Here is a 56039-nt window from a genome sequence, read left to right on the forward strand (position 1 = left end):
CGAGGTGGCGATCACGCTGTCGTTGAGCCCGCCCTCACCGACACCGGCAAGGCGCATGATGTCCTCTTCGTGTTCTTCATCGAGCACGATCATCGCGTCGTCGATGGTGATGACGCCCACAAGCCGCCCCTCTTCATCCACGACCGGCGCGGAAATCAGGTGATACTGGTTGAAGGCATAGGCCACGTCGCCCTCGTACTGGGTGACGGAGATCACGTGAAACGTCTCTTCCACCATGTCCTTGAGCGCCACGTCGCGCCGCGCCGCCATGATCCGCCCCAGCGTCACGTTGCCCACCGGATGCAGGCGCGGATCGACCAGAATGATGTGATAGAACTGCTCCGGCAGGTCCTCTGCATTGCGCATGAAGTCGATCACGTCGCCCACGCTCCAATGCTCGGGCGCCATCACCACTTCGCGCTGCATCAAGCGGCCTGCGGAATATTCCGGATAGGTCAGTGATTGCTGCACCGCCAGACGGTCACTGTCCTCGAGATATTCGAGGATCGCGTCCTGCTGCTTATCCTCAAGGTCCTCGACCAGATCGACCACGTCATCGGAATCAAGCTCGCGCACCGCCTCGGCGAGAACCTCGGGATGCAAGAGGCCGATCACCTCTTCGCGAATCGACTCGTCGAGTTCCGACAGGATGTCGCCGTCGAATTCGCCGCCATAGAGCGTGATCAGCCGCCGCCGGTCATAGGCGTTGCTCTGCTCCAGAAGGTCGGCGATGTCGGCGGGGTGCAGCGGCTCCATCTCGGCCCAGAGCATCTCGCGGTCATCGGTATCAACGGCATACATGATGCGCGAGACGACCTGCTTGCTCAGCGGATAGCCGTCCTCGTCGCGTTCGTGCTCCGTCTCCTGATCCTGCTCTGCCATCTCGCCCTCCCGTCACGCCGCCTTGGCGCAGGAGTACTCAAGCGCTGCGCGAAAAACAATGACATTGGGATGATTTACCCCGGCTTCTGCCGCGCGTATCGTGGCGCTGCACAGCCCTTGGCCAGACAGGCACCATGACCGACCAGACCCTTCTCACCGGCCAGATCCTGGCCTTTGACCGCGCGCCCTTCGATGGCGACCCGGCGAACGCCGCCCGCCTGCACGAGGCGCTGGTGATCAAGGGGGGTCATATCGCCGCCATCGGCCCTGCGGCCGAGTTGCGCGCCGCCTATCCGCAGGCCCGGCATCGCGACATGGGCGCGCATGTGATCACCGCGGGCTTTGTCGATGCGCATGTCCATTACCCCCAGACCGCAATGATCGCCAGCTGGGGCAAGCGCCTGATCGACTGGCTGAATACCTATACCTTTCCCGAAGAGATGCGCTTTGCCGATCCCGCCTATGCCGCCGAGATCGCCGGGCGCTATCTCGACCTGACGCTGGCGCATGGCACCACCACCACCGTCAGCTATTGCACCATCCACCCCGCCAGCGTGACGGCGTTTTTCGAGGCGGCGCAGGCGCGCGGGCTGCGCGCGGTGGCGGGCAAGACCTGCATGGATCGCAACGCGCCCGACGGCCTGTGCGACACGGCGCAATCGGCCCATGACGAGTCGCGCGCTCTGCTGGAGCGCTGGCACGGGGTGGACCGCCTGTCCTACGCCATCACCCCGCGCTTTTCGCCCACATCCTCGCCTGAGCAACTCGAGGCCCTGGGCAGCCTTTGGGCAGAGCACCCCGACTGCCTGATGCAGACCCATCTGAGCGAGCAGACCGACGAGATCGAGTGGGTGCAATCCCTTTACCCGCAGGCGCGCGATTATCTCCACACCTATGAGATGCACGGGCTGTTGCGCGCGCGCGGGCTCTACGGCCATGCCATCCACCTCACCCCGCGCGAACGGGATCGGCTGCGCGAGGTGGGCGCGGCGCTGATCCATTGCCCCACCTCGAACACCTTCATCGGATCGGGGCTGTTCGACATGGCCGCCCGTGTGGCCGAGGGTCAGCGTGTGGGTCTTGCCACCGATACCGGCGGGGGATCGTCCTTTTCGATGCTGCGCACCATGGCGGCGGCCTATGAAATCGGCCAGCTGACCGGCACGGCCCTGCACCCGGCGCAGCTATTGTGGCTTGGCACCGCCGGGTCGGCGCAGGCGCTGCATATGGGCCAACTTATCGGAAATATCGCCCCGGGGATGGAGGCCGACCTGGTGGCGCTCGATCTCGGTTCGACCCCCGCCATCGCGCAGCGCGCGGGGCGTGCGGAGGATATATGGGAGGCGCTCTTTCCGACGATCATGATGGGCGACGACCGCGCGATTTCGCAGGTCTGGGTCGCCGGGTGCGCGCTCTGAGCGGTTCGCGGGCAGACAAACGGGAGCACCGCCCTATCTCTTGCTCCGGACAGTGACAGGAGCCTGCAATGACCGACAGCACCCCCGCCCGCCATCTTGCCGACGCGGTTCAGGCCATCGACGCCCAGTTCGGCGAGGGCTATGCGCGCGAGCATCCAGACCTCGTCGCCAGCCTCGTTCAGAGCGCCACCATCGAGGCCGCCGTCGCCACCGGCTATGGTGCGCATCAGGAGGCGCTGGCCGCCGCGCACCGGATCAGCGCCGAGATGGGCGAGACGATCCTGAAACTGAAACCGCGCATCTTCGGCTGAGGCTACACCCGCTCTGCCAGACGCCACGCCAGCCGATTCTGCTGCGCGATGACCTGTGGCATATCGAGCGTGGTCAGATGCCCGTCGCGTACCACCTGACGGCCCTCGACGAAGAGGTCGCGCACTTTCTGCGGCCCCGCCAGCACCAGCGCGGCGGGATCCCAACTGCCTGCACTCTCGATGCCGCTGACATCCCATATCGCGATATCTGCGCGTTTTCCCGGGGAAATCTGGCCGCAATCCTCGCGCCCCAGAACCTGCGCACCGCCGCGCGTCGCGATCTCCAGCGCCTCGCGTGCGCTCATCGCGTCCGCCCCGCGTGACACCCGCTGCAACAGCATCGCCTGCCGCGCCTCGCCCATCAGGTTGCCCGAATCATTGCTGGCCGAGCCATCGACGCCCAGCCCGACCCGAACACCACGGTCCCGCATCTCGCGCACCGGCGCGATCCCCGAACCCAGGCGGCAGTTGGAACACGGGCAATGCGCAACGCCGGTCATTGTTCTTGAAAACAAATCAATCTCTTGCCCGTCCAGTTTAACGCAATGCGCATGCCAGACATCCGGGCCGGTCCAGCCCAGATCCTCGGCATATTGCCCGGGTCGACAGCCGAACCTTTCCAGCGAATAGGCGACGTCTTCGGCATTCTCGGCCAGGTGGGTATGCATCATAACCCCTTGATTGCGGGCAAGATTGGCAGATTCGCGCATCAAATCACGGCTGACCGAGAACGGCGAGCAAGGAGCGACACCCACCCGACACATCGACCCCTCCCTTGGGTCGTGAAAGCGATCTATGACGCGAATACAATCACTTATGATGTATTTCTCATCTTCTACCAGCGCATCCGGTGGCAAGCCCCCGGCGCTCTCACCGATGCTCATCGCGCCGCGCGTGGGATGAAACCGCAGCCCCACTTCGACCGCCGCCGCGATGGTATCGTCAAGCCGCGCGCCATTCGGAAAAAGGTAGAGATGATCGGAACTTAGGGAGCACCCTGAAAGTGCAAGCTCGGCCAACCCGACCATCGTCGAGACGTGCATTTCCTCGGGTCCGAACCGCGCCCAGATCGGGTAGAGCGTCTGGAGCCAGCCGAACAAGAGCGCATCCTGTCCGCCCGGCACGGCCCGGGTAAGTGTCTGAAATAAATGATGGTGTGTGTTCACAAGCCCGGGCGTGACCACGCATCCGGTGGCCCGGATCACCTCGCCCGACGTTTCCAGCCCATGCCCGACCTGCACGATCACGCCATCGCGCATCAGGATATCCGCGCCCTGCATCTCCTGGCGTGCGTCATCCATGGTCAACAGATGATCAGCGTCCTGAATCAGGTATTCTTTCATGAGACCGTCCCTTTACGCGTGCTTCCTTACCCCCTCTGGAAGCAAATGCACGGCGGAAAGGGGCCAGAACCGCGCAGGCAGTCGTTAGACGATCCGTGACAGCACTTCAAGCGCCGCCGCATGTTGCTCTTGCCCACCGGCCGCCACGGCGCGCCCGCCCGCATGTACGGGGCCACCCTGCCAATCGGTCACAATCCCGCCCGCCGCCTCGATCACCGCGATCGGGGCCTGAATATCGTAGGCGGCCAGCCCCGCCTCGATCACCAGGTCGATCTGACCAGCGGCGACGAGGGAATAGGCATAACAATCAAGGCCATATCGGGTGAGCTTCACCTGACGTGCCACCTCGGCAAAGGCGGCACCCTCGGCCTCGGCTCCAACCTCGGGAAAGGTCGTGAACAGGATGGACTCGGACAAGGGCCGATCACCGATCACGCGCAAATCTCGGTACCCCTGCGGCCCGCTTAGCGCTGCATGTCCCAAGCCGCCCTCAAAGCGCTCACCGATATAGGGCTGATCAATGATACCATAAATGGGGCCGTTTTCATCCGCGATCGCAATCAGCACGCCCCATGTCGGCGCTCCGGACAGAAAGGCCCGCGTTCCGTCAATCGGGTCGAGCACCCATGTCAGCCCGCTCGTCCCCTCCTGCGCGCCATATTCCTCGCCCAGGATAGCATCCTCGGGCCGCATGTGTGCCAACACGTCACGCATCGCACGCTCCGTGGCACGGTCGCCTTCGGTCACGGGGTCGAACGCACCGTCAGACAGCTTGTTATCCGCCGTCAGCCCAGCGCTGCGGAAATACGGCAAAACCGCCGCGCGCGCCGCATCAGCGACCGCGTGGGCGGTTTGCCTGAGGTCTTTACTAGTCATGCCCACCCTCGATCAAACTTGCGGGAAGGCTTAGCGCGCGGGGCGCGGTGGCTCAAGCCACCTCGCTCAGCACGCGTGCCAGGTCGAACAGACGCCGGCGTTGATTTTCCGGAATCGCATAGTAGGAGCGCACCAGATCCAAGGCTTCCTTGTCACCGATGATATCCACCGGTAGGTTGCCCGGCTTTGCAATTTCCTCTTCTTTCCCAAGACCTTCAAAGAAGAAGCTGATGTCAACATCCAGCGCTTCGGCGATATCCCAAAGCCGCGACGCGCTGACGCGGTTTGCCCCGGTTTCATATTTCTGAATCTGCTGAAATTTGATTCCGACCGCTTCGGCCAATTGTTGTTGTGTCATCCCGACAAGCCATCGACGATGACGAATGCGTTTCCCTACATGCACATCTACCGGGTGCGCCATTCTATATTCCTCTCACTTAACTGTTAACTGTATTTAGGGCCTCAAAGGCGACCTTACCGTCCTCAACCACACGCCACGCATCCCAGCAGCGCATGCAGCAAACTAGCAACTTGGCCTTGAAACACAAGAAATATCGCTAGCCGATAACGTGCCATATACTTAAGACACTCAATCTAAGCGGGCGACTACTCCTTCGGATAGGCTATGCAGGGCCTACCGATCGGTGAACTCGCCGCATGGCAGTCGCCACGGGCCGAATCGAATTGAAGTCCGGTCCCTGACCACGCTAGCATCCGGTCAATCTTAGCTGCAGGGTTTCCATGCGCGCCTACCATATCCCCGCCCCGGGCACCGCCCCATCCATTCACGACATCGAAGCGCCCGCGCCGGGCGTGGGCGAACTGTCCCTGTCGATTGCCGCCTGCGGGCTCAACTTTGCCGATCTGCTGATGATCAAGGGCGAGTATCAGGACACGCCTGAGCCGCCTTTCACCCTTGGCATGGAGGTGGCGGGCGTGGTCGAGGCGCTTGGCCCGGACACGTCAGGGCCACCGGTCGGTGCCCGGGTCGCCGTCTTTGGGGGACGGGGCGGATTGGCCGAACAGGGCTGTTTTCCAGCCGAACGGGCCGTTGTCTTGCCCGAGTCCATGGGGTTCACCGACGCAGCGGCCTTCCAGATCGCCTATGGCACAAGCCATGTGGCGTTGGAGCACAGCGCCCGGCTGCAACCGGGCGAGACGCTTCTGGTTCTGGGGGCAGCGGGCGGCGTCGGCCTGACGGCGGTGGAGATCGGCAAGCTGATGGGGGCGCGTGTGATCGCCTGCGCGCGCGGGGCCGACAAGCTGGAGGTGGCGCGAAAGGCGGGGGCGGATCACCTCATCGACGCCAGCACCGAGGATATCCGTTCCGTGTGCAAGGCGTTGGGCGGTGTCGATGTGGTCTATGATCCGGTGGGCGGCGATCAGTTCAGGGCGGCGATGCGCGCCTGCAATCCCGAGGGCCGGATTCTAAGCATCGGATTTGCCAGCGGCGAGGTGCCACAGATCCCGGCCAATCACCTGCTGGTCAAGAACCTGAGCGTGATCGGGTTCTATTGGGGCGGCTATCTGAAGTTCCGCCCCGAGGTTGTGACCGAGAGCCTGCGCACCCTGTTCACATGGTATGAGCAGGGCCGCATCAAGCCGCATGTCAGCCACGTGCTGCCGCTCGACCGCGTCGGAGAGGCGCTGGAATTGCTGCGCAGCCGCCGCTCGACCGGGAAGGTCGTTGTCACGCCATCCGCAGGCTGACCGGCGCAGGCTGCGCGAAGAAGCCCTGCCGCAACATGTCCGACAGCGGGTCGATCAACGGATCGCCGCCCGCGCGGGCATAGAGGTTGATCTTCTGCACACCGAGATCGGGGAGCGCGGTGCCCGGCTCGATCGCCTCCTGATGCGGGGGGATGCTGTCCTCGAGCAGGGCGCCGACGGCGAGATCGGCACTGACGAGGGCCTCGACCGCGCGATCATCCTCGGAGAGCACGGCCATTTCCCAGTCGATGCCTGCCTGCTCCAGCTTGCGCAGGACGATGGGACGGAAAATGCAGTTGGTGCAGAAGGCGAGCCGCAACGGGCGGCGTTTCCACGATGTGCCGCCCGGTGCCCCGGTCCAGCGCAGGGCCATTTCGGTCAGCGTCTCGCCGCCGTCGTCGACACCCTCTTCGGTGGTCAGGATCAGATCCACCTCGCCGCGCGTGAATTCCTCGCGCAGCTTGACCGTGCTCGAGGAGCGCAGATGCACATTGACGCGCGGATAGGCGGCGTTGAACTGCTTGAGCACGCGCGGCACCACCGGATAGACGATGTCATGCGGCACGCCGAGACGCAGTTCGCCCTCGTAGAGATCTTCTGTCAGTCGGCCGACCGCCTCGTCATTCAGCGCAAGGATGCGGCGCGCATAGCGCACCAGCTGCTCGCCCGAGGCGGTGAGCGACACCCGCCGGTTGCCGCGATCAAAGAGCGCGAGACCCAACATCTCCTCCAGCCGCTTGATCTGCATCGATACGGCGGATTGCGTGAGGTTGAGCATCGCCGCCGCCCGCGTCACGCCGCCGTGGTCGGTCACCGCCACAAGGGCGCGAAGTGTGGTGATATCCAGATTTCTCATTCATCAATCTCCGTGATGTAATCACTGACAAACATTCATTTCCAAAATTGAAGCAAATGGGGCAAAAGATCAACATGAAAAATGAATAGCCATCAAATCATCACCAGAAGGAAAGGAAACGCCATGACGTTCCACATCGACGCCCCCGCCCTGCAGCGCGCCTCCCGGCCGCAGCGTATCACGCTTGGTCTGATGCTCGATGTCTATCGTCAGCGGAGTGCATTGTTGCGCCTGGACGAGACCGCGCTTGCCGATCTCGGAATCACCCGTCGCGAGGCCCTGCGCGAGGCGACGCGGCCATTCTGGGACCTTCCCTGACCCGAAAATGCCCGGCACTGCCCCGGTGCCGGGCGAAACATGTCAAAAACTGTCGGAAAAACTTGAAAACGGGGCACCGCTCTCCGATATTAATGGCAAAGCCCCAATAACGGGGCCGCCATTCACATATCGGAGGTATATATGGCTGAGTTCAACACGATCCGGACGGCGACGGGCACACGCACCGCCCAGATTGACGCGGGCCTGCGCGCGCACATGAACAAGGTCTACGGCACGATGTCCGTGGGCATGCTCATCACCGCGCTCGCAGCGTGGGCAATCGCGGGGCTCTCCGTAACGACCGATCCATCGGCCGCCGCCGCACAGATGGGCAACGGCAAGATGCTCACCGATCTTGGCGCCGCGCTCTATCTGTCGCCGCTTCGCTGGGTGGTCATGCTGGCACCGCTGGCCTTCATCTTTCTCGGCTGGGGCGCATTGCTGCGCCGGGCACCTGCAGCAGGCGTGCAGCTTGGCTTCTTTGCCTTCGCGGCGCTGATCGGCATCTCGCTCAGCTCGATCTTCCTGGTGTTCACCAGCTTCTCGATCGCGCAGACGTTTGTCGTGACGGCAATCTCCTTCGCCGGTCTGTCGCTCTGGGGCTACACCACCAAGAAGGACATCTCGGGCTGGGGCAGCTTCCTCATCATGGGCGTGATCGGCCTGCTGGTGGCGATGGTCATTAACATCTTCCTGCAGTCGCCCGCGATGATGTTCGCGATCTCGGTGATCGGTGTCCTGATCTTTGCGGGCCTCACCGCGTTCTACACGCAGGAGATCAAGAACACCTATGTGGCGCATGCCGCACAGGGCGATCAGGACTGGCTGGACAAGGCCGCCTATGACGGCGCGCTGAACCTCTACATCAGTTTCCTGAACATGTTCCAGTTCCTGCTGATGTTCATGGGGCAACAGGAATAGACAGCCGCATCACTCACGCGACGGGGCCGGTCAGAACGACCGGCCCTTTTCGTATCCGGCAACCTGTCTTTGCATGTGAACGGCGGGAAATGCCAGTTCCGGCGTCAGCCCCATGACCACCTCGCCCATGGTCTCGAACCCGGTCGCCTGACAGAATGCAACGGCGTTGAGCGGGCACAGGCTGTGCAGCCGCGTCACGCCCGATTGCCCGGCCGCCGACACCACCCGCCGCACAAGCGCCCGCCCCAGCCCCTGACGCAGCCTGTCAGGCGCACAGGCAAGGTGGCGCAGATGCGCGTGCCCCGCCGGGCAGGTGCGGCCAAAGGGGCTGATATCGCTCCAGCCTGCGACGGCAAGCGCGCGCTCCTGGTCTTCGACGACATAGTAGCGCCCGCCGAACAGGATTTGCGGCACGGTCAGGGTGAGAATGGGCAGCGCCTTGCGCAAGAGCCCCTCGGAATAGAATTGGCCGAGTTGCACGGCGTAGCTTTGCCGCAGCAACTCGGAAATGGCCGCGTGATCGGCGGGATAGACGGGGCGGATACTGAAATCTGACATCGGACCGGGCTTTGCTGTGAAATCTCGCCGCCCGCCCGAACGCCCCAAAAGAAAAAGGCCGCGTCCGGGAGGCGCGGCCTTGTCTGTCTTGTCTGGGAGGCGATCTTACTTGATCTTGCCTTCCTTGTACTCGACATGCTTGCGCACCACGGGATCGTACTTACGTACGGTCATCTTTTCGGTCATGGTGCGCGCATTCTTCTTGGTCACGTAGAAATGGCCCGTGCCCGCGGTCGAGTTCAGACGGATCTTGATGGTCGTCGGCTTCGCCATTGGTTATCTCCTGCGCCAGGCGCAATACGCGCCCGTGAATATCTCATGAAGCCTGCCTTTTACCGACGCGCGCGCCCGAGTCAACCGCGATTGTCGGCACAGGGCCAGGAATTCCGGCCTTTGCCCGCCTGCCCCGTCAGTTCCGGGACAATTGCGTGGGTTTGCGATAGAAATGATGCACACCGATCGTGGTGGTGCGAGGATAGACGCGGGCCCAGCGAGGGTTCACCGCGCGGGTGTGGTAATGCGTGGCCCCGTCGGTCAGACGGCGCGGCGCACCCTGCACCATGAGGCGGGCCACCTTGTTCACCTGATCGAAGGCCGCCGGATTGGCGATATGTTCTTCGTGTCCGTCGCAGGTATAGGTGAACTGGCACTGGAACTTGCGCCCCGTGCCCTGATGAATCACGCCGCAAACGGTGTCGGGATAGGCGGCACTGTCGACACGGTTCAGGATCACCTCGGCGACCGCGAACTGCCCGCGCACGCTTTCGCCGCGCGCCTCGAAATAGAGCGCCTCGGCCAGACAGGCGGATTGCACGTTGCCGCCATCGACATCTAGGCCCGCGAGCCAGTCGCGCGAGTATTCGATACCAATCTCGGGACGGGTGATATAGCTTGCCAGACGGTCACCGGAAATCGAGCGCAGCGCGCGCGTTTCCTGTTCCATCAGCCGGGTCACAGGTGTATCCGCTGCAACCGGCCCGGCCAGCACCGCGAGGGCGGCGATGAGTAGCCCGTGTTTCATGCGTGATCTCCTTGCCATCAGGGAAAGCCCTTTTGTCATCCGGCGGCGTTTAGACAAATTGGGCCCATCCGTCCACCCTCGGGGTCGGCGGGGAATCGCTCATGTCGTTTTATGGCTGAAAAAGGCCTTGCGCAGATGTGTATATTGCGCCGCAGGGCTGGCGGACTACCCGATCTTGTCGCGCACGGTCAGCTGTGCGGCAGCAAGTCGCGCCACCGGAACCCGGAACGGCGAGCAAGACACATAGGTAAATCCCGCGTCCCGGCAGAACGCAATCGATTCGGGATTGCCGCCATGTTCGCCGCAGATCGACAAAACCACGTCGGGATTGGCCGCGCGGCCGCGCTCTGCCCCGATGCGCAAAAGCTCTCCGACGCCATCGACATCGAGGCTGTGGAACGGGTCTTCGGGATAGACGCCCTGCTGCACGTAGTTGGACATGAACCGCCCGGCATCGTCGCGCGACAGGCCATAGGTCATCTGCGTCAGGTCATTGGTGCCGAAGCTGAGGAACGACACCAGCGGTGCGATTTCTCCGGCCCGCAGCGCGGCGCGCGGGGTCTCGACCATGACCCCGAGACGATAGGCGAAATCGCGGCCCGTCTCGTTGCGCACGGCGGCGGCGACCGCGTCGATCCGGGTCTTGACCAGTTCGACCTCGCGCCGGGCGCTGACCAGCGGGATCATGATCTCGGGAACCACCGGCGCACCGTCCTTGCTCGACTCGAGCGTCGCCTCGAAGATCGCCCGCGCCTGCATGTCATAGATCTCGGGCACGGTAATCCCGAGACGGACGCCGCGCATCCCCAGCATGGGGTTGTATTCGCCAAGCGCCTCGACCCGGCGGGTCACGTCCGACAGCGGCAGATCGAGCGCCTCGGCCAGTTGCAGATGGCCGTCCCTGTCGGTGGGCAGGAATTCGTGCAAGGGCGGATCGAAGAGACGGATGCAGACCGGTTGCCCCTGCATGATGCGGAAAAGATCGGTGAAATCGGCGCGCTGCATAGGCAAGAGCCGCTCCAGCACGGCCGCGCGATCCTCGCTGGCATCGGCAAAGATCATCTCGCGCATCACCGTCAGGCGGTCGGCCTCGAAGAACATGTGCTCGGTGCGGCACAGGCCGATGCCGCGGGCGTTGAAATTGCGCGCCACCTCGGCGTCGGCGGGCGTGTCGGCATTGGCGCGCACGGCGATGTCACGCACGTTGTCGGCCCAGCTCATCAGGGTCTGGAATGAGCCGTCGCGCGCGGCCTCGAGCAGCGGCGCCTCGCCCGCCAGCACAAGGCCGTTGGTGCCGTCGATGGTGATCCTCTCGCCCGCCTTGACGACGCGACCGCCGGGCATGGTCAACTGCTTGCGCCGGGGTTGGAAATGAATGTCCGAGGCGCCCACCACACAGGGCAGGCCGATGCCGCGCCCGATCACCGCGGCGTGGCTGGTCATGCCGCCGCGTTCGGTCAGCACGGCGGCGGCGGCATGCATGCCGCGAATATCCTCGGGGCTGGTTTCGCGGCGCACAAGGATGCAGGCCTCGCCGCGCGCCTGCGCCGCCTGCGCGTCGGCGGCGGAAAACACCACCCGGCCCGAGGCGGCACCGGGGCTTGCGGCAATGCCACGGGCCAGCACGTCCCGCTCGGCCTCCGGGTCGACCTGCCGGTGCAGGAGTTCGTTGAGCGCGCGCGGCTCGACCCGCATCAGCGCCTCTTCGTGGCTGATGATGCCGTCCTCGGCGAGCGCCACGGCAATGCTCACGGCCGCGCGGGCGTTGCGCGCGACGCGCAGCCCGTCGAGCAGCCAGACCTTGCCGTTCTCGATGGTGAATTCGGCCTGCATGTCCTCGCGCAGCTTTTCCCGCATCAGCGCGGCATAGGCCTTGACGTGGGCAAAGGCATCGGGGGCCAGCTCCTCGAGCGAGGGGCCGCGCGGATCACGTTCGAGATAGAGCGCATCCGCGCCGCGCTGCAGCGCATCGCGGCCCTGGCTCTGGCTGAGATAGCGCCCGGTGATCTGGCGCGCGCCGGTCTGGCTGTTGACCAGCTGCATCACGCCCGAGCCGCATTCGCCCTCGCCGAGGCCGAGCGCCAGTTCCTGCACCACAAGGCCGAGGCCGGCATCGGCGGGGGCACCCTTGGCCTGGCGCAGAAGGCGGGCGGTCGTCCCCTCCCAGGCGCGGGCCATGGAGCGCAGCACCTCGGTCAGTTGCACCGCCGGGTCCTGCGGAAACTCCTCTTCGGTCTCGGTCTCGTAGGCGCGCAGAGCCTGGCCCAGCCCGATGCAGGCGTCCTCGGAAACGTCGTCGAAGATATCCGGGTCGAGCCGCGCCACGTGGACCGCGTAGGATTGCACGAAGCGCAGGTAGATCTCGGCCGCCGCGCGCTTGCCGATCTTGTCCGACAGTTCGACGAATCGCGCATCGTTGATGCCGATATTGAGCACCGCGCCCGGCCCGCCCCAATCGGGATCTTCCGAGGACGGGCGCACGCAGAGCAGCGGCGCCTCGCCGAAGGGCGCGAGCAGGGCGGCCATGTCGGGCAACTCGCCCGCCGCGATGCCATGCACCGCCTCAAACGACAGCGCGATGGTGCGCGGCACCGGCAGATCGAGCCGCACCAGACGTTGCAGGCATTTCGCCCGCCCCCCGTGGGTGCGGGTATGCACCGGGGCCGTGGGGGTGATCAGGGTGATATCGGGGTCGTCTTGCTGCACTGCGGCACCTTTCCTTTGTCCGCACCATACGCCGCGCGGCGTGCAAGGCAAGGGAAAGGATAACGGATATGTGACAGGGCGGGGATGCGACAACGGGAGGCGGGGGTTTGGGCTGGAGCGGGCGTTGAGATGAGCCGCGCAGCGCCCGACCGCCGGGTGGGCGCTGCTACGGTCGCGGGGCGCGCTTTATGGTAGCCATATACTACAACGATTGCGCGGTATTGCGACGTTGCAGAAGCGCCCGCCCGAGGGGGCGGTCGGGCGCTGCGCGGCGGTGCCTGCGGCACCTTGATTCCGCGCGTTGGGGCTGCACCTGAACAGCCGCACAACGCCAACCCCGCCGATGGGTCGCCCTACCCCTCCACGCGGCTAAGGTCGGCGGCCTGCAGGCAGCTGGTGCGGATACGGCTGAGCAGGTTGAGGCGGTTGCGGCGCAGCACCTGATTGTCGACATTGACCTGCACCGCCTCGAAAAACGCATCGACGGCCGGGCGCAGGGCGGCCATGGCCTGCATCGCCCCGGCGAAATCCTCTGCCTTCAGCGCACGGCCGATCTGCGGCTCTGCCGTGTCGAGGGCTGCGAAGAGCGCCTTTTCCTCATCGGTCTCGGCGAATTTCACATCCGCGCCGAAGGAGTATTCGACGCCGTCCTTTTCCTCGGCCTGTGTCAGGATGTTGTTGGCCCGTTTGAACCCCTGCAACAGGTTCTCGCCATCGTCGGTCTTGAGGAAGTCCCCGAGCGCGCGGGCGCGGTGGACGAGCAGGGTGAGATCGTCATTGCCCTCCATCGTCAGGCAGGCGTCGATCACGTCATGGCGCAGGCCCTCGTCCTTGAGATGGACCTTGAGGCGGTCGTGGAGGAAGGCGAGGAGGTTTCTTGCAACCTTCATGTGATTATGATCTGCGCGTTCGCTTTCGTCGGAGGGCGTGTCCGGGGTGCGCTCATGGAAGCTCTGACCGGGTGACGACTGGATGCCGTTAAACAATAGTTTCACAAGCCCCAACCGAACCCCATTCCCCAACACCAATCGAATAACCCCCAACGCCGCGCGGCGCAGCGCGTAGGGGTCTTTGGAGCCGGTGGGCTTCTCGTCAATCGCCCAGAATCCGGTCAGCGTGTCGATCTTGTCGGCCAGCGCCACGGCGACCGACACGGGCGCGCTTGGCACGGCGTCGCCCGGCCCCAGCGGTTTGTAATGTTCTTCGCAGGCCTCGGGCACGCCGTCATCATGGCCTGCGGCCTGCGCGTAATAGCGGCCCATCAGCCCCTGCAATTCGGGGAATTCTCCGACCATTTCGGATTGCAGATCGGCCTTGGCCACGCGCGCGGCCTCGGCGGCGAGATCGGGCTTGGCGCCCACCAGCGGTGCGATCTCGCGCGCCAGCGCCGCGATGCGCTCGACGCGATCCGCCTGCGATCCCAGCTTGTTGTGGAAGGTGACGTCGCGCAGCCCTTCGGCCATGCCTTCGAGGCCCTTGTCCCGCACCGTGCGCAGGTCATTCTCCCAAAAGAATTTCGCGTCACTGAGGCGCGCCGCCAGCACCTTCTGATTGCCCGCCAGAATGGTCGCGCCGTGGTCCGCCGTCTCGACATTGGCGACGGTGACGAAGCGTTCGATGCGGCCTGTCTTGGGGTTGCGCACGCTGAAGAACTTCTGGTGTTCCTTCATCGAGGTCTGCAACACCTCGGGCGGCAGATCGAGAAAATCTTCGTCGATCCGGCCCATCAGCACCACGGGCCATTCCACCAGCCCCGCGACCTCTGACAAGAGCCCGCGATCCTCGACCACCTCGCAGCCGGCGGCAAAGGCCTGATTTGTCGCCTCCTGCCAGATCGCCTCGGCCCGCTCACTCGCGTCAAGCACCACATGCGCGCGCTTGAGGCGGGCGGCGTAATCGTCATAGGAGGTCACGGAAAACGCATCGGGGGCCATGAAACGGTGGCCGCGTGTGGTGTTGCCTGCGCGGATGCCGTCGACCTCCATCTCGACCACCTGCGCCTCACCGTCGTCACCGGTCAGGATGCAGAGGATGGAATGAAGGGGGCGCACCCAGCGCAGGGAGCCAGCACCCCAGCGCATCGACTTGGGCCATGGGAAATTGCGGATGAGCTTTTCCAGCTCCTCGGCGACGATTTCGGCGGCGGGGCGTCCGGGCCGGGTGATGGTGGCGAAATAGACCTGGCCCTTTTTCTCGTCGCGGATCTCCAGATCCTCGCGGGTCACGCCCGCGCCGCGCAGAAAGCCCTCGATGGCCTTTTCCGGCGCATCGACGCGGGGGCCCTTGCGCTCTTCGCGGGTGGTGGGGCTGGTGGCAAGCAGCCCCTGCACCGTCAGCGTCAGCCGCCGGGGCGTGGAGAAGGCCGCCGCGCCCGCATAGGTCAGCCCCGCCTCGACCAGTGCATCGGTCAGGCGCGCGCGCAGGTCGTCGGCCGCTTTGGCCTGCATGCGCGCGGGGATTTCCTCGGAGAAGAGTTCAATCAGCAGATCAGGCATGGTCGTCAATATCCTTGCGGCGGTTCGGGGCAATCCTCGGGGGCGGGCTGGCCGTCGAACACCACCTCGCCGCAGCGGTTGATCTGGTGCCAGACAAAGCCCTTGCCGTCCTCGGTGATGGCGACGATCCGGTCGATGCCGTATTGAATGTCTTTTTGGCCCAGAAAGGCCAGCGCGCGCCCGTCTTCGAGCGCAGCCCCGAGGGCCTGCGCATCGAAACAGTCGAACCAGCCAGGGGCATTGAGCGGCTCGGCGCGCTCGAAGAGTTCGTAGGTCTCGGTGAGCATCGGATGGCTCATCGTGGTGGTGAAACAGGCGCGGTAGCGGATCGGGCTGCTATCGGCGTCGATCGCCTGAAACGCGTCATAGAGCACCGGTTCGGGCGCGCCGGTGACGAGCGAGGTCAGTTGCACATCGTCGGTGCCGGTGGCCGCCACCTCTTCGTAGAAGTGATAGACCTGAAGGTAATACATGGCCGCCCCGGCCACCAATGCGGATATCAAGATCGCCCCCGCGAGAAATTTGCCCATTACGCTGCCTGCCCCCCGGCCTCTGTCTGCACGAAGGCATCGGCGCATTTTCTGGCCAGTGCCCGTACCCGACCGATATAGGCCTGCCGCTCGGTCACGGAAATCACGCCGCGCGCATCGAGCAGGTTGAAGAGATGCGACGCCTTGATGCACTGGTCATAGGCGGGATGCGCCATGACGATGCGTTTGCCGGTCTTGGGATCGGTTGCCTCTTGGGCGAGGATCGCCTCGCATTCGGCCTCGGCCTCCTCGAAGTGGCGCAGGAGGACCTCGGTGTTGGCGACATCGAAATTCCAGCGGCTGTATTCCTCTTCGGTCTGGCGGAAGACATCGCCATAGGTCAGCGGAATGGGTGCTGCGGGGTCGTTGAACGGCATGTCCATCACGTGGTCGATGCCCAGCACGTACATCGCCAGCCGCTCCAGACCATAGGTCAGCTCGCCCGAGACGGGGTGGCAATCATGACCGCCGACCTGCTGGAAATAGGTGAACTGGGAGACTTCCATGCCGTCGCACCAGACCTCCCACCCCAGGCCCCATGCGCCGAGCGTCGGGCTTTCCCAGTCATCCTCGACAAAGCGGATGTCATGCAGGGCCATGTCGATGCCGATGGCGCGGAGCGAGCCGAGATAGAGGTCTTGCAGGTCGGGCGGCGAGGGTTTGATTAGTACCTGATACTGGTAATAATGCTGGAGCCGGTTGGGGTTCTCGCCATAACGCCCGTCGGTGGGGCGGCGCGAGGGCTGCACATAGGCAGCAGCCCAGGGTTTGGAGCCAAGAGAGCGCAGCGTGGTCGCGGGGTGAAAGGTGCCTGCGCCGACCTCCATGTCATAGGGCTGCATCACAGCGCAGCCCTGCGCGGCCCAATAGCTTTGCAGCCGCAGGATGATCTCCTGGAAACTGCGCGGTTTGTCTGTGGCCTGCGTCATGCGGTCCCCCGGGATCGGCACCCTGAAATTGCCGCCTTTCTCTAGGCGTGTCGCGCGGCAGGGTCAATCGCGCGGGCCTGCATATTTCAGATGCATCGCCCGGCAGTTTTGGTAAAACCCCCTGAGACACCTAGATATTGAATAACCGGTCTTGACCAAGGGAATCTCATGGCGCGTATCGTTCTGGCACTTATTGCCGCAGTTCTGCTCAACCCCACCTTGGCGCAGGCGCAGGGTGCGCCGCTTACCGATACCACGGGCGAACCGCTGGTCTGGGTGCAGATCGAGGCGCAGCCCAGCCTTGCCGAGGCCCAGCAGAGCGCGCGCGGCTATGCGGGTGATCTATCGGATGTGAACGGGTTCTCGCTGGGGCGGGGCTGGTATGCGATCGCGCTCGGGCCGTACCGGCGCGAGGAGGCCGAGCGCGTGCTGCAGGTTTATCGCCGCGAGGGGGTGATCGCGCGCGACAGCTATATCGCCGAGACCTCGGATTATCAGCGCCAGTTCTGGCCGATCGGGGCGAACCTGCTGGAGCAGCCGACGCTTGTGTCGCCGCAGGCCCCCGACGAGTTGCCCGATGACGTCATCGCCGCACCTGAGCCCGCCCCCGCGCCGGTGGACGAGACCCCGCGCGAGGCGCGTGCCAGCGAAAGCCTGCTGAGCCGCGACGAGCGCGCGGAGTTGCAGGTCGCGCTCAAATGGGCCGGGGTCTATGGCGGGGCCATCGACGCGGCCTTCGGGCAAGGCACGCGCGGGGCGATGGCGCGCTGGCAGGATGAGAACGGCTTTGACGCCACCGGCATCCTGACGACGCGGCAACGGGCTGAGTTGCTCGTGCAGTACAACGCCGTCTTCGACGGGCTTGGCCTGGAACGCGTGGCCGACAACGGCGCGGGCATCGCAATGACGCTGCCGACCGAGGTTGTGGAGTTCGACCGCTACGAGCCGCCGTTTGCGCATTACACCCCGGCGGGTGATCTTGATGCGCGCGTCCTGCTGATCAGCCAGAGCGGCGACAGCAACACCATGGCCGGGCTTTATGACATCATGCAAACGCTGGAAATCGTGCCCGAAACCGGGCCGCGCGGCCTTGAGGCCGACAGTTTCACCCTGATTGGCGAGGGGGCGCTGCGGATATCCCACACGCAGGTCTGGCACCGTGACGGCGAGATCAAGGGCTTTACCCTGATCTGGCCCGCCGGAGACGAGGAGCGCCGCAATCGCCTGATCCAGAAGATGCAGGACAGTTTCGAATGGTTGCCCGGCACGCTCGACCCGACCGAGGGCGCGCAATCGGAGCAGCGCATCGACCTGATCGCCGGGCTGGAAGTGCGCAAGCCGCGCCTCACCCGCTCGGGATTCTATGTCGATAGTGGCGGCGCGGTTCTGACCACGGCGGACGCGGTACAGCAATGCGGGCGGATCACCATAGACGAAACCTACACGGCAACTGCGACGCTGATTGACGAGGCCCTAGGGGTGGCGGTGCTGCAACCGAAAGACCCGCTTGCCCCGATGCGGGTGGCGACCTTTCAGGAACTTGCACCGCGCCTGATGTCCGATGTGGCGGTCGCGGGCTATTCCTATGGCGGTGTGCTGGGGGCCCCCACCGTGACCTTCGGGCAGGTCTCTGACCTCAAGGGGCTGCATGGCGAGAGCCACCTCAAGCGGCTGGCGCTCGCCTCGCTCGATGGCGATGCGGGGGGGCCCGTGCTCGACACCGGGGGCGCAGTGCTCGGCATGCTGCTGCCGCATGAGTTGGACGGGCGCAGCCTGCCCGACGGGGTCAGCTTTGCCGCCACCAACGGGGCCTTGCAGGACGTGCTGTCGCGCGGGGGGATCTCTCCGAGCAAGACCTCTCAGATCGACGCGCTCACGCCCGAATCCCTGACGGACCACGCAAGTGCGATGACCGTACTTGTGAGCTGTTGGGAATAATTTTCTCTAAACGCCGTTTTCCTGACACGAACCCGACCTGCACGCGCCGCCCAAGGCAGGTGCAATCGGGGTCACGCTGCGCCGCCAAACTCGTCTGGCAGGTGCGGCCTCAGTCAGAAAACGGAGTATGAGATCATGAAGACAACCCTGTTGGCCACCGCAGTAGCCCTGACCAGCCTTGCCACGAGCGCGGTCGCGCAGACCGCGAATGGTTACGGCTACACCACCGCGATCAAGGGCGGCACCAGCACGGTCATGCCGCCCGCCAGCCATGCGGGCCAGTGGTGGACCCATCCCAGTGGCTGCGAATATTCGCGTACCGGTCGCCCCGGAGAGGTGGTGTGGTTCTTGATCATCAACACCTCGCGCCCCGAATGCCCGACCTATATTGCAACCAAGGGCGGCGCGGACGTGTATTAGGCCGGATGTGTGATGAAGGGGGTGGTTTGGCCTTGAGCTGCCGTTGACGCATCTCGCGCGAAACGCACCGAAGGTGCCGCGCGATCGCCGGGCCGTCCCGCGGCCTGGCGATTTGAGGGGTTGCGCTACGTGTTGGGGTTTTAGTGACTTGGCTGGCATAAAGTACCCGCCACACCCGTCGCATCGCCAGTCCCCGGCCCTGCGTTCACGCGGCACCTTCTACGGACCAATTAATGTCCGCTCCAGACCAAAACCTACCCTCAGTTGCGCCAGAAGGCCGGTACCAAGAGGACGATCACCGCCAGAACCTCCAACCGGCCCATCAGCATCGCGAGGATCATCAGCGCCTTGGCCGCGTCTGGAAACGCCGCAAGCGATCCCGTCGCGCCCACGGTTTCGCCGAAGGCCGGGCCGACGTTGAAAATCGCCGTCCAGGCGGCGGTGACCGATTCCATCAGCGGCAGGCCCGTCATCTCCAGCGCCACCGAGAAAAAGCCGAGCGACAGGATGTAGCAGGTAAAGAGCAGCATCACCGATTGCAGCACCTCGTCCTCGACGCGCCGCCCCTCATGGCGCAGGATCATGACGCTGGAGGGATGGAAAATCCGCCGTGCCTGCTGGCCAAGCGCGCGCAGCATGAGCTGGTAGCGGAAAATCTTGATCGAACAGCCAGTGGAGCCGGTGCAGCCGCCGATCGCGCCCACGGCGATCAGGATGACAAAGGGAAAATTGCCCCAGGCGGTGACATCGCCATCGCCGTAACCGGTGCCGGAAAAGATCGACACCACGTTGAACAGGCGCAGCCGCAGGCTGTCTTCGTCAAAGCGCCCGTTGACCGCGAAATCATAGGCCAGAACAAGCGCCACGGCGTAGAAGATCCAGCGCAGATAGGTCTGCACCTGGGTGTCATGCAGGATCGGGCGGATCTGGCCCTGCACGCCCTGCATCATCCGCACGAAGGGCAAGGTCGCCAGGATCATGAAGACCACGCAGGCATATTGCGGCGCACCGGGGAAGGCCGCAAAGGAGGCGTCCTTGCTGGAAAACCCGCCGGTGGAGACGGTGGTCAGCGCATGCACCGTCGCCTCGAACGCGCCCATCCCCAGCACCAGATAGGTCAGGGTGCAGATCAGCGTCAGGCCGAGATAGACGTTGAGCACGCCCTTGGAGATGTCGATGGTGCGCGGCAGCGCCTTGCCGAAGGTGTCGAACCCTTCGGAGCGAAAGAACTGCATGCCGCCCACGCGCATCTCGGGCAGGAACACCAGCGCCACGATCACGATCCCGAGGCCACCCAGCCATTGCAGGATGCCGCGCCACAGCAAAAGCCCCTTGGGCAGGTCATCCAGCCCCGCGATTACCGTCGATCCGGTGGTCGTGACCCCCGACATCGATTCGAAGAACGCGTCGATGAAATGCAGATCCGTCTCGCCCAGCATGAAGGGCAGCGCGCCGAAGAGCGGCAACATCACCCAGACCAGCGTGGTCAGCAGAAACGCCTGCTGAATGGTCAGCCCCTTGCCCACGGAATTCTTGCACGCAAGCGCCACGAGCGCGCCGATCATGCAGGTCACGATCATGCTTTCGGCGAAAACGGGCCAGTGTCCGCGCCCCTCGGCGATATCCACGAGAAGCGGCAGCGCCATGGTCGCGCCCATGGCGGTGACCATCAGGCCAACCAGATATCCGACGGGTCGCACATCAAACATGACGCGCAGAGTTGGCGGTGCTTCGCGACACTGTCAAGCACGATAGAGACGCGTGTGGTGCGACCTCAGTCCGGCAACAGGTCCTCAAAGACGAATGCCGGGATATCGGCACGGCACAATCCCATCGCGGCCAGTTCCGAATCGCTCAGGCTGTGCATATGGGCCACGCTCAGCAGGCGCTGTCGGGTCAGCATATAGGCATTCATGCCCGGTGCGCGCTCTGCCATGAAAAGATCCAGATCACGCCGCCATGTCGGCGGTAGAAATCGGGTCGTCAGGTCGGTCTCGGCCATTGGGTCCCCTTTCCTTGGATCGAACGGGTCCCCTCCCTGCCGTCAGCATAGCGCATCATGGTGCGAAATGCGCGCCGGCGTATCCGGTATGAGCGAAGTGTTGCTGCAATGCAGCATGACAAAGGCCCCGACAGCCAGCAGCCGACGGAGCCCGAACAGGCGTGTCTTTCAAAGGTCAGGCGTAGAACAGATCCTTGAAGACGTGATACGCGATCTGGTCGCGGCGAATGCCCATGCGGTCGAGTTCCGCATTGCTTTTCGCTTCGAGCGCCTCGATCTGGTCACGCCGGGACTGCACCCGTGCCTGCGCGTTGATACCGCGCTCAAGCGCCGCGATGAACCGCTTCCAGACGCCATCTTGCGACGCTGCGGTGATGTTGGTGGTGATATTCGCCATTTGGAAACCTCACATGCAAAGTGATCCGTTTCCTCCCTATGGCAAAGTTAGGTCAGCGCCGTTGACATGACTAGCGCCAAATTGGAATGGCCGGGTTGCGCCTGACGCATCCCGGCCTGCAACCTGTTATTCCGCATCAACTTTCTTGGACGCACCCGGCATCGCAGGCGGGTTGGAGGGCGCGCGCGGGCGCTTGTTCTGGGCCGGTGTCGCCGTCTTTTCAGGCGTTTTGGCCTCGGGCGCGGGCTTGGTCTCGGGCGCGGGTTTGGCCGCAGGCGCCGGTTTGGCCGCGGGCGCTGCGGCGGCGGGCTTTTGCGGTGCGGGCTTGGCTGCCGCCGGTTGTGCCGCTTTTTGCGGTGCGGGCTTGGCCGGGGCGGGTTGCGCTTCTTTTTTCGGTGCAGGCTTCTGCGCCGGTTGTGCGGCTTTCGCAGGGGCGGCGGGGGCAGCGGCCTTGGCAGGCTCTGCAGCCGTCTTCGGCGCGGCAGGTTTCGGCGCTGCGGTTACCGGCGCGGCCTCGGGCTTTTTCGCCGCTGGCTTGGGCGCGGGGGCCTTGGCCTTGGTGGCCGGCTTGACCGCTTTCGGCTTGGCTGCCGGTTTGGGTGCGGATTTCGCAACCACCGAACGCGATTTCGTCGGCATGGAAAACGAACTTGCCTGCAACGCGGCCTCGCCAAAGACCTGCGCAACACGCAGATTGCTTTCGATCATGTAGCCGGTCAGCCGAATCCCGGCGGCGGAGAGTTTGAGCGGCAGATCGGGTGCAAGCATGGTCGGTATCCTTTTCATCGAGATGCGTCCCCGCAGTATCGCAGGCAGGTGACATGAGTGTAACGCGCGCACGATGCTGCGTTGCAGCAATTCGCCCGAAGGTCAAATCACAAAAGCGCCTGTGCGCAGATATCTGCCGAAAATGCGGCCTGAACGCCCGAAAACCGGGCATTCAGCACAGCTTTCGTCGGTCAGCGACCGTGGACCAGCGTTTGGAAGAGACGCGGATCGAGGCTCTGAGAGTCAAAGGTGTCGCCTTCGGTCAGCACGCTGACCGCGTCATGGCTGTGCAGGCTTTCCTGATGGCTGGCCACCACGCGGAAATCACCGATGCGCGGGTCTGCCAGAAGCTGCTCGCAAAAGAGACGCGCGGCATCCTCGACGAAAATCGCGTTGGCCGCGTTCAACTCGGCAAAGGCCTGTTCGTCCTCGCGCTTGACCATGACCTGCGTTTCCGTGGGCACGGCGCGGCGGGCCAGTTCGATCAGATCCTCGAACCACAGGCAATCGCCCTCGATCAGTTCCACCGAAATGCGTGCGACCGAGCGCTGCGAATGCGGTGTCGCCAGTTGCCCGCGCGTGGCGCGGGCATGCTCGCTCAGTTCCAGCGAGCAGGGGCAGGTCGAGGAATAGACGAAATCAAGATGCATGAACTTGCGCTTGACGCCGTCCTGTTCGACCAGTTCGAGTGCTATGTCGTAATACTGATAGCCCTCCAGGCCCGAGCGCAGCGATTGCACCTTCATCGGGTAGGAAATCCGCATCTGAAGCCGGGCATCGAGGCTGTCGAGATCGGTGATGTAATCCGCGAGTGCGGCCTCCATCACCTCGAAGCTGAAGGTCTTTTCCGCATGCTTGTAAAAGCTGCGCATGATCCGGGACATGTTGATGCCCTTCTTACCCGCCTCAAGGCTGACGGTGCCGGTGACCGAGGTCTCCAGCGTCAGATCGCCATTGTCGCGGCTGTGAAAGCGGATCGGCAGGCGGAAATTGGAAATCCCCACATGCTGCAATTGCTGCTTGGTGCCACGGATCAGCGAGGCCGGGCCATTCTGAAGATCAGGCAGCGATGCGCGATAGGCATCCGTCACCTCGAACCCGTCGGGATAGGTGCGCGACAGGGCCGGGTAGTTCGACATCTCAGCCTCGGGCAGCAGCCGCGCGATCGCGGGATCGAGATCGGCCACCTCTTCGGGGCTTGCCGTGCGGGCCCAATCGCGCAGCACATCGAGCGCCGCTTTCGCCGCGTCACGGTCAGGCGTTGGGTTCATCTCGGACGGATGCATGTTCATGGCAAAGGCTCCCTCTCCGCGCCGCCAATCCCTTACATAAGGCATTGGCACGGGAATTGCTATTATCGTAGGATTTACGACAAAAGCGGCACGGCGGATCATTCTTATCCCGTTGATTTCGCTTTATCCGCTCGCGTCGAGCGCGCGGGTGAGATCTTCGATCAGGTCGGTCGCATCCTCCAGCCCCACGCTCAGCCGTACCAGACCGGGCGTAATCCCAAGCTGCGCCCGGGTTTCGACCGGCAGGCGTTGGTGGGTCGTGGTGGCAGGATGGGTCGCGATGGATTTGGCATCGCCCAGGTTGTTCGAGATCAGCACGATCTCTAGCGCATTGAGAAAGCGGAACGCGGCCCCTTGCCCGCCCGCAAGATCAAGCGCCAGAACGGTGCCGCCCTGCCCCATCTGCGCGGTCACAAGTTCGTGCTGCGCGTGGCTGGGATGGCCCGGGTAGATCACCCGCGCCAGACGCGCATCGCCGTGCAGCGCATTGGCGATCTGCAACGCGGTCTCGGCCTGCGCACGCACCCGCAGATCAATCGTCTCCAACCCCTTGAGCATGATCCAGGCGGTAAAGGGCGACATCGAACCGCCGGTATGTTTCATGTAAGGTTCCACCGTGCCGCGAATGAACTCGCGCGTGCCGAGGATCACGCCGCCAAGCGCGCGTCCCTGCCCGTCGATATGCTTGGTCGCGGAATAGATCACCACATCCGCGCCCTGCTCGACCGCGCGGGAAAAGACCGGCGTGGCAAAGACGTTGTCGACGAGGACCAATGCGCCTGACGCATGGGCCAGATCGGCCACGGCGCGGATATCCACCACATCGAGCGTCGGGTTGGAAATCGTCTCGAAGAAGACCGCCTTGGTGTCGGGGCGAATCGCCGCGCGCCATTGCTCGAGATCGGTGCCATCCACGAAGGTGACCTCGACGCCAAAGCGCGTCAGCACCTCTTCCAGCACATAGAGACACGAGCCGAAGAGCGCCCGCGCCGAGACCACGTGATCGCCCGCCCGCAGCATCGACGTCAGCGCGCCGGAGACCGCCGCCATGCCGCTTGCCGTGGCAAAGCCGTCCTCGGTGCCTTCAAGACCGGCGATGCGATCCTCGAACATCGCGACGGTCGGGTTGCCGTAGCGGGCATAGATGAACTCGTCGTCACCGGCCTTGATGAACCGCGCCTCGGCCGCCTCGGCGCTCTCGTAGACAAAGCCCTGCGTGAGAAAGATCGCCTCGCTCACCTCGTTATACTGGCTGCGCCGCGTGCCGCCATGCACCAGCTTGGTGCGTTTCTGCCAAGTGTCGCTCATATCTCGTCCTCCGGGCGCAGTCGCCCATAAAAAAAGCCCCGACGCGGTCAAGCGAAAGGGGGCTTTCTCCTGACCTCTTTAGCGGATGTGTTTAACGTGGCCCGCAATCCGGTAACAAATCGCCACGCGCGCCGGTTACTCCTCCGGGCGGGTTTCGTCAACACTGTCACGCAGGTTTAACGGAAACGTCACCGTCGCTTCGTATGTCGCGCCTACATCCCATCCACAAGATATAGTGGGGTCAGGGATATGCCGCTCATTCATGTCAATGCCGGTAGAGATGGCCCCGATCTGCATGATCAGCCGGGTGCGCTCGGTCAGTATCTGCCGGACCTGTTGGCGGGGGACGGCCCCGTCATCCTCATGCTGCATGGCTACAAATACGCGCCCGGCCATGCCCGCGAATGCCCGCACCGGCACATTCTCTCGGCATCACCGCAGCGCGAGTGTTTCAAGGTGGTCAGCTGGCCGCGCGGTCTGGGGTTCGGCGAAGACCGGGCAGATGAAGGGCTTGGCATCGGGTTCGGCTGGAATGCGCGCGGCACGCTCTGGCAGGCCTATGCCGAGGCCGCCCGCGCGGGCAAACGGCTGGCGCAGCTTGTCGGCCTGATCCGCACGCATGCGCCCCACCGTCCGGTCCACGCGGTTGCCCATTCACTGGGCGCCCGCGTTCTGCTCTGTGCATTGCCGCACCTGCCCGAGGGGGCATTCGGACGGCTGATCCTGCTGGCAGGGGCGGAGTTCGCGGGCCGCGCCGCCGAGGCGCTCGTCACGCCCGCGGGGCGCAGCGCCGAGGTGATCAATGTCACCAGCCGCGAGAACGATTTCTACGATTTCCTGCTTGAATGCCTGATCCCCGCGCCCGCGCGCGGCGACCGCAGTCTCGGGCTGGCCCTGCCGGGCGGGCCCAAGGTGCTCAACCTGCAAATGGACCACCCCGAGACGCTGAGCGTGCTGCGCCGCGCCGGGTTCGAGGTTGGTGATCCCACGGCGCGCATCTGTCATTGGTCGCCCTATACCCGCCCCGGCGTGTTCCCGATGTATCGCAGGCTCTTGCGCGAGGCCGACACGCTCCCGTTCGCGCAATTGCGCGCCGCCCTGCCCGAACATCCCGCGCCGCGCTGGTCGCGTCTTCTGCCGTTGCCGGAGTTCCGCCTGCCCTTGCCATCGGGGCGAAAACTGTCATCCTGAGCCGCTGAAAGACACGGCAGGAGGACATAATGCAGGCCCCGATCAACCTTTATTACTGGCCCACACCGAACGGCTGGAAAGTCTCCATCGCGCTTGAGGAGATGGGGCTGCCCTATCGGTGTCGGCTGATCAATATCGGTGCGGGCGAACAGCACGCCCCCGAATTTCTAGCGGTTTCGCCCAATAACCGCATTCCGGCTATCACCGATCCCGACGGGCCGGACGGCGGGCCGGTCAACATCTTCGAATCCGGCGCAATCCTGCAATATCTCGCGCGCAAGACCGGGCGGTTCTGCGGCAAGACGGCACGCGAGCGCATCGCGGTCGAGGAGTGGCTCATGTGGCAGATGGGCGGCGTCGGGCCGATGGCCGGACAGGCGCATCATTTCCTGAAATTCGCCAAGGACGACATACCCTACGCCAAGGACCGCTACCGCGATGAGGTGGCACGGCTTTATGGCGTGCTGGATCGGCGGCTGGCCGAGACCGAATATGTGGCGGGCGATTTCTATTCCATCGCCGACATGGCGCTCTGGGGGTGGTGTTCGCTCTGGGAAGGGCAGCAGCAGACGCTCGACGACAAGCCGCATTTCGCCCGCTGGCTGGATACGGTCGGGTCACGCGACGGCGTGCAACGGGGCCGCGCGCTCCATGCTGACAAGCGACGCGATCCGACGGCGAAAACGTGAGGCAGCGAGGCGTCTTTGGCATGGAGCGGCGATTGGATTGACGCACCCGCGCGATGCGCGGCACACTTCAAGATCCGCTTCAGGCGACCGTTCTCACGCCTCCTTGTCGTCTTCATCGGTGCCGTGATCGCGAAACAGGCTGCCTTGCGTCATGAAGAACACAAAGATCGCCGCCGTCAGGCCGAAGGTCTTGAAATAGACCCAGATTTCCTCGGTCTGCGTGCGCCAGATCGCCTCGTTCAACACCGCAAGACCGAAGAAGAACAGCATCAACCGCCGCGTCAGGATCATCCAGCCCTGATCGGTCAGCGGCATGACCCCCTCCATCACCACCTGTAGCCAGGATTGCCCGCGCAGTAGGCCGATGCCCAGAACCCCGCCGAACAGCAGATAGATCATCGTCGGCTTCATCTTGAAAAAGCGCGGATCGTTGAACCACACGCTGAGCCCGCCGAAGACGACGATCAGCACGGCGGTGACGATCTGCATCCGCGACAGGTGGCCCGTGAGTTTCCAAAGCAGCGCCATCGAGACCAGAAAGATCGGGATGAACCCGGCGGTGACGACGATAAAGCCGTCATAGTCGATCCCGCCGATCGTGAACACACGGTCCTTGAGCCACAGATAGGCGGCGAAGAATACCAGCAGGGGTCCGAACTCCAGAACCGGCTTGGCCCATTTGGGTGGGGTTTTCTCGATCATCGCTCTCGCCTTGCCTGTTGTTTTGCCCGCTTGTCGCGCGTTCATCCGCCAAATTCAACTATGACCGCCCCGGTGGCAATCAACCCCATGAGCGCAATCCGTCGCGGCCCCACGGTTTCCTTGAGCACCAGCCAGCCGATGAGGGCGGCAAAGACCGTCGAGGTCTCGCGCAGCACCGCCGCCTCGCCCACCTTGTCGAGCCGCGTGGCCAGCATGATCGACCCGAACGAGAAGAACGCCACCAACCCGCCCGACACACCGCGCAGCGCCAGCGGGCCAATCGCGGGCCGCGCCACCATGTTGCGCCAGCGCAGCCCGGCAATCGGCAGGATGCTCATCCCGTCGAGGAAAAAGAACCACGCCAGAAAGGTAAAGGGATCGGCCGCCGCGCGGATGCCGTAGGCGTCATAGGTGGTGTAGAGCGCCACGAACAGCCCCGTCGCCACCGCAAGGCCAAGCGCCAGCGGCATGGTCTCGCGGTCGAGCGTCAGCGTGCGCAGGTTGTAGACCGCAAGCCCGTAGATGCCACAGAGCAGCACCGCCACACCCGCCCATTGCAGCGGCGTGAACAGCTCGCCGAAAATCAGCCAGGCCCCGATCACGGTAAACAGCGGCCCGGTGCCGCGCACGACCGGATAGACGACCGTATAAGCGCCCTTGGTATAGGCCATCGCCTGCAGGATCTTGTAGCCGATGTGGATGACCACCGCGCCCGCAAAGATCGGCCACATATGCGCCTCGGGCCAGGGCACTATGAGCAGCGCGAAGGGCGCGGCCATGAGGCAGTAACTGAGGTCGATCGCCCCCCGGCTGAGCCACGGGTCATGCCGCCCCTTCTGCAACGCGCCAAAGACCGCATGCAGGAAGGCAGCGGCCAGCGCCAGCACCATGGCAAGGTGACGGCCTGCCTCGGTGCCCTCCATGGAGATCAGCCAGTCGCTCATGCGACCCGCCTCGCATCATCGCGACAGGTCGTGCTAGGGTGGCTGACATCACGAAGGAAAGGCGGCATGGACCAACATGTGATAGAGACCATCACCAACGAGCTTTCAGGTACGTTCGGAGCCGTGCCGCCGATCGTTGCCGCCACCCGTCTGGTCGCGGCTCTCGCCCTCGGGGCGGTGATTGGGGCCGAACGTGAAAGCAAACGCAAACCGGCAGGCCTGCGCACGCATATGCTGGTGTCGATGGCGGCCTGCCTCTTCATTCTGGTCAGCCAGCAACTCGCCGCCCTGCCGTTCGGGGCCCAGGATGCGATGCGGGTCGATCCGCTGCGCCTGATCGAGGCGGTGACCGCCGGCGTCGCCTTTCTGGCCGCCGGGATCATCTTTTCCTCGGGCGGCGAGGTCCACAACATCACCACGGGTGCCTCGATGTGGCTGGCAGGCGCAATCGGGCTGGCCTGCGGCTCGGGGCAGATGCCGCTCGCGGCCATGGCGACCGGGATCGTTCTGGTGGTGCTGTATGTGCTGCGCCTTTTGGAGCCAAAATAGCGGGGCACGCGACCGCTGTGAGCGTCATTGCGCATCAAGCCCCGTCAGTGCAGCGGCGAATTCCTCGGGATCAAAAGGCGCCAGATCGTCGATCTGTTCACCCACCCCGATGGCATGGATCGGCAGTCCGAACTTGTCTGCAAGCGCCACCAAGACACCGCCCCGTGCGGTGCCGTCGAGCTTGGTCATCACCAGCCCCGAGACATCGGCGAGTTTCTGGAAAATCTCCACCTGGCTGAGCGCATTCTGCCCGGTCGTGGCATCGAGCACCAACAGCGTGTTGTGCGGCGCGTCGGGGTCCTTCTTGCGGATCACGCGCACGATCTTGGACAGCTCTTCCATCAGGTCGGCGCGGTTCTGCAAGCGGCCCGCCGTGTCGATCATCAAAAGGTCTGCGCCCTCGGCCTCGGCCTTGGTCATGGCGTCAAAGGCCAGGCTCGCCGGGTCTGATCCCTCGGGTGCTGTCAGCACCGGCACGCCCGCGCGGTCGCCCCAGATCTGCAATTGCTCGACTGCGGCGGCGCGGAACGTGTCGCCTGCCGCGATCACCACGGATTTTCCGGCAGCCTTGAACTGGCTGGCAAGCTTGCCGATGGTCGTGGTCTTGCCCGACCCGTTCACGCCGACCACCAGCACCACCTGCGGACGCTTGGCGTAGATCGGCATCGGGCGGGCCACCGGCTCCATGATCCGGGCGATCTCATGCGCCAGCAACTCCTTGATTTCCCGAGCAGACAGCCGCTTGCCCATCCGCCCCTCGGCCATGTTGGCGGTCACGCGCAGCGCGGTCTCGACACCCATGTCGGCGGTGATCAGCAGCTCTTCGAGGCTTTCGAGCATGTCATCGTCAAGTGCGCGGCGGGTGACGACCCGCTCTTCGCCGCGCCCCAGAAGCCGACCGAGAAAGCCCGCGCGCGGGGCAGCGGCGGGCAGATCATCGGGGATTTCCATGGGCGCGGGGGTGGCGATGGCCTCGGGGGGCGGCTGCGGTACCTCCTGCGGTCGCTCGACCGGCTGCTCGACCGGGGTCGGCGGCGGGGTCTCATTCGGCTGCGGCGGGATGACGGGCGGCTCCGGCTGCGGCTCGGGGTCGGGCCGCGGCGGTGTCTCCGGCTCGGGGTCGGGCCGGGGCTCCGGCTCTGGGAGCGGCGGGGTCTCCGGCTCTGGCTCAGGGCGGGGCGGGGTCTCCGGCTCGCCGCCATCTTCGACAATGGCCTCCAGCCCCTCGTCCAGCTTGGACGAGGATTTGAACAGCCGTTCCTTGAGTTTCGAGAAAAACGCCATGCGCCCTCCGATCCGCGTGTCACCCCTGACCTAATGCGGATCGGCAGGTTATGGAAGACTGCGCCTGCCTCCGATTTCGTCGGCGAAGTGCTTCATCGTCAGGCGAATCGGGTTCGGCGCGGCCTGACCGAGACCACAGATCGACGCATCGGCCATTGCCGTGCACAGCTCTGCCAGCAGCGGCTGATCCCAGGTGTCGGCCTGCATCAGCTTGACCGCCTTTTCACAGCCCACCCGGCAGGGCGTGCATTGCCCACAGCTTTCATCCTCAAAGAACCGCAGCATGTTGAGCGCCGCATCGCGGGCGCGGTCGTGATCCGACAGGACCACCACGGCGGCCGAGCCGATAAAGGTGCCATGCGGCTGCAACGTGTCGAAATCCAGTGGCACGTCACCCATCGAGGCAGGCAGCAGACCCGAGGACGGCCCGCCCGGCTGATAAGCCTTCAGTGTATGACCGTCGAGCATGCCACCCGCCGCCTCGATGATGTCGGTGATGGTCGAGCCGGCCGGCAGCAGATGCACGCCGGGGTTCTTAACCCGCCCCGAAACCGAGTAGGAGCGAAGCCCCTTGCGCCCGTTCTTTTCCACGCTCGACAGGACCTCGCCGCCCTCGCGCAGCACCCGCGTCACCCAATGGAGCGTTTCCACGTTGTTGACGAGCGTGGGGCGGTTGTAGACGCCGACCTGTGCGACGAAAGGCGGACGGTGACGCGGCAGCCCGCGCTTGCCCTCGATCGATTCGATCATCGCCGATTCCTCGCCGCAGATATAGGCGCCTGCGCCGCGACGCAGTTCGATATATCCCGGCGCGACGATGTCCGCATCCTCCAGCGCCTTGATCTCGCGACGCAAAATCTCCAGCACGGCGGGGTATTCGTCGCGCATGTAGATAAAGCAGCGCTCGGCCTCCACGGCCCATGCGGCGATCAGCATGCCCTCGAGAAAGACATGGGGTTCACGCTCGAGGTAATAGCGGTCCTTGAAGGTGCCCGGCTCGCCCTCGTCGCCGTTCACGGCCAGATAGCGCGGCCCTTTCTCGGCGCGCACGAAGCCCCATTTCTTGCCCGACGGAAAGCCAGCCCCGCCAAGACCGCGCAACCCCGAATCAAGCAGGGTTTGCTGCACCGTCTCGAAATCGCCGTTTGCACGCAGTTCGGCAAGCTTGGTGTACCCACCGGATGAGGTATAGGCCGCAAAGTCTTGATATTGCGGGACATGTGCATGGGTGTCGCCCGCCGCAATCGCCGCCTGCACCTTTTCGGGCGTGGCGTGGTCGATGTGGTGATGCCCCAGTTCCAGCACCGGCGCGGTATCGCAGCGGCCCATGCAAGGCGCGCGCAGCACGCGCACCTCAGCCAGGTCCGTGCCGTCCTCCAGCGCCGCCTTGAGCGCCTGTGCTCCGGCCATTTCACAAGACAGCGAATCGCAGACCCGGATGGTCAGCGCGGGCGGCGGCGTCTCGCCTTCTTTCACCACGTCAAAATGCGCGTAGAAGGTCGCGACCTCGTAAACCTCGGCCTGCGCGATGCGCAATTCCTCGGCCAATGCGCGCAGATGCGCGGCCGAGAGATGGCCATATTCATCCTGAATGAGATGCAGGTACTCGATCAGCAAGTCGCGCCGCCGTGGCCCGTCGCCCAGCAACGCGCGCACCTCGTCCCATGCCTGATCATCAAGCTGGCGGCCCTTGGGCGTGCGCCGCCCCTTGCCCTTGCCCGATTTCCAGACGCCTTTGCGCTCATCCAGTGCCATGCGGTCATCCTCGCTTTGCCTTGCGCGACATCTAACGCCCGTCGGTGTGCCCTGCGGGATCAAAAACGACATTTACCCCGCCAGATGCGTTCCGCCGTCCGAATAACACGAAATCCCGGCGGTCGTAGCCTCTGCGCACCGTAAATGTAGGGCTAACATGCCAGACCATAAGCGCATGACAACCGAGCCAAGGGTATGCCCCCCACGCTGCCAATAACCGCCCGGTACGACCCGACACCATCACCGCCATCGGGACGGGCGCGGCTGGTTGGGGCAGGCAGGTTCCCTCTGGCGAGGCGCCGCGCGATCTGGCAAGCTGACGGCATGCGAGCCCTGATCCTCCTTGCCGTCCTCGGCGCCCCGGCCCATGCGCAGATGAGTGCCGAAGAATTCGACGCCTATACGCGCGGCCACACGTTTTACTACGGCGCAGGCGGAGAGGCCTATGGCGGCGAGGAATATCTGGATAATCGCCGCGTGCGCTGGTCGTTTCTGGATGGTGAATGTCAGGACGGGTACTGGTACGAAGAGGACGATCTGATCTGTTTCATCTACGAGAATCGGCCCGATCCACAATGCTGGAGCTTTGAGCGCACGGGCAGCGGGTTGATCGCCCGCTTCTCAGGTGAAACCGCCATGTCAGAGCTTTACGAGGTCGAGAAATCCAGTGAACCGCTGATGTGTCTGGGGCCGAAGATCGGCGTGTGACTTTTCATTTATATCTCAAAATCATGATTTATCCGGAATTTTACTGAGATTAATTTACATAATCGAACATTTTGTGCTTGATTGGAAAAGTTCATGCTTCAGTGCGTTTTGCTTGCCCAAATGACTTTGCAAATCTACTCTACGCCATAGCTAATCTGCAAAAATCGGGGCATTCATGGCCACTCAAAAACTCTATGCCGGGGCCAAGTTGCGCGAGACGCGGCAGCGGCTCAATCTCACGCAAAAGGATTTCGCGGCCAAGTTGGGCGTGTCCCTGCCCTATCTCAACCAGATGGAGAACAACAACCGCCCGGTGTCCACCACGGTGGTTCTGGCGCTGGCGCAGGAATTCGGCTTTGACGTCACCGAGCTCAGCACCGGCGACGCCGAACGCCTGGTCAGCGACATGCGTGAGGCGCTGGCCGATCCGGTCTTCGGCGATCCGCCCCCCTTGGCCGATCTGCGGCTCACCGCCTCGAATGCCCCGGCGCTGGCGCGCGCCTTTCTCGAACTCCATAGCGCCTATCGCCAGACCCATGAACGGCTGGCCTCGCTTGACGAGGCATTGGGCCGCGAGGATGCGCGCGGCCAGACCAGCGCCTGGGACGAGGTGCGCGATTTCTTTCACTACTGCGACAACTATATCGACGCGGTGGATCATGCCGCCGAACGCTTTGCCGAGGGTGGCGCGCGCGCCGAGACCGAGACAGTGGCGCTGCGCCGCCTCAAGGAAATCGGCGTCACCGTGACCGAGGCGGATACGCCCACCCTGCGCCATTACGACCGGTCCACCGGGCTGCTGACGCTTTCGACCCGCGCCGCGCCCGAGACCCGGCGCTTTCAGCTTTTGCTGCAACTCGCACTCCTGACGCAGGATCAATTGCTGGAGGCAACGCTCGATTTCGCGCGGTTTCAGTCCGACGGCGCGCGGTCCATCGCCAAGATCGGCCTTGCCAATTATTTCGCCGGGGCGGCGCTCATGCCCTACGGTCGGTTTCTGGCCGCCGCCCAAGAAGTGCGCCACGATCTCGAAATCCTCGCCATGCGGTTCGGCGCGTCGGTCGAACAGGTCTGTCATCGCCTCTCGACCCTGCAACGCCCCGGGGCAAAGGGCATTCCGTTCTTCTTTGTCCGGGTCGATCAGGCGGGCACGATCACCAAGCGTCATTCCGCCACGCGCCTGCAATTTGCGCGCTTCGGCGGGGCCTGCCCCTTGTGGAACGTGCATCGCGCGTTCGAGACGCCGGGCCGTTTCCTGCGGCAACTGGCCGAGACACCGGACGGGGTGCGCTATATCAGCCTTGCCTGCGATGTCAGCAAGCCGGGGGGCAGTTTCGGGGCACCGGTGCGCCGCTTCGCCATCGCGCTCGGGTGCGAGGTCAAGCATGCGGGCGATCTGGTCTATGGCGACGATCTCGACGTGACCAATGCCCGCGCCTTCGAGCCAATCGGGATTTCCTGCCGCATCTGCGAGCGCACGGAATGTCACCAACGCTCGGTGCCCCCCTTGGAACGGCGGCTTCAGGTCACCCCGGACGAGCGCGGGGTGCTGCCTTACCGCGTCGGTTAACCGACGGCGGATTGCAGATCGAAGATCGGCAGCAGAATCGCCAGCACGATCACCAGCACAAGCCCGCCCACCACCATCATCAGGAGCGGGTCGATCAGCGCCGACACGCGCTTGCGCTCATTCGTCAGCCATGTCTCGACCAGCACCGCCGCGCGTTCCGTCATCCGCCCAAGCCGCGCGGATTTCTCACCTGCATCGACGAGTTGACGGCAGACGGGGGGAATAAGGCTCATCCGCACCAGCCCCTGGCTCAGGCTCTCGCCCGAGCGCACGGCCTCTGCGAGATCGAGCGCCTCATCGCGAAACCGGCGGATCACCAGCACGTCGCTTGCCGAGGTGACGGCATCGACCACCGTCTGACGGCTGGAAATCACCAGCGCCAGCGTACGCAGATATTGCGCCGCCGCTGACAGTCGCAAGAGCCGCCCGATCACCGGCAGGCGCAGCGCCATGCCGTGCCAGCGGTCGCGCACCGAAGGGATGCGCAGCGCAAGGATCAGGCCGAATATACCACCCGACACGCCGACGCCAAGCGCGATCCAATGGGCCTGCACCCAATCGCTCACCCCCATGACGAATTGGGTGAGGGGCGGCAATTCGCGCCCTGTCACAGCGAACATCGCGGCAATCTCGGGGGCGACATTGACCATCAGAATGCCGCAGACCAGCAGCGAGACCGCGGCCACGAAAGCGGGATAGATCAACGCCGTGGCCAGTTGCGCCCGGTCCGTGCCTACGCTTTCGAGGTAATCCGCCAGCCCTTCGAAAACCGCCGCCACATCGCCCGAGGTCTCGCCCGCGCGCACCGCCGCGATGAAAAACCGTGGAAAGCCCGCATTCGCCATGTCGAGCGAGGTCGAGAGCGGCTGCCCGTCCATCAGCGCCGCCTTGGCCTCGGCCGCCGCCGCCTCGATCACCGGCGAGGTGCCCGAGGAGCGGATCGTCTCGAGCGCCATTTCGGCGGAGAGATCGGACGACAAGAGCACCGCCATCTGCCGGGTGAAGACCGCGCGCATATCGGCATTGAGCCTTGTGCGCCGCGAGCGCGTCAGCGTGATCCCCCCGCCCTGCCGCTTGGCGGTGATGTCTTCGGCAAAGAGGCCCTGCCCGCGCAGGATGTCGGCGGCCTGTGCCTCGCTCTCGGCCACCAGCGTGCCGCGTTTCTTGGCCCCTTGCGCGGTAAAGGCGGTGTAGCTGAACGCCCTCACAGCGCGTCGCCCACCACGCGCAGCGCCTCGGCAAGGCTCGTCTTGCCTGCGGCCACCTGATAGAGCGACTGGCCAAAGAGTGTCTGATCGGGGGCCACGGCGACGCGTTTCATCTCGGTCTCGGACGATCCTGCATCAATCGCGGCACGCAACTCCTCGGAGACGTCAAGGATTTCGAACACCCCCACCCGCCCCGCATAGCCGGTGCTGTTACACAGGTCGCAGCCGCGCGCCTCGTAATGTTGCGCGGGCAGGTCGACCCCGGCCATCTGAAAATGCCGCACCGCACCCTCATCCGGAGCCACAGGCGCGCGGCAGGAGGTGCAGAGCTTGCGCAACAGCCGCTGCGCGATCACCCCGCGCAGGGTCGAGGCGATGAGGAAATCGTCAAGCCCCAGATCGCGCAGGCGCACCACCGCGCCCACCGACCCGTTGGCGTGCAGGGACGAGAACACCAGATGCCCGGTGAGCGAGGCCTGTGCTGCCACGCTTGCCGTCTCGTGGTCGCGGATCTCGCCCACGAGGATGATGTCGGGGTCTTGCCGCAAGGCCGCGCGCAGCCCGGCGGCAAAGGTCATCCCGATCTCGGCATTGATCTGGCTCTGGCTGATGCCGGGCAGGTCATACTCGATCGGGTCCTCGGTGGTGAGGATGTTGCGGATCTCGTCATTGGCCAGTTGCAACAGCGAATAAAGCGTCGTCGTCTTGCCCGAGCCGGTGGGCCCGGTGGCGAGGATGATGCCGTTGGGCCGTTCCGCCATGCGGTGCAGCACCGCCTCCTGATCGGGGCGCAGGCCAAGCTGTTCGAGCGGCATGAGACCCGCCGACCGGTCGAGCACCCGCATCACCACCCGCTCGCCATAATTGCCCGGCAGGGTCGAAACCCGCACGTCGATGGCCCGCCCGCCGAGGCGCAGCGCGATATGGCCGTCCTGCGGCAGGCGGGTTTCGGAAATATCAAGTCCTGCCATGACCTTGAGCCGCGAGACGACCCGGCGCACCGGCAGGTCCTTGCGGTCGAGCACCGATTGCAGCATGCCATCGACCCGCATCCGGGCGCGCAGGCCGTTTTCATGCGGCTCGACATGCAGGTCCGACGCCCCCGAACGGACGGCCCGGCGCAAAAGCTGGTTCACCAGTTGAATGACCGGGGCCTCTTCGCCATCTTCCAGCAGGTCGCGCGGGCCACGCCCGCCGCCCGACCCTTCTTCAAGGTCGAAGGTAAAGCCATCCTCGTCGCTCTCGGTGCCACTGCCATCCTGATAAAGCGCCGCCAGTCGCGCGTCGAATGTCTCGCTCTCGACCCGCTCCAGCGTGAGCGGCCCGCCCGCGCGCCGCCGCGCCTCGCGCAGGCCGAGCGCGGTGGCATTCGGCCCCGCCAGAAGCCGCCCGCCTTCGACCAATACCTGCGCATCGCGGGCCATCGTGAAGGGCAGAAGCGGCGTGGTCATGTCAGCGATCCGAAAAACTCAGCCGTGACGGCAGGGGCGGAAAGCGCCGCTCGCGCGCGGCTCGGTCAATGAAATCCGCATCGAACGGCTGATCAAGATTGGCCCCGTCGAAAGGAAAGCTGGAATCCGGGACACGCGGGTAGGTGCCATCGTCAGCAGGCGCAATATAGTCGCTCGCCTGCTTGGCCTCACGGGCCAGCTTTCGGCTCAGCGCGCGGGCCTCTTCGTCGGTCGACAGGATGCGCGGCCGCAGCATGATCAGCAGGATCCGCTGGTTTTGCGACACCGAGCGCCCTTTGAACAGCCGGCCAAGCAGCGGCAGCTCGCTCAGCCCCGGCACCCGCTGATTGACCGAGCCTGACCCGTTCTCGAGCAGGCCGCCCAGCATGATCACATTGCCGTCACGGACCAGCACATTGGTCGAAAGCTCGCGCTTGGCGGTGATCTCGCTGCCGGCGGCAGAGGCGGAATTGGTCAGGTTCGAGACCTCCTGCCGCAACTCCAGCCGAACGGTGTTATCCCGCGTGATCTGCGGCGTGACGGTCAGTGTCAGGCCAACATCCTGGCGCTGGATGGTCTGGAACGGCTGGTTCGGCACGGCGCTGTCACCCACGGTCGAAAAGCTGCCGGTCACAAAGGGCACGTTCTGCGCCACGATGATCTCTGCCTCGCGATTATTCAGCGTCAGGATCGACGGTGTCGAGAGCAGCTTGGTCGAGGTCTCGGAGGCGAGCGCGGCAAGAAATCCGCCGATGCCGCTCTGGTCGAAGGCGGCGATGCTGCCACCGGTGCCGCCACCCGTTGGCTCGGCCCCGCTGAGAACCGTCGTCACAAGGCTGGTTAGGGTCGGTCGGCCCTGCAACGAGAACTCGACCCCGCCCACCGTGGCATCCTCGATCACGCCACCGAACTGAAACGAAAGATCGGAAAAACTCTCGACTGAAAGCTCGAAGATCACCGCCTCGATCAGCACCTGGTCGGGTCGTTGATCAAGACCCCGGATCGCGGCCACGATGGATCGGAGCCGTTCCGGCGGGGCGGTGATGATCAGCGCATTCTGCTGGCGCTCCGCGACGATGGTGATCCCGTTGCTGGTGGTCGGGGCCGCTGTACCGTCGCCCCCGGCAGAGGCCGCCTGCCCGCCAAAACTCTGGCGGATGACATCCGCGAGATCCTCGGCATCGGCATAGTTGAGGCGCACCACCTCGGTCGAGACGCTGCGCTGCGGCTTGTCCAACTCGGCCACGACATTGCGCACACGGTCCCGGAATTCCGGTGTGCCCGACACGATAAGCGCGTTCGAGCGCGGATCAGCCGACAGGCTGGAGCCTTGAGGAGTGATCGACAACGCGTTGATAACGCCCAGCATTTCAGCCGCCTTGCCATTGCGCAGCGGGATCGTCTCGATTGAATTCCGGCTTGGCGTGTCAAGCCGGTCGACAAGGTTGGAGATACGCTGAAAATTCTCGCGACGGTCCGACAGGATCATCAGCCCCGACTCCGGCACCACCGAGAGCACCGCCTCACCGGGCAGCAGCGGGCGGATCACCTCGGCAATCTCCTCAACCGGGCTGTTGCGCACGACGATCACCCGGGTCTCGAAATCCCCGCCCAAACGTGAGCGCGCGTCACCGGGTGCCAGTTCGCGCGCGACGTCGATGGGCACGATACGGTCGGTCATGTCGCCTTCGACGATCGTCAGGCGGTTGAGTTCGAGCACATTGAGGAAAATCTCGTAGATCGCCGAGGGCGATACCTGGTTCGGCGCGACAACCGTCACGCTGCCCTGCACCCGATCATCAAGGATGAAATTACGGCCTGTCGATTGTGCCACGATCTGCACGAAATCCCGCAGGCTCGCATCGCGCAAATCCAGCGACATCTGCGCGTGAGACGGCAATGGACATGCCATCCAGAGAACTGTCACGAACGCGAGTAATCCAGAAAATCTCATTGTTATAATTCAGGAATATCACCGGGTGATATCGCCTGCCCGTTTTATCTGCCTGCCTCGATCCGCTCTGCTTCGAGGGCCGAACGCTTGTCCCCTAACAGTAGCCGATTTGACCCGACGTTTCTATCGTAATCCTCGCGCGGCGCAGGAATGTCTCAAAGGTGTATTTTTTGGCTCTGGCCGGGATTTTTCGTGGCCCGCCGTATCGCCCGCATGATAGGGTTTTACAAAACGTGAAGAACTGGTCATGTAAATGAATCTCTCAACTAAACTATTGATTGCAATTGTATTTTCAGTTCCGCTTGCGGCCTGTGAACCCGGTGTGGTCAGCAAAGGCACGGAATTTCAGCGCAAGTACAGCACCGCGCGCAAGGCGCTTGAGGCAGGCAATTACGACAGCGCCATCAAAAGCTATGCGGCGCTCATACCGAATGCCGGACCATTGGAGCCCCGGCTGCGGCTGGAATATGCCCATGCACTGCTGCGCGCAGGCCGGTTTGACGAGGCAGCACAGGTCGCAGCTGCGCTTGCCTCGGGGCGGCAGGGCAGCGAACGCGCGGCGGCCCTTTCGTTGCAGGGCACGGCGCTGCATGAAAGCGCGCTTGGAGACATGCGCGCGGGCACGGCCGGGCGCGACACGGTCGCAAAACTGCGCGCCGCCGATGCCGCGCTCAAGGAGATGCTAGCGCTTGATGCCGACATGGACCCGCTTGGCGCAATGGCCAGCCGTCGCAGCGACATTCGCAAGGAAATCGCGCAGTTGGGCGGGTAAGGCCGGCGCCGAAAGTGACCGGTCAGAACACCGGCCAAGCGCCCAGACTGTCGATATCGCGCGTCAAACGCCATCCGCCCTCCTTGGGTTCGGCCACACGATCCAGCACGCGCCGCGCCTCTTGCGATAACCCGTTGGTCTCTGTGACCTGCAGTTCAAGCCGTGCGCCGGGCCGGCCCAATGCGCCCTCGAACCTGCCCTCGGCCCGTAGCATTGCGCCCTCGACCGAGAACGGCATGCGCCAGCCACCCGCCTGATCGCTCGTCAAGATCGCCTCGCCGGAGCCGATCTCCACCGGGCCGAACCGTCCGCCTGTCATCTCGATCTGCGCCGCGAGCGACAGCAGCTGACGCTCTGGCAAGCCGATTTCGGCGCGCAGGCCCTCGACCCGCAAAAGCCCGGTTTGCACCGCCCCGCCGATAATCGCAGGCAGATCAGCCAGCCCCAGATCACCGGACACGTCGCGCAGGGCAACGCGGTCGCGCGACCACGGCAGGCGCATCTCTCCGCGCGCATCCACACCTGCGCCGTTCAGCCGGATGGACCAGACGATCCCCGCCCGCTCCACCCGGTCAAAGCGCCAACGCAGATCTGTTGGTCCCGGCAAGACACCGAGGCTCAACCCCTGCGCCTGCCCCTGCCAGAGCGTGGCGCCCCCGTCGATCGGGGCTGTCCAGACAGGCGCGAGTTGCGGTGCCACAAGGCGCAGATGGCTCATCCGTCCCTCGCTCAGAACCGCGAGGCCCAGACCGGTGAGCAGCCCCAGAAGGATCAGCACAAACCGCATCATCGGATCGGCACCAAGCGCAGATCGGCGGCCACCACATCCTCGCGCTTGCCCCGCTCGAAGGTGAACCCGGCCAACTCGTATCCCCAGGTATCGGCCTGCGCGCCGAGCCATTCGGCGAGAACGGTAAAGCGCACCTCGTCGAAACGCAGGGTAATCCCGCCATCCGCGCTATTCGCCAATTCGCTCGCCGCAGTGCGCAGATCGGCCTCGCGCAGGCTGGCCTCGATGCCACTGATACCGATGGGATCGGTTGCGCGGGCCGTTGCGCGCCCCTCCCCCGCATCGCGCCGGAGCGTGGCATATGTCACCGCCTGATCGGCCACCCAAAGTTCGGTCGCGCGCGCCTCGGCCACTGCCGCACGCGCTGCCGCGCGCTGCTCGGTCAGCGGCAGAGCCACGCCGTAGATCAGGCCCACGGGCAGCACGATCAACGTGAGCACAGCAAGAAGCCACCGCTCCCGACGGCTCAGCCCCAGAAGAAACCCGACCAGACGATCCATCATCCCGCTCATCTGCGCGGCCCCCCCTGGGTCACGGCCATGGCAAGCACGGCCTCGACGCCTGCGTCCTCGCGTGTCACCGATTGCGCCACGCGGGCCTCGGTTCCCGCCGCATTGAGCGCCGTCACCAGCGCATCGAGCGCCGCGAAATCGGCGATCTGCACATCCATCACCAAGCCCGCCCCCGGCTGATAGCTCACCCGCGTGACAGTCAGGTCATGGTCGCCCTGCACCATGCCCGCCTGCCGCAGCACGTCGAGCGGGCGCGCCTCGGTCTCGGCCTCCGCCTCGGCGCCGCGCGCGCGGTCGATCACCTGCGTGACCTGCGTGCGGATGTCGAGAATAGGGCCGGTGGGGATCATCACATCGCGCAGGATGCGCTCGGCATTCTGGCGGTAGGCAAGGCTCTGGCCGCGCAGCGCCGTCATATCCATCAGGATCGCGCCGATCCATCCGGCAAACCCCAGCACGGCCAGCGCGACCGGCAGGCGAAGCCGCCGCAGGCTGCGATGCATTTCGGCCCGTTCCGCGCCCGGATCACGCGCCAGATCGAGCGCCAGTTCGCCATGGATGAAGCGGAAGGGGGGCTCGACGCCCTGTTCCGCCAATTCAGCCGCGTCATGGCAGACCGGCAGTGACCGTGCGGCAAGCCATGCCTCGATCTCGGGTGCCGCGCCGCCCTGCCACAGAACCGCGCGGGGCGGCGCTGTCTCGAACGCCTCCTGCAACAGGGCAAGGGCCAGATCAGGTTCGGCGGAAAACCCGTCTTCCAGCCCAAGGCGTGCGCGCATGCGCGCGCCACCCGCCTCGATCACCCACAGGTCCGGCGCGGCGGGCAGGGCGAGATAATCGGGCAGGATCGCGCGGCAGAGCGCGCCCGCCGGGGCAATGGCCCGCGCCCAATCCTCGCGCATCGTCGCCTGGGCAACCAGCATCCGCTGCCACATCTCGGACGACGGGCCAAGCCGCGCGGGGCGCGCATCGAGCCCGGTTTCGCTGCCTCCGTAGGCGTCGCGCAATTGCCGACGTGCCACCCGTTCGCGCGCCGCGCCCTTGAGCGCCTCCGGCAGATCAAGCGGGATCAGCGGCACCGCCTCGCCCGGCACCACGGCAACGAATGGCCGAGCCGGAAACGCCCCGCCCGTCTCAAGCTCATGAACCGGCAGGGGTGCGGCTGCATCGCGGGATTTTCGCGGTTTCAAAAAGCTCATGGTTGGGCCGTCCGGCGATGTTCGATTTTCGTGGCCCCGGTCAGGCCCGAGCGTTCGACCGTCAGAATGCGGCTTTGGGCGCGCCCGTCAAGCGTTAGCTCAAAGCGCACCTCGAACCAGTTGCTCGTGACCGAGAACCCGCCATCGGGCACCTGCGCCTGCGCGATAGCCTGCGGGTGAATCAGATTTTCCGCGCGGGTGGTGAAATCGCTGCGCGACTCGAACGGCAACCGGGCCCGCTCTGCGACGAACCGCGCGATCCCCGCCGGGTTGGCCGTGGGCAAAACCGCGCCCAGCACTTCCGCAGAGGCGGTGTTGACGTTGAGGCCGGTGCCCGGTGGCAGGGCCGAGACATGCGGCAAAAGACGCGCATAATGCGCCTCGGTCATGCCGCGCACGAGGCGCAACTCCTCGATCCGGTCCATCGGTTCGCGGCGCGGGCGCACCGGCACATCGCGCGACGCGTAATCCGCCACGCGTACCGGACCGCGCGTCTGCACATAGCCTGCAATCTCGGGCCCCAGATCAACCGGCAGGCCAAGCGTGCGCAACAACCGCTCGAACGACTGCGCCGCCGCCAGATCCGACGGCGCGCTCAGGCTGTTGACGTTGAACCTCCCCTGAAGATCGCTGATCGCGCCGCGCAGCAGGCCCCGATCAATCTCGGCGTCGAACCGTTCGCGCGCCCAGGCCTCCTGCAGATGATCAAGGTTCTGGTCGCGCTCCCAATCGGCACGCAGCACCGGGTCGATGAGAAACTCGGCGGCATCGAGATGCAGCGCCGCCTGCTGGCTGATCTGCAGATCCTCGACCCGGACGCGGCTCGTCTCGGCGCGCAGCATCAGCCCCGCCGCCACCGCCGAAATCGCGGCGACCATGATCAGCGCATTCAATAGCGCGATGCCGCGATCCCGCCTCATGGCCCCCCTCCTCATGGCCAAGCCACCATCACGCGCAGCGGGCCATAGCGTTCGGAGTCGATGCGCACCTCCACCGCCTTGGGCAATTCAGTGCGCGCCAGCGGTTCGGGCTGACCCCAGCCGTCGATCCACCCCTCCTCCGGCCCGGCATAGGAGCGGACCTGAAACCCGGCGATCCGGTCGAAAATCTCGGTCTCGGGTGCAAGCGCCTGTGCGGAGGCAGGCCGCAACACCGGCCAGACCTGCCGAAGCAACCGATCCCCCTGCCGGTCATGCCGCCAGATCACCCGCTCCTGCCCGGCCAACAGCGCCTCGGGCAGCACCGCGCGCCCCGACGTGGTGAGCGCAATCCAGCCATCTTCGGCGCTCTGGTCCAGCAGCGGCGGCTGCGGGTCGGGCGTGTCCGGCGGCCAGAACGAGGCCCCCGAGGCGGATTTGAGATCGGCCCGCAAGAGCGTGAGACCGCGGGCCAGCGCCGCGGCCTCTTCATCCGCGGCGGTCAGCCGATCGCGGCCCCGCATCATGCCGCTGAGCGCCTGCAAACCCATCACCGCGACGAGCGCGAAAATCGCCATCACCGCCACCAATTCCAGCAGCGTCAGGCCACGGTCGGTCGCGGGGCGGCTCATGGGATCACCTCGGTTTTGGCAATCACCGCGATGCGCCCGCCGGGTTGGCCGTCGGTGCGCGCAACGATCGTGGCCTCAGTGAACCCGGCGCGCGTCACCTCTTCTGAGATATCGAGCGACCAGTCGAACGGGCCGTAGCGCACCTGCCGCGACAGGTTCACCGCCTCGCGCGCGCCCAGAAGACGGTATTCCTCGGCCCGGTTGAGCGCGACCTGCATCGCCATCACGCGCGCCGCCTCGCCGCCGAGCGCGCGGCCGGCGTGATCGGCGCTGCGCAGTGCGGCGATGGTGCCGATGGCAAGCACGAAGACCGCGATCACCAGTTCCAGCAGGGTCACCCCCCGTGTGGCGGTGCCGCGTGCGCTCATATCCCCTCGCAATCGAGACCGGCAAAGCCGGTGGACCGGCACCGGTTCACGCGTTCGTTGGCGATGAACGTGACCTCGAACGGGGTCACCTGCCCGTCGGGCAGGAACAGCAGATCGGGCACAGGGTCGCGTGGCAACTCACGCGGGAAGATCGGGCCATTTGCGCCCTCGAACCGCACCTCGCCGCCAAATTTCTGCACAGTGCCAACGGCTTGCCACCCCTCGACCTCCGCATCCGGCGGCGCGGGCGCAAGCGTCTGCCAGCCCTCGGGCACAATGGCGATCCCTTGCTGCGACTGCCCTAGAATGGCCCGGTCGCGCAGCCGCACATAGGCGGCGGCAAAGCGGGTCACATCCGCCTCGGCGCTGTCGCGGGTGCTGACCGCGAAGGTCGCGCTGATCGAGAGGGTGGCGATCACGGCGACCACCACAACCATTTCGAGCAAGGTGAATCCCGCCTCGCCGCCCTGTGCTATTCGTCCCATGACCCGATATCCGCATCCACGCCCTCGCCACCGGATACGCCATCCGCGCCGAGGGTGAAGATGTCGAATTCCCCATGCACCCCGGGTTGCAGATATTGATACTCATTGCCCCAGGGGTCCTTGGGCAGCCGGTCGATGTACCCGTTCTGCGCATAGTTCTGCGGCACCGGCTCGGTGCCCGGCGCCTCGACCAGGGACCGCAGGCCCTGCTCGGTCGTGGGATAGCGGAAATTGTCCAGTTTATAGAGCTTCACTGCCCCCGACAGCACCGACAGGTCGGACTGCACCCGCGCCACCCGCGCCTGATCGGGGCGGTCGATGATGCGCGGCATCACCACAAGGGCAAGGATCGACATGATCACCACCACAACCATCAATTCCAGCAAGGAAAATCCAGCCTCGCCATGCGCGGCGCGGCGCGATCGGGACCGGGGGCGTGACATATTGATTTGCATGGTAAAATCTGTCCGTAAAAGCGTGTAGACTACGCTCAGAATCATAGAGCATGGACAGGCCCGTGACAATCGAAGCCTTGGCCTCCTATCCCTTTTTCACAGCCCGGACCTGCAATGCCTGACACCGCGCCGCTCGCCTTTTTCCTGATCCTGAGCGGTGCCGCCGTCGGGTCATTTCTTGCGGCATGGGCGGACCGGCTGCCGCGCGGCGAAAGCATCGTCAATGCGCCATCACGCTGTCGCGGATGCGGGATGCAGATCGCCTGGCGCGATCTGGTGCCGGTTGTGTCATGGCTCACGCTGTCGGGGCGATGTCGGGGATGCGGTGCGGCGATCCCCCGCCGCCTGTTCTACGCTGAAATCATCGGGATGGGCCTTGCCATCCTCGCGGTCTGGATCGCGGCGACGCCCGCCGACATGGTGCTTGGCGCGCTCTGGCTGTGGTGCCTCTTCGGTCTTGTGCTGTGTGATCTTTCGGATTTTCGCCTGCCGGATGCGCTGACCGGTCTGCTGGTCCTGACCGGCGGGGCCATGGCGTGGACCGATCCGGCGCGCGGGCTTGACGATGCGCTGATCGGGGCGGGCATCGGGGCGGGGGCCTTCCTTGCCATCCGCCTTGCCTATCAGCTGGTGCGTCGGCGCGAGGGGCTGGGGCTTGGCGATGTCAAGCTGATGGCCGGGATCGGGGCCGGGCTGGGCTGGGCGGCGTTGCCGATGGTCGCCCTTGTTGCGTCGCTTGGTGCCCTTGGGTTGACCGGACTGAGCGCGGTGCAAGGTAACCGCGCCGAGAGCAGCACGGAAATCCCGTTCGGAGCGTATCTCGCGGGAGCCGCCGGGATAGTCTGGCTTTGGCTTTGAAAAGACGCGGGCGGCAGGTTACCCCACCGCCCGCTACGTACCACAAGGCCCATTACTCAAAACCTAGGGTACGATCCACTCGCTGACGACGCGATAACCGACGCGCTTGTCGGGTGCCAATTCGGCAATGAACGCGCCCTTCGAGGCAAATCTCTGACCCGGCCCCAAGGCAAGCTCGGGATGGGTCCCGGGGTTTAACTCGTTCTCGGCTTCATGTTCAATGATCTCTATCATGTAATCACGATAAAAATCATTGATTACGTGCATCAATCCGAACTCGGCCATCGTCAGTGCATAATAGGTTTGCAACTGGATGCGCGGATGGGTGACATCCAGCCGCCGCGAATGCATCCAGCCCCGAATCCGGAACTTGCGCGGGTGGTAGGAGTCGGGCGCGTCATAAGGCCAGACCAGCCGGGTGCGCGCGATCATGTCGGGCGAGAACGCCTTGACCGCGCTTGTCTGCGTGGCCGAGGGCAGGAAAATCCGCGCCGCAGCGGGCGGGGCGTCGGCCAGAACGGCAACCAGTTCTTCGGCATCCTGTGGCCAGATCACAAGGGTCTCGGCATCGCCATGCGCGGCCAGTGCCGCACGCAGCCCGGCCTCGTCCTCATAGGTGACCGTGTCGATCGCGGTATCCTCGAGCACCATCGCCATCGTCTCTTCAAAGGCGCGGGCGGGGCGGGTGCCTTGCGGGCCGGTGCCATGAAGCTGCACGACGCGCGCGGGCGGCACATCCTGATCGCCGAGATGCAGGCCAAGCGCCTCGGCCTCGAGCACCAGACCGCGATTGAAATAGACCGAATAGCCATACCGTCCTTCACCCGGCGTGGGAAGTTCCGCATTCGGGAAGATGCAGGGCAGACGAGTGTCGTCGCAGAAACTGCCGATCTCGTCCCATGGCCCTTCGACCAGCCCGCTGATCGTGGCGAACACCGGCTGTTCGGCGTATTTCACCTCAAGCTGCGCGCGCCATGTCTCGGGCGGGCCTTCCAGACGCCAGACATGCAACTGCCAGTAGCGATAGGCCGAGATGAAGTTCGAACGGTAATTCGGCGAGAAGGTCGGATTGTTGGTGTCGCCCTCGGTGTCCTTGTTCAGCCATTCGAAGAACAACTCCATCGTCCGCAGCATGGCGTCCGCCTCGGCGGGGTCGGCATCAGGGCCGATGATCGTGGCGAAATGGATATCGCGCGCGGTCACGCCGGGGTCGATCTCGTCCGAGAGGGTCTTGAGATAGGCCGAGAGGTTCGCCACATCCGCCGCGTTCAGATCATAGCGCGGCATGATCGGGTCAAGCTCGTGGCCGCCTGCATCGACCCCGTCGCGCAGTGCCCGTGCCAGAAGCGCGTCGTCATAGGCGGGCCGCATCCGTGGCTGCCGGACGCGGGCCCAGAAACCGGGCGGCTGCACTTCCTGATAGAGATCCTTGAACATGCGGTTGCGGTTCGGCGTCTTGGTCTCGAACAGCACCGAGCCGATGATCGGCGGCACGTAGTTGCCGCCCTCCGAGGTGCCGAAACCGCTCGGGCGGTGGCAGTTGACGCAGGAAAACTGCGCGCCCGTCACCTTCACATCGCCCTGGGTGACACCGGTGATCGGCTGGCCATCTGCCCCGATCCCCTCCCAGTAGAGCGCGCGCCCGAGATCTGCGTCACCCGCCTGCCCTGCCCCGGCCAGAACCGGGGCTGCGACCAGACCAAACGACAGCGCCGCAGCCCGCAGCGCCTCCTTCATCGACAGTCGGTGCATCAGTTCACCTCGGGGCGCAGCAGGGCCGCATATTCCTCGGCCAGTTCCTCGGACCCGAGCAGACCTTCGAGCCGGAGCCACGGGGTATCCTTGCCCTGCCGCAGGAAGGTGAGGGGGCGGTGATACATCTTGTTCTCGCCCTTGTAGACCGCATCAAAGGCCCGCACGACGGTGAAGATATCGTCGAACTGCCCGGTCAGCATGACCCAGTTGTCGCGCGCGGCGTGCAACTCCGCATACTCGCGCAGGCGGCGCGGCGTGTCGTATTCCGGGTCGATCGAGATCGACACCATCATGTAGCTGTCGTCGATCGCCACCAGATCCTCTTGGGTCTGGCCAAAGGTCGCGCTCATCACCGGGCAGATCGTGGCGCAGCTGGTGAAGATGAAATTCAGCACCACCGGCCCGTCATAGTCCATCAACTCGGCGAAATTCACCTTCTGCGCCTGCTGATTGCGCAGGGTGACGGCGGGCATCACGTAATCGTTCGCGCTGCGCTTGTACTGAAACCCGTCGGGGCGCATCGCCGCCTCGAAGGTGTTCGCGTCGTCCATGCCCAGATGTTCGGGCATGCGATGGTCCGTCGCGGCGTGATCCTCGCCCTGCGGCATGTCATGACCGGCGTGTTCGCCGTGGTCTGCATGCGCGTCATGGCCGGAATGATCATCCTGTTTGGCGTGACCGGCCCCGTGATCATGGCCCGTGCTGTCCTGCGCGGCGTGATCATGCGCGGCATGATCATGGCCTGAATGATCGGCAACCGCAGGCGCAGCAAGGGCAAAAAAGGAAACCGCCGCCAAGCCGAAGCGGGCGGGACGGGAAACGGGTTTGAAGAGCGTCATGTCGAGTCTCCGAATGAGCGAGTAATGTCTCGAATGAAGAATGGCCCCGGCGGCATATGCGCCGCCGGAACCGGGTTTTCAGGTCTTTAGTGGACCGACCACACCGCCACGTCGTGGTGCAGCGCATCGAACTGATACATCCGCAGACGGCGCGAGGGCTCGTAGGTGAAGGTCACTTCGACATTATGTTCGCCGACGCCATCGGTGTTGACGTAGTCGGACATCTCCTGCTGCATGCCACCCCAGGCGAACCGGTGACCAAGACCCGCATAGCGGCCCGGGTTCCAGCCAAGCTGGCTGACGGGTGTCGGCGAGGCCTCTTCCGGACGGGTCGCAGGCGGCACCGGGATCGGGCCCTGACCGGCGACGTGGATCCAGAAGTAGTTGCGCCCGAAGGTGAAGAGCGGACCAGCGCCCCCGACCGGCAGCGTGTTGTGGAAGGTGTTTTCCCACCCGCGCAGACCGCCGAAGTCCACAAGGACATAGGCATGCGGGTAGTAATCGCCATTCAGAAGCTGAACGTTGACCACATCACCGCGGTTGTCCCAAACCGTGTCTTTCATCCGCACCTCGGCATCACCGTCATGACCCTTGAGCTGGCCATACATGGTGTTGTTGAGAAACAGCACGGTCATGTCCGCATCCTCGGCCATCTCGTAGCCGGTCGGAAGCAGCTTGCGGTTCTGCCAGTCGTAGAAGGCCTGGCGGACCAGCTCCATCTGCGCCTGAATGGTCGAGCCGTTGAGACCAAAGAAGTGACGACGGTAGCCACGCCCGGTATTGAGGTCAGCCATCTCGCGGAACATCCGCCACATGCGCTTGGCCGGAGCCGTGTCGCCGATCATGCCAATCGCGTTGAGCTTGGCCTCCTCGCTGGCACGCGGGTTTTCACCGAACACCGCGATTTCGGCGGCATTACGTGGCATGCCATTGGCAAGCGGCACAAGCACGTTTTCCGTGACCTGAACGCGCGGCGGGTGGTTACGCCAGCCCCAGTGATAGCTGAGGTTCCAGAAGCGTGCCGGCGGCATCTTCATGTTGAGCGTGTATTCCAGCCCCTCTTCCATCGGAAAGAAGGTCTGGTCCATGCCGATATTGGGCAGGCGCGGCAACACGGTACCACCCTGGGTCAGATCGGGCCCGCCCTCCTCAGTGAAATTCAACTCCCTGGGATCGTCGAAGAACATCGTGTAGGGTGCAAAATCCTCGTGACCGCGGTTGAGGATCTTGATGATATACTTGATCGTCCATTCCTCATCGTTGACGACGGTCGGGTCGACATAGGCGGTGTCGCCCTCGATATGCGTGTCATACCAGATCTGTGTCATAGTGACCGACTTGGTCTCGGGATCGACCGACTTGGTCTTGAGCCCGCCGAGATAGTGCAAGAGCGGGAAGCCCTCGTATTCACGATCCCGGAAGCGGCCGCGCAGATCGTTGCCCTCGATGATATCCACCGCGTGCCCTGCCAGGCGGCGCAGATCACCGGGGTTCACCCGGCGCGGATATTCATAGCAGAACTCATAGCCACGGAAGCTCCGGCAGATCTTATATGGCTCCGAAATCGCCTCGATCCGATCCATGATCCAGTCGAGATCATCGGTCGGCGAGGTCTTGTCGATCGTGCGAGTCACCGGTGTGTCATGCAGGTTGTAGGGGTTTTCCGGCGTCGACGGCAAGGTGTGCGGGATATCGTTGCCCCGGCACGTCTTGGCGTTCTCGTAGATCGTCGGCAGCATGTTCGGCGGGTTCGGCGAGAAGGGGTCGCCCTCGGGCAACAGAGCCTCTCCGCCTGCCGTCGTCAGGAAGGTTGTCGAGCCATCCGGACTCGTGGTGCGGGTCTCGAAAGGCACCCAAGGTTGCTGTTCGCCGGCACCATGGCCGCCTTTCAGGCAGAACTGGTTGAGGTTGACGGGCTGTGCAAGGGCAGGCCCCGCCCACAGGCCGATGACAGGCCCTGCCACCACCGCGGCCAATCTTAAGGATTTACGAAACATTTCAGTGTCTCCGTTTCAAATACTGTGCTGGTCTCCCGGTTGCCCGGGGCCATAGGTCCGGTCAGACCTCGCGATTATGGTTGCGCGGGTCGGTCTGGTCGAAGACACGCGGTCCGGCACGGCGGAGCGTTTGCCCCGGTTCGTGCGCGGGTCGCGGCATGACCCAGGTCACCCGTTCGGCGGCGTCGTCAGGACGGATGTCAAAGGGGAACGTCCCCCACAGACCCGCCTTGCCGTTGCCGTAAAAGACCACATCGACCTTGCGCTTGCCGGGCAGTGTCGCATGGCTCATGCGATACATACGGAAGGCCAGATCGGCACAGTGTTGCGGTGTCCCGGTCAGGAAATGCCAGCCTTCGGGCGCGTTCAATTCGCGCGCATAGGCCGCCATCCGGCTGGGCGTGTCATGCTCGGGGTCGCGGGTGATCGAATACACGAACACGTCCCGCCCGACCTTGTCGCCCAGTTCCTGCACGACCTTCGCCATATGGCGGGTGATCGGCAGGTGCTGCTCGTCCCTAAGGCTCATGAAGTGCATCATCACGACCTTGTTCTCGACAAAGCCCTCGTAGAAGGCCATCCCGAGACCGTCCTGATTGACCATCATCACGTTCGGGAATGAATCCCGGGCGCTCTGGTCGATGACACCGCCACTGTCGATCGGATTGCACAGAATTGGCGTGTCGTTGGGGTTGACCCCTGCCGCTGCGTCTCGCAACCGGGCACGGGCCTCAGAGGCTGCTGCTGCCGCACGTTCCTGCGAGTTGCCGGGCGTGGTGTAGAACCCCGCCGTTGCCCCCGCAGCCGCCGCGACAGGCAGGCTCGCCATGAATTGACGTCTGTTAGTCATGTCTTTTCCTCTCGTCTTTCAGAGAATTCCTGTACGGCGTGCTCAGTCACCCTGACCCGGCTCGACGATGTCCCAGCGGATCATCATGGCATGGTCTTCGTGGACGACGTTGTGGCAGTGCATCACGTGCTTACCCAAGAAATCGCGCCAGCGGCTGAAGAAAGTCACCTCGTCACCCGGTCCAAGCGAGACCACGTCCTTGCGGGAGGTTTCGACCGCGCTCGGCGGACGTCCGTTAACCTCAAGGATCTGGAACTCTTCGAAGTGGGTGTGCACGGGGTGTGCCCAGGCGTTGCCCTCGTTGCGGAAGGTCCAGATCTCGGCAGAACCCTGCTCGATCTTGGCATCCACGCGGTTGGGATCCATCAGGCGCCCGTTCACCGTCCACAGCCCGTTGTCATAGTCGAAGACGAACAGACGCTTGCGGCGCACTTCGGACATGCGGATCTGGGGCAACTTGCGCATACGCGCAGGGATACGCGACGGATCACGCACCTTGGCACCCTTGGCACGGAACTCGAGGACAGGCATCATGTTTTCCACGTCCAGCGTGTAGCCGGTCGGACCTGCACCATCGTCTCGGATCTCAAGGTCGTTCAGAACTTGGATCTTGTCGCCATCCTTGTACTTCGAGAAGTCAACGATCACGTCGAAACGATTGGCCACCCAGAGGTTGAAAGAAGGCTCGACCAGAGGGGACTCCAGCAGGTTGCCGTCATTCGACAGGATGATCCAGTCATCGAAATACGGCGCACCGCCATTCGCAGGCACAACGTACAAGCGCGGACGATAGAGCCGCGACGGACCACCGTTGAGGAAGCGGAAGCGATACTTGCGCCGATCCACATCGAGATAGGGGGTGATGATCCGGTTGACCGTGATGTGATCGCCGGTCATGCCCTGCGTGGTGTATTGCAGGCGGTTCGAGTCGAACGCGTCCGGCGTCCCTTGCGAGTTGCCGACCTCGACCGGCGCGGGGCGCAGTTCAGGGTTGGGCTGATCGCCGTCGGGCAGGAAGAAATCCCACCGTGCCTGACCATCCGCGGTGAACTGCACGTCATGCAGGATCAGCGGGATGTCATATTTGCCAGAGGGCAGACGGAACGCACGCGGGTTGCGATCCTCTTCGTTGTTGGAATCCCGCTCATCGAACAGCAGGTAGAAGCCCGAGAAGCCCGCATAGACGTTGGTCGCCGTGAAATCGAGCCGGTGATCGTGATACCAAAGGGTATTCATGATCTCGGTGTTGAACGGGCTCCAGCCATTCGGCGATCCGGCCGGGAAGTTGGCGTAGTGATGATCCCAGAATTCACCGGGGTTGAAGAAGTCCTGCGGGATACCGTCCGATTCAGACGCGGTATGCGCGTTGTGCAGGTGGACCGTCGGCGACGGCAGCGCGAACTGCACATTGCCCGCTCCGACCGGCGGCAGCAGGTTGTTGCGGCGCAGGAAGACCGGCTCGCCGTAATAGGCGTGATAGGTCTCGCCCGGGGTGATACCGTTGAAACCCCAGTGCCAGGACCCCACATCCGGGTCACCGTCGCGGCCAACGACGTTTTCAGTGCCGTCGCCATAGGGGGGCTGCCAATGATACTTCCACCGGAACTCCGTCATCACTTCTTCGTAATGCTTCTGCGGCGGGAAATCGTCGAACCGCTGATGGCGCGCGGGCTCGATCGGCGGATCGTAGGTGTTGGGGTCGATCGGCTGCGCAACCGGAATGATGTTGAGCGGGGCCGTAAACGGCTCCACGGGGGGGCTTGGTTCCGTGACGATACTGGGTTGGAACGTATCCGGGAAAACCAGCCCGTCCTGGGTCAGTCCCTCTGCGGCGCTGTCCGGCCACTGTTCGATCTCGACCGCGCCTGCCTGTGATGCAACGGCCGTTGCACCAGCGGCACCGAAGCCGAGCTTCAATGCGTCTCTTCGTTTCATGCTTTGTCCTCCAGCAGATAAAGCTTATGAACTATGTATTTGATGGCGCCACACATACCGCCACCGCCCTCGCGCCACGCATGCCACGAGTGAGAAGGATCAAGGATCCCGAGGACAAACCGACCCGAAAGGCCGATCTATGAGAGGTTCGAGCAACATGCCCGAGAGTTTGGAGAACAGGCCGGAAGAATGAGTAATGTGTGGCCCGCGCGGATCAGTGACCCGCAGATTTTTTTATAATTGGTAAGAGCAATAGCCCCCTGTTTTCGTGCTTTCGCACGTGGCGTCTGATTTTTCTTCGTCCCAGTCGCGTTACCATTTAACGAGTACCCCAGAAAAATACCTGCAACTGGTGGCCATATGACAGCATATAACTCCTTCTATAACAACGATAACATTATCGTGATCGGCCCGTAATAGTCTTTGGCCCCATTCTTTACCTTCAGCCGACTGACGTAAGGCCTTGAAAAATCGTCTGCTTACCCGATTGGATAGGTATCGAGAACAATCCAATTTTTTTCGATACAAGGGGTTAGGGCATAATTGTTGCACGTCAAGAGCCGCGACAGCGCGCCGCATTCTATCCACGCCCGGTAATCCGGACCGTAATCGTCCGCCTTTGCCCCGCCCGGAGAATCTCGACCGCGAATTCATCCGCCTCGGCAAGAATCGCGCGCGCGTTCTCCAAGGTCTCGGGATCGGACACAGAATACCCGTTGACCCGAAGCACGACATCACCGCGTTGCAGCCCGATCAGGTCATAAAGCTGCCCCTCGCGCACCCACAGGATTTCCGGCACCAGATCACCGCGCCCGCCATTGGGCGCGACCATCCGGATACTGCCCGCCCGCCCGAGAACCCGGCGCATATCGCGCCCGGCAAAGGTGCTTGCGGGCAGTTCGGTCTCGGATTCCACCGCGCCGTTTTCGACGAGGCGGTTGAACATCTCTTCGCGGGTCTCTTCAAAGGCGATCAGCACGGGCGCGCCGTCGCGTTCGAGACGCACGCCCTCGCCCTCGATTTCCAGCACCGTCTCGCCGCCGATCAGCCGGTCCCCCTTGCGCACGATCTGGTCACCATCCGAGGCCGACAGGATCGCCCAGCCCGCCGCGCCATCCGCCACCAGCCCGATCAGGCGATAGCTCTCGATCTTCTTGGACGGGGTTTGCGCCTTTGGCGGGTCCGGCACGTAGGGATCAAAGACCGCAGGCCAGTCCTCGGGCATCGGATCGCTTGCTGCATTCTCGACCGCTGCGAGGGCGGCACCGATCTGCACCGGCGCCGACGGAGCCACGCGCTGACCGACAAGGGTCAGCGCCAGTTGACCGCCGCCATAGCCCAGCCCCATAGCCGCGATCAGCAGCAAGAGACCCTGACCGCGCATCAGTTCAGCCCCGCATCTCGGGGCGCGGGCCAGACCGGCCCGACAGTCGCACGGGAAAACGCATCGGGCATGTGTTCAGCTGTCTCATCTGACGGGTCATTCAAATCAACCTGGATCAACGCCCGGAGCATAGACCAGAGCGGCAGGGCACGGCAACTCTCTAGAACGCATCCGGCAACGGGGTCACGCTCAGCGGCAGCCGCCATGTCGCGGGATCGGTGCGGTCCCCCTCTGGCCGCGCGAGCAGCACCTGCGCGTGGAAATGCCCGGTCGTCTCGACGCCCTCGGTGTCATGCCCTGCCGCCTGCGCATTTTCGATGGCGCGCGCCTGCTCTTCGGCGCTCTCGAAGCGGCGATGCACGAAGGGCGGCAGCGGCAGAACCTCCTGCACCATGCCATGCGCGTGCAGAACCTCGGCCGCCGCCGCGCGCTCATTGCCGCGAATGGGCGAGGTCATCAGCCACGGCTTGCGCGGCCCGCAGGCTGCCAGCATCCGGTCGAGCGCACGCGGCATGAGCTGCGCGACCGAACCGCATTCGACGATCAGGTCCGCTTGCGACAACTCAAGCGCGAGTGCGTCTGACGGATCATCGGTCTCCAGATCCTCGGCGAATGCAGCATCAAACAGCCCCACCTGCGCGCCATAGGCCACCGCATTGGGCATCACGTCGAGCCCGGCAAAACGAATCGTCCCGTCGCGTCTGCGCCGCTCTGCCAGCCACGCGCGATCCCGGTCCATCACCTCCTGCGGCGTGGCAGCCTCAAACTCCGGCGCGCGGTAGCGGCGCAGCACGTCCTGCAATGTCACGTCATGGCCCATCAGCAGGCTGACGATCCCGTAACTGCTTGCGAAATCGAACACCCTCGGCGCGTCCAGAGCACGCAGGCGCATCAATTCATCCAGCCCAGCGCGGAACGCCGCCACCGCGTGATTCTGATTGCGATAACCCAGCGCATCCATCATCCGGAAATAGGCCCGGCAATCGGGCTGATCGTAGGTCTCGTCAAAGATCGTGACGAAATCGGTGGTCGGTGTCTCTTTGGGCGGGGTCATCGGCGTGGCATCTCTCTGGTTCCGGCGCGGGCGGCACCGGGGTCAACCTTGCCCTGACCCACGCGTTTTACAAGAGCAATCACGCGCGCCCTCACAGCGGCGCACGCAACCGTGAGAGGAGAGCGCGCCCCGGTAACAATATTACGCGCCGCTTTCCGCAACGTGAACCCGCGTGTGGCCCCGTGGCTTGCGGAATACCCTGATTAGGCGCACGCTGAAGCCAGCCAGTCTTT

At 64.2% G+C, this 56039-nt stretch carries 55 protein-coding genes and 1 riboswitch (1 of these 56 only partly in view); of the genes, 15 read left to right on the top strand and 40 right to left on the bottom strand.

The window, feature by feature from the left end; genetic code table 11:
* A protein-coding gene (gene mgtE, locus RID11_RS03035; protein WP_350135911.1) for a magnesium transporter crosses the window boundary here: on the bottom strand, positions 1-882 show its 5' portion. 504 nt of this gene lie to the left of the window's left edge; only the first 882 of its 1386 coding nucleotides appear in the window; it begins with the start codon at positions 880-882; its stop codon lies beyond the left edge, outside the window.
* Between the two features lie 134 nt (positions 883-1016).
* On the opposite strand from mgtE, the gene guaD reads away from it, so the two are divergent.
* On the top strand, positions 1017-2300 hold the full coding sequence (guaD, locus tag RID11_RS03040; RefSeq protein WP_350135913.1) for a guanine deaminase: 1284 nt from the start codon (positions 1017-1019) through the stop codon (positions 2298-2300).
* A 68-nt stretch (positions 2301-2368) separates the two neighbouring features.
* Complete coding sequence (locus RID11_RS03045; protein WP_350135915.1) at positions 2369-2611, top strand: hypothetical protein; 243 nt, start codon at positions 2369-2371, stop codon at positions 2609-2611.
* 2 nt (positions 2612-2613) lie between these two features.
* On the opposite strand, the gene RID11_RS03050 is transcribed toward RID11_RS03045, so the two are convergent.
* The 3 genes from RID11_RS03050 to RID11_RS03060 form a co-directional block, all read right to left on the bottom strand.
* Positions 2614-3954: an 8-oxoguanine deaminase gene (locus tag RID11_RS03050; RefSeq protein ID WP_350135917.1), complete on the bottom strand. Its 1341-nt coding sequence runs from the start codon at positions 3952-3954 to the stop codon at positions 2614-2616.
* Positions 3955-4038: 84 nt separating this feature from the next.
* Complete coding sequence (locus tag RID11_RS03055) at positions 4039-4830, bottom strand: inositol monophosphatase family protein (RefSeq protein WP_350135919.1); 792 nt, start codon at positions 4828-4830, stop codon at positions 4039-4041.
* Positions 4831-4882: 52 nt separating this feature from the next.
* Positions 4883-5251 (bottom strand): helix-turn-helix domain-containing protein, encoded by a 369-nt coding sequence (locus RID11_RS03060; protein WP_350135921.1) that lies wholly within the window; start codon positions 5249-5251, stop codon positions 4883-4885.
* Between the two features lie 320 nt (positions 5252-5571).
* On the opposite strand from RID11_RS03060, the gene RID11_RS03065 reads away from it, so the two are divergent.
* Positions 5572-6540, top strand: a complete 969-nt coding sequence (locus RID11_RS03065) for an NADPH:quinone oxidoreductase family protein (RefSeq protein ID WP_350135923.1) — start codon at positions 5572-5574, stop codon at positions 6538-6540.
* On the opposite strand, the gene RID11_RS03070 is transcribed toward RID11_RS03065, so the two are convergent.
* On the bottom strand, positions 6521-7396 hold the full coding sequence (locus tag RID11_RS03070; protein ID WP_350135925.1) for a LysR family transcriptional regulator: 876 nt from the start codon (positions 7394-7396) through the stop codon (positions 6521-6523). The two genes, RID11_RS03065 and RID11_RS03070, sit on opposite strands and share 20 nt — an antisense overlap.
* Positions 7397-7519: 123 nt before the next feature.
* Here RID11_RS03070 and RID11_RS03075 point away from each other — a divergent pair, with 123 nt between their 5' ends.
* Both RID11_RS03075 and RID11_RS03080 read left to right on the top strand, forming a co-directional pair.
* A complete protein-coding gene (locus RID11_RS03075) occupies positions 7520-7714 on the top strand; it encodes a DUF1127 domain-containing protein (protein WP_350135927.1) in 195 nt (64 codons plus the stop codon).
* 141 nt (positions 7715-7855) lie between these two features.
* On the top strand, positions 7856-8635 hold the full coding sequence (locus RID11_RS03080; protein WP_350135929.1) for a Bax inhibitor-1/YccA family protein: 780 nt from the start codon (positions 7856-7858) through the stop codon (positions 8633-8635).
* Between the two features lie 30 nt (positions 8636-8665).
* Here the strand turns inward: RID11_RS03080 and RID11_RS03085 are convergent, their stop codons facing one another.
* The 7 genes from RID11_RS03085 to RID11_RS03115 all read right to left on the bottom strand — a co-directional run bounded on the left by RID11_RS03085 (position 8666) and on the right by RID11_RS03115 (position 16874).
* Positions 8666-9193 (bottom strand): GNAT family N-acetyltransferase, encoded by a 528-nt coding sequence (locus RID11_RS03085; protein ID WP_350135931.1) that lies wholly within the window; start codon positions 9191-9193, stop codon positions 8666-8668.
* Positions 9194-9298: 105 nt separating this feature from the next.
* Positions 9299-9466 carry a 50S ribosomal protein L33 gene (rpmG, locus tag RID11_RS03090; RefSeq protein ID WP_007799108.1) on the bottom strand — a complete coding sequence of 56 codons (168 nt, stop codon included), beginning with the start codon at positions 9464-9466 and terminating at the stop codon, positions 9299-9301.
* A 136-nt stretch (positions 9467-9602) separates the two neighbouring features.
* Positions 9603-10214 carry a cell wall hydrolase gene (locus RID11_RS03095; RefSeq protein WP_350135935.1) on the bottom strand — a complete coding sequence of 204 codons (612 nt, stop codon included), beginning with the start codon at positions 10212-10214 and terminating at the stop codon, positions 9603-9605.
* 165 nt (positions 10215-10379) lie between these two features.
* Positions 10380-12920, bottom strand: coding sequence for a putative PEP-binding protein (locus RID11_RS03100; RefSeq protein WP_350135937.1), 2541 nt, complete (start codon positions 12918-12920; stop codon positions 10380-10382).
* A gap of 353 nt (positions 12921-13273) precedes the next feature.
* Entirely contained in the window at positions 13274-15415 is a 2142-nt protein-coding gene (glyS, locus tag RID11_RS03105) for a glycine--tRNA ligase subunit beta (RefSeq protein ID WP_350135939.1), read from the bottom strand.
* A 5-nt stretch (positions 15416-15420) separates the two neighbouring features.
* Positions 15421-15945: a DUF6446 family protein gene (locus RID11_RS03110; protein WP_350135941.1), complete on the bottom strand. Its 525-nt coding sequence runs from the start codon at positions 15943-15945 to the stop codon at positions 15421-15423.
* Complete coding sequence (locus RID11_RS03115; RefSeq protein WP_350135944.1) at positions 15945-16874, bottom strand: glycine--tRNA ligase subunit alpha; 930 nt, start codon at positions 16872-16874, stop codon at positions 15945-15947. The genes RID11_RS03110 and RID11_RS03115 overlap by 1 nt, the downstream gene beginning before the upstream one ends.
* A gap of 168 nt (positions 16875-17042) precedes the next feature.
* Between RID11_RS03115 and RID11_RS03120 the strand changes: the two genes are divergently transcribed.
* Together RID11_RS03120 and RID11_RS03125 are read left to right on the top strand one after the other, a co-directional pair.
* Positions 17043-18812 (top strand): trypsin-like peptidase domain-containing protein, encoded by a 1770-nt coding sequence (locus tag RID11_RS03120; protein WP_350135946.1) that lies wholly within the window; start codon positions 17043-17045, stop codon positions 18810-18812.
* A 135-nt stretch (positions 18813-18947) separates the two neighbouring features.
* Positions 18948-19232 carry a hypothetical protein gene (locus RID11_RS03125; RefSeq protein ID WP_350135948.1) on the top strand — a complete coding sequence of 95 codons (285 nt, stop codon included), beginning with the start codon at positions 18948-18950 and terminating at the stop codon, positions 19230-19232.
* A 260-nt stretch (positions 19233-19492) separates the two neighbouring features.
* Here RID11_RS03125 and RID11_RS03130 read toward each other — a convergent pair whose 3' ends face one another.
* The 6 genes from RID11_RS03130 to metZ form a co-directional block, all read right to left on the bottom strand.
* Positions 19493-20941, bottom strand: coding sequence for a TrkH family potassium uptake protein (locus RID11_RS03130; protein WP_350135950.1), 1449 nt, complete (start codon positions 20939-20941; stop codon positions 19493-19495).
* 65 nt (positions 20942-21006) lie between these two features.
* Entirely contained in the window at positions 21007-21234 is a 228-nt protein-coding gene (locus tag RID11_RS03135) for a DUF1127 domain-containing protein (RefSeq protein ID WP_350135952.1), read from the bottom strand.
* 175 nt (positions 21235-21409) lie between these two features.
* Positions 21410-21631: a hypothetical protein gene (locus RID11_RS03140; protein WP_350135954.1), complete on the bottom strand. Its 222-nt coding sequence runs from the start codon at positions 21629-21631 to the stop codon at positions 21410-21412.
* Between the two features lie 126 nt (positions 21632-21757).
* Positions 21758-22399 (bottom strand): hypothetical protein, encoded by a 642-nt coding sequence (locus tag RID11_RS03145; RefSeq protein ID WP_350135956.1) that lies wholly within the window; start codon positions 22397-22399, stop codon positions 21758-21760.
* A gap of 191 nt (positions 22400-22590) precedes the next feature.
* Complete coding sequence (gene folE2, locus RID11_RS03150; protein WP_350135958.1) at positions 22591-23691, bottom strand: GTP cyclohydrolase FolE2; 1101 nt, start codon at positions 23689-23691, stop codon at positions 22591-22593.
* 123 nt (positions 23692-23814) lie between these two features.
* Positions 23815-24999, bottom strand: coding sequence for an O-succinylhomoserine sulfhydrylase (gene metZ, locus RID11_RS03155; RefSeq protein ID WP_350135960.1), 1185 nt, complete (start codon positions 24997-24999; stop codon positions 23815-23817).
* Positions 25000-25056: 57 nt separating this feature from the next.
* Positions 25057-25135, bottom strand: a riboswitch (SAM riboswitch).
* Between the two features lie 113 nt (positions 25136-25248).
* Here metZ and RID11_RS03160 point away from each other — a divergent pair.
* Both RID11_RS03160 and RID11_RS03165 read left to right on the top strand, forming a co-directional pair.
* A complete protein-coding gene (locus tag RID11_RS03160) occupies positions 25249-26190 on the top strand; it encodes a hypothetical protein (protein ID WP_350135962.1) in 942 nt (313 codons plus the stop codon).
* Between the two features lie 29 nt (positions 26191-26219).
* Complete coding sequence (locus RID11_RS03165; protein WP_350135964.1) at positions 26220-26879, top strand: glutathione S-transferase N-terminal domain-containing protein; 660 nt, start codon at positions 26220-26222, stop codon at positions 26877-26879.
* Between the two features lie 93 nt (positions 26880-26972).
* Here RID11_RS03165 and RID11_RS03170 read toward each other — a convergent pair whose 3' ends face one another.
* Both RID11_RS03170 and RID11_RS03175 read right to left on the bottom strand, forming a co-directional pair.
* Positions 26973-27581, bottom strand: coding sequence for an inner membrane-spanning protein YciB (locus tag RID11_RS03170; protein ID WP_350135966.1), 609 nt, complete (start codon positions 27579-27581; stop codon positions 26973-26975).
* 41 nt (positions 27582-27622) lie between these two features.
* Positions 27623-28525 carry an EamA family transporter gene (locus tag RID11_RS03175; RefSeq protein WP_350135968.1) on the bottom strand — a complete coding sequence of 301 codons (903 nt, stop codon included), beginning with the start codon at positions 28523-28525 and terminating at the stop codon, positions 27623-27625.
* A gap of 66 nt (positions 28526-28591) precedes the next feature.
* On the opposite strand from RID11_RS03175, the gene RID11_RS03180 reads away from it, so the two are divergent.
* Positions 28592-29074 carry an MgtC/SapB family protein gene (locus RID11_RS03180; RefSeq protein ID WP_350135970.1) on the top strand — a complete coding sequence of 161 codons (483 nt, stop codon included), beginning with the start codon at positions 28592-28594 and terminating at the stop codon, positions 29072-29074.
* A gap of 24 nt (positions 29075-29098) precedes the next feature.
* Here RID11_RS03180 and ftsY read toward each other — a convergent pair whose 3' ends face one another.
* A complete protein-coding gene (gene ftsY, locus RID11_RS03185) occupies positions 29099-30358 on the bottom strand; it encodes a signal recognition particle-docking protein FtsY (RefSeq protein WP_350135972.1) in 1260 nt (419 codons plus the stop codon).
* A 48-nt stretch (positions 30359-30406) separates the two neighbouring features.
* Entirely contained in the window at positions 30407-32113 is a 1707-nt protein-coding gene (locus RID11_RS03190; protein ID WP_350135974.1) for an NAD(P)H-dependent oxidoreductase subunit E, read from the bottom strand.
* A gap of 324 nt (positions 32114-32437) precedes the next feature.
* Here RID11_RS03190 and RID11_RS03195 point away from each other — a divergent pair, with 324 nt between their 5' ends.
* Together RID11_RS03195 and RID11_RS03200 are read left to right on the top strand one after the other, a co-directional pair.
* A complete protein-coding gene (locus tag RID11_RS03195) occupies positions 32438-32821 on the top strand; it encodes a hypothetical protein (protein WP_350135976.1) in 384 nt (127 codons plus the stop codon).
* A gap of 175 nt (positions 32822-32996) precedes the next feature.
* The gene (locus tag RID11_RS03200) at positions 32997-34391 is read left to right on the top strand and encodes a helix-turn-helix domain-containing protein (protein WP_350135978.1); all 1395 of its coding nucleotides are present in this window, start codon (positions 32997-32999) and stop codon (positions 34389-34391) included.
* Here the strand turns inward: RID11_RS03200 and RID11_RS03205 are convergent.
* From RID11_RS03205 to gspD, 3 genes are read right to left on the bottom strand one after another with little or no spacing between them, the layout of a single operon-like run.
* Entirely contained in the window at positions 34388-35599 is a 1212-nt protein-coding gene (locus RID11_RS03205) for a type II secretion system F family protein (protein WP_350135980.1), read from the bottom strand. The genes RID11_RS03200 and RID11_RS03205 overlap by 4 nt on opposite strands.
* Positions 35596-37050 carry a GspE/PulE family protein gene (locus RID11_RS03210; protein WP_350135982.1) on the bottom strand — a complete coding sequence of 485 codons (1455 nt, stop codon included), beginning with the start codon at positions 37048-37050 and terminating at the stop codon, positions 35596-35598. Before RID11_RS03210 ends, RID11_RS03205 begins: the two co-directional genes overlap by 4 nt.
* 1 nt (position 37051) lies before the next feature.
* Positions 37052-38932 (bottom strand): type II secretion system secretin GspD, encoded by a 1881-nt coding sequence (gene gspD, locus RID11_RS03215; protein WP_350135984.1) that lies wholly within the window; start codon positions 38930-38932, stop codon positions 37052-37054.
* A gap of 394 nt (positions 38933-39326) precedes the next feature.
* On the opposite strand from gspD, the gene RID11_RS03220 reads away from it, so the two are divergent.
* A complete protein-coding gene (locus RID11_RS03220; RefSeq protein WP_350135986.1) occupies positions 39327-39776 on the top strand; it encodes a tetratricopeptide repeat protein in 450 nt (149 codons plus the stop codon).
* A 22-nt stretch (positions 39777-39798) separates the two neighbouring features.
* Here the strand turns inward: RID11_RS03220 and gspN are convergent, their stop codons facing one another.
* From gspN to gspG, 8 genes are read right to left on the bottom strand one after another with little or no spacing between them, the layout of a single operon-like run.
* On the bottom strand, positions 39799-40566 hold the full coding sequence (gene gspN, locus RID11_RS03225; protein WP_350135988.1) for a type II secretion system protein N: 768 nt from the start codon (positions 40564-40566) through the stop codon (positions 39799-39801).
* Positions 40563-41078 carry a type II secretion system protein M gene (locus RID11_RS03230; protein WP_350135990.1) on the bottom strand — a complete coding sequence of 172 codons (516 nt, stop codon included), beginning with the start codon at positions 41076-41078 and terminating at the stop codon, positions 40563-40565. Before RID11_RS03230 ends, gspN begins: the two co-directional genes overlap by 4 nt.
* Positions 41075-42277: a type II secretion system protein GspL gene (gspL, locus tag RID11_RS03235; RefSeq protein ID WP_350135992.1), complete on the bottom strand. Its 1203-nt coding sequence runs from the start codon at positions 42275-42277 to the stop codon at positions 41075-41077. The genes RID11_RS03230 and gspL overlap by 4 nt, the downstream gene beginning before the upstream one ends.
* Positions 42274-43197: a type II secretion system minor pseudopilin GspK gene (gene gspK / locus RID11_RS03240; protein WP_350135994.1), complete on the bottom strand. Its 924-nt coding sequence runs from the start codon at positions 43195-43197 to the stop codon at positions 42274-42276. The genes gspL and gspK overlap by 4 nt, the downstream gene beginning before the upstream one ends.
* Positions 43198-43208: 11 nt before the next feature.
* Positions 43209-43826: a type II secretion system protein GspJ gene (locus RID11_RS03245; protein WP_350135995.1), complete on the bottom strand. Its 618-nt coding sequence runs from the start codon at positions 43824-43826 to the stop codon at positions 43209-43211.
* The gene (locus RID11_RS03250; RefSeq protein WP_350135996.1) at positions 43823-44194 is read right to left on the bottom strand and encodes a type IV pilus modification PilV family protein; all 372 of its coding nucleotides are present in this window, start codon (positions 44192-44194) and stop codon (positions 43823-43825) included. The genes RID11_RS03245 and RID11_RS03250 overlap by 4 nt, the downstream gene beginning before the upstream one ends.
* Entirely contained in the window at positions 44191-44679 is a 489-nt protein-coding gene (locus RID11_RS03255; protein WP_350135997.1) for a prepilin-type N-terminal cleavage/methylation domain-containing protein, read from the bottom strand. Before RID11_RS03255 ends, RID11_RS03250 begins: the two co-directional genes overlap by 4 nt.
* Positions 44667-45122 (bottom strand): type II secretion system major pseudopilin GspG, encoded by a 456-nt coding sequence (gspG, locus tag RID11_RS03260; protein ID WP_350135998.1) that lies wholly within the window; start codon positions 45120-45122, stop codon positions 44667-44669. The genes RID11_RS03255 and gspG overlap by 13 nt, the downstream gene beginning before the upstream one ends.
* 126 nt (positions 45123-45248) lie before the next feature.
* Here gspG and RID11_RS03265 point away from each other — a divergent pair, with 126 nt between their 5' ends.
* Entirely contained in the window at positions 45249-45992 is a 744-nt protein-coding gene (locus RID11_RS03265; protein WP_350135999.1) for a prepilin peptidase, read from the top strand.
* A gap of 63 nt (positions 45993-46055) precedes the next feature.
* Here the strand turns inward: RID11_RS03265 and RID11_RS03270 are convergent, their stop codons facing one another.
* Both RID11_RS03270 and RID11_RS03275 read right to left on the bottom strand, forming a co-directional pair.
* Complete coding sequence (locus tag RID11_RS03270; protein WP_350136000.1) at positions 46056-47744, bottom strand: hypothetical protein; 1689 nt, start codon at positions 47742-47744, stop codon at positions 46056-46058.
* Positions 47744-48316 (bottom strand): SCO family protein, encoded by a 573-nt coding sequence (locus RID11_RS03275; protein WP_350136001.1) that lies wholly within the window; start codon positions 48314-48316, stop codon positions 47744-47746. The genes RID11_RS03270 and RID11_RS03275 overlap by 1 nt, the downstream gene beginning before the upstream one ends.
* Positions 48317-48319: 3 nt before the next feature.
* On the opposite strand from RID11_RS03275, the gene RID11_RS03280 reads away from it, so the two are divergent.
* On the top strand, positions 48320-48493 hold the full coding sequence (locus RID11_RS03280) for a hypothetical protein (RefSeq protein WP_350136002.1): 174 nt from the start codon (positions 48320-48322) through the stop codon (positions 48491-48493).
* A 179-nt stretch (positions 48494-48672) separates the two neighbouring features.
* Here the strand turns inward: RID11_RS03280 and RID11_RS03285 are convergent, their stop codons facing one another.
* The 5 genes from RID11_RS03285 to RID11_RS03305 all read right to left on the bottom strand — a co-directional run bounded on the left by RID11_RS03285 (position 48673) and on the right by RID11_RS03305 (position 55806).
* Positions 48673-50583, bottom strand: coding sequence for a hypothetical protein (locus RID11_RS03285; protein WP_350136003.1), 1911 nt, complete (start codon positions 50581-50583; stop codon positions 48673-48675).
* Positions 50584-50644: 61 nt separating this feature from the next.
* Positions 50645-51433 (bottom strand): SCO family protein, encoded by a 789-nt coding sequence (locus RID11_RS03290; protein ID WP_350136004.1) that lies wholly within the window; start codon positions 51431-51433, stop codon positions 50645-50647.
* Positions 51434-51475: 42 nt separating this feature from the next.
* Positions 51476-53368: a multicopper oxidase domain-containing protein gene (locus RID11_RS03295; protein WP_350136005.1), complete on the bottom strand. Its 1893-nt coding sequence runs from the start codon at positions 53366-53368 to the stop codon at positions 51476-51478.
* A 580-nt stretch (positions 53369-53948) separates the two neighbouring features.
* Positions 53949-54752 (bottom strand): hypothetical protein, encoded by an 804-nt coding sequence (locus tag RID11_RS03300; protein WP_350136006.1) that lies wholly within the window; start codon positions 54750-54752, stop codon positions 53949-53951.
* A gap of 160 nt (positions 54753-54912) precedes the next feature.
* Positions 54913-55806, bottom strand: coding sequence for a hypothetical protein (locus RID11_RS03305; RefSeq protein WP_350136007.1), 894 nt, complete (start codon positions 55804-55806; stop codon positions 54913-54915).
* Positions 55807-56039 lie beyond the last annotated feature (233 nt).

This window comes from Roseovarius sp. (assembly GCF_040219995.1).
Lineage (GTDB): Bacteria > Pseudomonadota > Alphaproteobacteria > Rhodobacterales > Rhodobacteraceae > Roseovarius.

Coding starts and splice junctions, on each gene's coding strand:
- guaD (WP_350135913.1), top strand. CDS start 1,017: ATGACCGACCAGACCCTTCTCACCGGCCAGATCCTGGCCTTTGACCGC.
- RID11_RS03045 (WP_350135915.1), top strand. CDS start 2,369: ATGACCGACAGCACCCCCGCCCGCCATCTTGCCGACGCGGTTCAGGCC.
- RID11_RS03050 (WP_350135917.1), bottom strand. CDS start 3,954: ATGAAAGAATACCTGATTCAGGACGCTGATCATCTGTTGACCATGGAT.
- RID11_RS03055 (WP_350135919.1), bottom strand. CDS start 4,830: ATGACTAGTAAAGACCTCAGGCAAACCGCCCACGCGGTCGCTGATGCG.
- RID11_RS03060 (WP_350135921.1), bottom strand. CDS start 5,251: ATGGCGCACCCGGTAGATGTGCATGTAGGGAAACGCATTCGTCATCGT.
- RID11_RS03065 (WP_350135923.1), top strand. CDS start 5,572: ATGCGCGCCTACCATATCCCCGCCCCGGGCACCGCCCCATCCATTCAC.
- RID11_RS03070 (WP_350135925.1), bottom strand. CDS start 7,396: ATGAGAAATCTGGATATCACCACACTTCGCGCCCTTGTGGCGGTGACC.
- RID11_RS03075 (WP_350135927.1), top strand. CDS start 7,520: ATGACGTTCCACATCGACGCCCCCGCCCTGCAGCGCGCCTCCCGGCCG.
- RID11_RS03080 (WP_350135929.1), top strand. CDS start 7,856: ATGGCTGAGTTCAACACGATCCGGACGGCGACGGGCACACGCACCGCC.
- RID11_RS03085 (WP_350135931.1), bottom strand. CDS start 9,193: ATGTCAGATTTCAGTATCCGCCCCGTCTATCCCGCCGATCACGCGGCC.
- rpmG (WP_007799108.1), bottom strand. CDS start 9,466: ATGGCGAAGCCGACGACCATCAAGATCCGTCTGAACTCGACCGCGGGC.
- RID11_RS03095 (WP_350135935.1), bottom strand. CDS start 10,214: ATGAAACACGGGCTACTCATCGCCGCCCTCGCGGTGCTGGCCGGGCCG.
- glyS (WP_350135939.1), bottom strand. CDS start 15,415: ATGCCTGATCTGCTGATTGAACTCTTCTCCGAGGAAATCCCCGCGCGC.
- RID11_RS03110 (WP_350135941.1), bottom strand. CDS start 15,945: ATGGGCAAATTTCTCGCGGGGGCGATCTTGATATCCGCATTGGTGGCC.
- RID11_RS03115 (WP_350135944.1), bottom strand. CDS start 16,874: ATGACGCAGGCCACAGACAAACCGCGCAGTTTCCAGGAGATCATCCTG.
- RID11_RS03120 (WP_350135946.1), top strand. CDS start 17,043: ATGGCGCGTATCGTTCTGGCACTTATTGCCGCAGTTCTGCTCAACCCC.
- RID11_RS03125 (WP_350135948.1), top strand. CDS start 18,948: ATGAAGACAACCCTGTTGGCCACCGCAGTAGCCCTGACCAGCCTTGCC.
- RID11_RS03130 (WP_350135950.1), bottom strand. CDS start 20,941: ATGTTTGATGTGCGACCCGTCGGATATCTGGTTGGCCTGATGGTCACC.
- RID11_RS03135 (WP_350135952.1), bottom strand. CDS start 21,234: ATGGCCGAGACCGACCTGACGACCCGATTTCTACCGCCGACATGGCGG.
- RID11_RS03140 (WP_350135954.1), bottom strand. CDS start 21,631: ATGGCGAATATCACCACCAACATCACCGCAGCGTCGCAAGATGGCGTC.
- RID11_RS03145 (WP_350135956.1), bottom strand. CDS start 22,399: ATGCTTGCACCCGATCTGCCGCTCAAACTCTCCGCCGCCGGGATTCGG.
- folE2 (WP_350135958.1), bottom strand. CDS start 23,691: ATGAACATGCATCCGTCCGAGATGAACCCAACGCCTGACCGTGACGCG.
- metZ (WP_350135960.1), bottom strand. CDS start 24,999: ATGAGCGACACTTGGCAGAAACGCACCAAGCTGGTGCATGGCGGCACG.
- RID11_RS03160 (WP_350135962.1), top strand. CDS start 25,249: ATGCCGCTCATTCATGTCAATGCCGGTAGAGATGGCCCCGATCTGCAT.
- RID11_RS03165 (WP_350135964.1), top strand. CDS start 26,220: ATGCAGGCCCCGATCAACCTTTATTACTGGCCCACACCGAACGGCTGG.
- RID11_RS03170 (WP_350135966.1), bottom strand. CDS start 27,581: ATGATCGAGAAAACCCCACCCAAATGGGCCAAGCCGGTTCTGGAGTTC.
- RID11_RS03175 (WP_350135968.1), bottom strand. CDS start 28,525: ATGAGCGACTGGCTGATCTCCATGGAGGGCACCGAGGCAGGCCGTCAC.
- RID11_RS03180 (WP_350135970.1), top strand. CDS start 28,592: ATGGACCAACATGTGATAGAGACCATCACCAACGAGCTTTCAGGTACG.
- ftsY (WP_350135972.1), bottom strand. CDS start 30,358: ATGGCGTTTTTCTCGAAACTCAAGGAACGGCTGTTCAAATCCTCGTCC.
- RID11_RS03190 (WP_350135974.1), bottom strand. CDS start 32,113: ATGGCACTGGATGAGCGCAAAGGCGTCTGGAAATCGGGCAAGGGCAAG.
- RID11_RS03195 (WP_350135976.1), top strand. CDS start 32,438: ATGCGAGCCCTGATCCTCCTTGCCGTCCTCGGCGCCCCGGCCCATGCG.
- RID11_RS03200 (WP_350135978.1), top strand. CDS start 32,997: ATGGCCACTCAAAAACTCTATGCCGGGGCCAAGTTGCGCGAGACGCGG.
- RID11_RS03210 (WP_350135982.1), bottom strand. CDS start 37,050: ATGACCACGCCGCTTCTGCCCTTCACGATGGCCCGCGATGCGCAGGTA.
- gspD (WP_350135984.1), bottom strand. CDS start 38,932: ATGTCGCTGGATTTGCGCGATGCGAGCCTGCGGGATTTCGTGCAGATC.
- gspN (WP_350135988.1), bottom strand. CDS start 40,566: ATGATGCGGTTTGTGCTGATCCTTCTGGGGCTGCTCACCGGTCTGGGC.
- RID11_RS03230 (WP_350135990.1), bottom strand. CDS start 41,078: ATGAGCGGGATGATGGATCGTCTGGTCGGGTTTCTTCTGGGGCTGAGC.
- gspL (WP_350135992.1), bottom strand. CDS start 42,277: ATGAGCTTTTTGAAACCGCGAAAATCCCGCGATGCAGCCGCACCCCTG.
- gspK (WP_350135994.1), bottom strand. CDS start 43,197: ATGAGGCGGGATCGCGGCATCGCGCTATTGAATGCGCTGATCATGGTC.
- RID11_RS03245 (WP_350135995.1), bottom strand. CDS start 43,826: ATGAGCCGCCCCGCGACCGACCGTGGCCTGACGCTGCTGGAATTGGTG.
- RID11_RS03250 (WP_350135996.1), bottom strand. CDS start 44,194: ATGAGCGCACGCGGCACCGCCACACGGGGGGTGACCCTGCTGGAACTG.
- RID11_RS03255 (WP_350135997.1), bottom strand. CDS start 44,679: ATGGGACGAATAGCACAGGGCGGCGAGGCGGGATTCACCTTGCTCGAA.
- gspG (WP_350135998.1), bottom strand. CDS start 45,122: ATGTCACGCCCCCGGTCCCGATCGCGCCGCGCCGCGCATGGCGAGGCT.
- RID11_RS03265 (WP_350135999.1), top strand. CDS start 45,249: ATGCCTGACACCGCGCCGCTCGCCTTTTTCCTGATCCTGAGCGGTGCC.
- RID11_RS03270 (WP_350136000.1), bottom strand. CDS start 47,744: ATGCACCGACTGTCGATGAAGGAGGCGCTGCGGGCTGCGGCGCTGTCG.
- RID11_RS03275 (WP_350136001.1), bottom strand. CDS start 48,316: ATGCCCGAACATCTGGGCATGGACGACGCGAACACCTTCGAGGCGGCG.
- RID11_RS03280 (WP_350136002.1), top strand. CDS start 48,320: ATGGTCCGTCGCGGCGTGATCCTCGCCCTGCGGCATGTCATGACCGGC.
- RID11_RS03285 (WP_350136003.1), bottom strand. CDS start 50,583: ATGTTTCGTAAATCCTTAAGATTGGCCGCGGTGGTGGCAGGGCCTGTC.
- RID11_RS03290 (WP_350136004.1), bottom strand. CDS start 51,433: ATGACTAACAGACGTCAATTCATGGCGAGCCTGCCTGTCGCGGCGGCT.
- RID11_RS03295 (WP_350136005.1), bottom strand. CDS start 53,368: ATGAAACGAAGAGACGCATTGAAGCTCGGCTTCGGTGCCGCTGGTGCA.
- RID11_RS03300 (WP_350136006.1), bottom strand. CDS start 54,752: ATGCGCGGTCAGGGTCTCTTGCTGCTGATCGCGGCTATGGGGCTGGGC.
- RID11_RS03305 (WP_350136007.1), bottom strand. CDS start 55,806: ATGACCCCGCCCAAAGAGACACCGACCACCGATTTCGTCACGATCTTT.